The following is a 57,671-nucleotide window of genomic DNA, read 5'->3' on the forward strand; positions in this document are numbered from 1 at the left end:
GGTTTTCATGTTCAAATAGTGGTGTCATAATTTCTAAAGTACCGCATTCATACGCAAACCGAGAACCTCTCTCTTCACCTGTATCTCTTAGCAAAGCTTCAAAGGTTTCCCAGCTAACGTTGTGCAGAACTGTTCTTTGTTCAGCAGGCGTTGACTTGGCAAGCATACGAAAATGTTGATTTTATCAGATTACTAGATAAACAAATTTTATCGTGTATGTACATCAAGCGGGCATCAACTATGGCGTTTTTCGGTTTAGTGCAGTACAAGTTAATAGGTAATAGAGGCTAGAGACTAGAGGAATGTATCTTATTAAGACGGAAAACGCTGTAGTATTCCTCCACATAAATTATCACACATCATAGAACCTCGACTTTTTGAAAAAGTCGGGGTTCTGAACACCTGCAACCTGTCAAAATCAATTGGTGGAGTGTTAAGTATATATTCCGTTGATTGAAATAAACCCCTCAGACTGAAGTCTGGGGCTATACAAACAAAGCCTGCCTAGCCTATCGGCAACGGCAAAGCCGAACGCAGGCTAATTATATGCTTCTTCATATCGATTTGGTATTAGAGACATCCAGCAGTCAAATAGAATTTTTATATATAGGACTCATATTTGATTTGGGAAAAAAATCAGTACAGAGCAGGTTTCTTTCCTACTCCCTACTCCCTGCCCACACAACTAGATTCAGGCATCAAACCGTATTCCTATAGTATATGGTTACAAAAGCTTTTGGTTATTTGGTATTGGATTGTACTGAGTAAAAATTCAATTTATACCCAGCAAATCGATTGCCTTGATTGTTCTTAAAACTAAATACAATGTTTTCCGAAAGTCTGACGAAGATTTAAGTTTTTCAGCTTAGTATACTAAGTTGCCACTACCGCGTAATTGTCGCAAAGAATTAATGCAATAAGGACAGTCACACTTAAAGATTCTAATTGCGGCATCACTTTCTTCATCTGTAAAGTTCAATTCTGCAATATTGGTATCAGATGGCTGGGATGAAACCACCATAGATGTAGGTGCGGGAGGTGCTTTGGGATCTCTTTCGGAATCTCGAATACAGACAAAATCCTTCAAACCGTGGGGATTAGTAATGCAAGTACGTCCATCGTTGGTGTGAATTAATTTTTGGGTGAGGTTCACAGAGGCGTGTGCTGGAATGACTGCCAATGTAGACATCAGGGAAGTAAAGATTGCCGAGCTAGAAAGCAAATTCAGTACTAACTTCTTGTTCATATTTTTCCTGATAGAACATCTCTGATTGCCAAGCCTATCCTATTAGTTTTCATTGGTCAATATGAGGTTGACAATAAATTATGAAAGATTACTCATATATTTACTTGACTGCCCCTCTTTAGCTATCAAAGGAAGTAAATTAATTGACTATTAAAATTCGTCACTAAAAAGCAATACAAAAGACATACCAAGTCCATACAATTAATAAGTATCGTCACAATTGTGAGTCTATCTTCAAACATAAGTACACACATTTACACGGTAGTATAATTTGGATTACAGTGTTTTTCATCTCAATGAGGTACATTCCTCTAGTCCCTAGCCTCTAGCCTCTTTCCCCTATCAACTTGTACTGCACTAAACCGACAAATGCTACATGATGCTATCTGCTTAATAATCGGTTTTAAATAAATAGCTATTTTTAGAGATTTGTCTACAGCCCACCAAAAGGATACTCAGATGAGAAAAAATAGAATGCTTAAAAGCATCTGTTAATGGTGCAGGCTGTAGAGCAATTGAAATTGTCATCCTTTTTTTCTGGACAATCAAGAGTTTTTACAGTGTGAAATGAGCCTTGGTCAAACTGGATAAGCGCAACATCATCGCCAAGTTCTAAAGACAGCAATGAATTTCTTTGTGATTGCGGATTTTTGTCCTGTTTCTTTGTAGTTAGGCTTGCATAAGTTAATGGGAAGCCATCTTATGAGTCATGACCATCCTGTAAGCTACACAAATCTGAGGATGGAACTGATATTTTAAAAATTGCGTCTCTGCGTCTAGACTATTGCATCAATTGATACAATATCAATATGCAATTATCTGTTTGGAAAGTCCGATTCATCAAGGTGGAACTGACCAAATGACGTAGGCGTAAATTATTTGCTGAGGTTGATATGTATAGGATAATTTGCATTGGACTCATAGCATTACCGGCTTATTTGTACAATGCGGAAGTTAGTTTAGCGAGCAGTAATATTAATGTGCCAATTATTACTGCCAAGATAAATAAATATAGTGTTTATACTAAAGTAAAGCGATCGCCACAGCGATTTGCTTCCAGAGAAGATCAAACGGGGGATTGCTTGCGAATCGGTCGGTGTAGAGATTAATCGGCTGATGAGTCAACTATGCTGGCGATCGCATCCCCAAATTCTTGCCCCAATCTTTATCGCAAAATTTGGTCAATCATCCGGTTGGCTTGGGAACCATAAGCACCACCAAATAAATTGAAGTGATTCAAAATGTGATAAAGGTTATACAAAGTTTTCCGGCGTTCGTAGCCTTGATCTAGGGGAAAAGCGGCGTTATATCCTTGATAAAAAGCGGCGGGAAAACCACCAAAAAGTTCTGTCATCGCAATATCCACTTCGCGATCGCCATAATAAGTGGCTGGATCAAAAATGACGGGTTCACCTGACACAGTACAGCCAGCATTTCCACCCCACAAATCGCCATGTACTAAGGATGGTTGTACTTCGTGATTGGCTAATAATTCGGGAATCGCGGCTAATAATTTATCTTGTTTCGGAAAATTACCTCCGCGCCTTCTGGCTAACTGAAATTGATAACCAAGGCGATGTGTACAGTAAAAATCAATCCAATCGGCTGTCCAAGTGTTGATTTGGGGAGTGGAACCAATAGTATTATTCATATCCCAACCGAAACCATTTTGGCTGGTTGCTTGGTGCATGGCGGCTAACTTGCGCCCCATTTCTGCCCAAGATTGGGTATTACCGCCACCCATTTCTAACCATTCCAAAACGATGTAGCCAGAATCGCCTGATGTTCCCCAACAAATGGGCTTGGGTACACGGATAGTATTTGTGGCGAACATTTGCTTTAAACCCAACATTTCAGCTTCAAACATCGCTACTTGCGATGCTTGGTTGAGTTTGACGAAGTATGTGATTTCACCGTTAGAAACGGCGTAACCTTGGTTAATACAGCCACCACTTACAGAACGCCGTTTTTGAGTGAGAAAATTTTCGCCAGTTACTCGGCTAATATGGGCATCAATTTCAGTCCAAAACATTTTAATGGGGAGTAGGGAATCGGGAGTAGGGAGTAGGGAATTTCACCACTCCCTACTTACCACTCCCTAATTTACAACGGTTTCATGACCACTACACCATAAGCATCAGGACAGAGATATTGATTGGCGGCGAGGAGTAAATCGTTGGCTTCTTGTTGTTGAATGTGCAGGGGGTAGTTAAAGGCTGGTTCTAAATCACCGACTAATGATTGATAGAAACCATATAAGCCACTGCGATCGCTTGGGGTTTCGTTACCAAAGATAAATCTGTTGGTGACACGTTTGCGGATGCGGGCGATTTCTTTGTCTGTGACTAGTTCTGTTTGTAGTCGGCGAATGTGTTGGGCGATCGCATCTTCAACGGCGGCGATGTTTTCAACTGCACATTTAGCAGAAATATAAAATGTACCTTGTAATAAATTGCTCATATTACTAACTGCGATCGAAGAAACTAATCCGCGTTCTTCCCGCAAATCTCTAACTAATCTTGATGTCCTACCATGTGCTAAAACTCCCGCTAACACATCTAAAGCATAAGTCTGATTTAACTGTGCTAATCCGGGAACCCGCCACACCATGACTAACCGCGCTTGCTGAAGACTTTTATCGACAAATTCTCGCCGCACAATTTCTGTAAACGCCGATTCAAAAGTATAATTCGACTCTTGACTATTGACTATTGACTCTTGATTTTTACCAACCTGGGTAAATCCTTCCGCAACATTAGCAATTAATTGTTCTACAGGTAAATTGCCCACAGCTACAGCCGTAATCATTGGCGGTTGATACCATTGAGCATGAAAATCCCGCATTTGTTGGGGTTCTAGCCCAGATATGACCGATTCTGGCCCCAACACCGGACGGCGATAGGGTAAAGTATCAAATGCCATTTCCATTGCACGGCGAAAAGTCCGGCGGTGGGGATTATCTTCAGAACGGCGGATTTCTTCTAAAACAACAGCACGCTCACGTTCAAAAGCATCATCAGGAATACTCGGATTAAATACAACATCTATTTGCAGTGGAGCCAATTCAGCAAAATCTTGGGGCGCAGTAGTTATATAGTAATGAGTATAATCTTGACTGGTAGCAGCATTAGTCACAGCACCCCGTTCTTCAATCCGCCGCTCAAACTCTCCACTGGCTAATCGCTCAGTTCCTTTAAAAATCATGTGTTCTAAAAAGTGAGCCATCCCGTTAATCGCATCAGATTCTACAGCCGAACCAACTTTAATCCAGAGGTTGAGGTTGACAACATCAATGGGCATTTGTTCGGCAATGATTGTCAAGCCATTAGGCAAACGGTGTATTGTTGGGGAATTGAGACGAGAAGACTTTAATAGAGTTGAGGTCATGAGTAGTGGTGAGTGAACAGGGTTCTTACTTCTTTATCTTATCCGTCACTCCAAAATATCTTTGATTGTTGCATCTGAAACAGACTGAACACACAAAGATTTTGTGAGGCTGGGTGTAAGAGTTGTTCTCAATCGCCCGAATAATCAGCTTTTACTACTTTGCCATTTTTGAAATAAATATTCACCACCTCCGCATTGTAATCACCATTGTTTGGGTCAAGAATGTAGTTTAGATGCTGGTTATATACAACTGGGCCAATATTTTCCCACACATCATCATTCCCACCCATGAAGTCCCCTTGTGGCTGATAAAATCTTCCACCTTTGGGAAAACGTTGGTTCAATCTGCTTTGCACTTCTGGAATTGTCATCCCATGTTTAATATCGAGATAAAACTGGGTGAAGGGCTTTACAGGCGAGAGAGCTACAAAGTACAAAGCAAAGAGGCTGAGATTGAACCCGATAAACAGCCACAATTCTTGTTTCCGCCGAGATGGTAAGTACACTGGCAAAAGTAAAATGAGGGCTAAAACATCCATAAATACGTAATATTGCCAAAATAAAGAAGCAGCATATTTATAATCCAGCCAATATCCCAGTAGAAATAAGATTACTAAAAAAAACACCTCGACAATAAGCTCAATTTTGTTAACGTGACGATTGATATATTTCATGTGACTATATCTTGTATTTTTTTCTCAAAGCTCTCAGACTGGAAGTTTGGTGGTAGACAAACAAAGCCTGCTCTTCGACTGCGCGGTAATCTCGACACTTCGACAAGCTCAGTGCATCGCTTCGCTCGATTACCGCGCAGTCAAAACTCAGTAAACACCTTCCCAGGCTAATTACTACGTTAATATTCAGAGTAGGTTTTACCAGTAAAAAAGCATACTTAGCTGTATAGTGTCAGGAGAAAAAATACTTAAATTTGCTCAGTTCCCTGAAAAATTGTTAGTTAAGAGAATAGTAGGTTGAGTGTAGCGATCGCGTAACCCAACAAAGTATGCGTAAATGTTGGGTTCCGTTCCTCCACCCAACCTACACCTCAGTTCCCTGAAAAATTGTGGGTAAAAGGTTAATAACAGTAGTAAATCCGAAAAAATAAATATACAAATACAGCAATCATTCTCATGCTTGTTCTTTGGCGATCGCCCCAACTCACCACGATTAGCTTGTAAAATTATGAGTAGTAATATTAATTTTTGTAAAGCTAATCTTAATGTCACATATTGTTGTTAACCAAAATCAACCCCGTGTAGTTGTGATTGGTGCGGGAATTGGCGGACTGACGGCGGCGGCGTTATTAGCCCACCGTGGCTACAGCGTTTTAGTCCTTGACCAAGCCATTGTACCGGGGGGTTGTGCTTCGACATTTAAACGTCAAGGGTTCACTTTTGATGTGGGTGCAACCCAAGTGGCAGGTTTGGAACCGGGCGGGATTCACCAGCGCATTTTTGCGGAACTAGAAATTGATTTACCGCCGGCTACTCCTTGTGAACCGGCTTGTGCAGTTTATTTACCAGGAGAAACCACTCCGATTAATGTTTGGCGTGACCAAGATAAATGGCGTGAGGAAAGACAACGGCAGTTTCCGGGTAGTGAACCATTTTGGCAGTTAATGGCAACTTTATTTGAAGCTAGTTGGGAGTTTCAAGGACGTGACCCAGTGTTACCGCCGCGTAATTTGTGGGATTTGTGGCAATTAATTCAGGCGGTGCGTCCGAGTACATTTATCACTGCGCCGTTTACATTGTTCACGGTAGGCGATGCGTTAAGACTATGCGGTTTGGGTAATGACCAGCGTTTGAGAACTTTTTTAGATATGCAATTAAAGTTGTATTCTCAGGTAAACGCTGAAGAAACAGCCTTACTATATGCAGCCACGGCGTTGAGCGTTTCCCAACTGCCCCAAGGATTGTATCATCTCCAAGGTAGTATGCAGGTGTTGAGCGATCGCTTAGTTACTGCTCTAGAAAGAGATGGCGGACGGTTATTAATGCGCCATACTGTTGAACACATCAAAGTCGAAAATGGTCAAGCCACTGCTGTTGTTATCCGCAACCAAAAAACAGGCGAAGTTTGGACAGAACCAGCCGACCATATAGTAGCTAACGTGACTGTCCAAAACCTAGTGCAGCTTTTGGGGGACAAAGTACCGTCCGGTTACAAACAGCGAGTCGAAAAACTACCGCCACCATCAGGGGCTTTTGTGGTGTACTTGGGTGTGGATGCGAGTGCGATTCCTGTAGGTTGTCCGCCCCATTTACAGTTTTTATACGATGCCAATGGCCCCATTGGCGAGAATAATTCCTTGTTTGTGTCTGTGAGTCATCCTGGTGATGGTCGCGCCCCAGAAGGTAAAGCCACAATTATTGCGTCATCTTTTGTGGATTATCAGCAATGGTGGCAAACTCCAGATTATCAAGCATTGAAACAAAAATATACCGCAGATGCGATCGCTCGCCTCAATCAATATTTTTACCTCAAACCAGAAACCATCATTTACCAAGAAGCTGCCACACCCCGCACCTTTGCTCATTACACTGGACGCGATCGCGGTATAGTTGGGGGCATTGGGCAAAGAATACCCACCTTTGGCCCCTTTGGTTTTGCCAACCGCACACCGATAAATTCTCTCTGGTTAGTCGGCGACTCTACCCACCCCGGCGAAGGTACGGCTGGCGTGAGTTACTCGGCGTTAACCGTGGTGAGACAACTTGAGGCGCAAGCGAAATAAGGAGTAAGAAGTAACTGGCATATTTTTTCTGTAGGGTGTGTGACGCAACGAGAAGATTTAAACGTAGTCATCAAATTTATAGCGTCACGCACCAACTACCAATCGTGACACTTATAAGCTATTAAGCACTTAGTTTGCAGTTTAGACCGCAGGGGAGCAGAGGGGCAGAGGGGCAGAGGAGAGAGTTTAAGTCATTTATGTACAATTTCAATAGTGCAGCTTAAATGCTGATTAGCTTACCAATTTAATATGAAGCTGCACTAAATGAAACTCTAGATTCTTGGCGCTCTTGGCGCTCTTGGCGGTTCGTTTCTTAAGATTCTGTGCATCTTCATGCAGAACTGGTATTACGTAAGTCCTATTAGGTAAGAATGAGCAGTTTTAGGGATTAGTTGAAATTGCAATCTTCTATACCGATTATGTAGCGTCACCGTCATTTAGTTTCAATCCCTAATAGGGATTAGTTGAAATTGCAATCGAAATGATGTTAGGCAGACTTGATAGTTTACAAGGTTACTATGTTTCAATCCCTAATAGGGATTAGTTGAAATTGCAATTTTGTGCGGGATAAATGCGATCGCACCAAGCACAAGTTTCAATCCCTAATAGGGATTAGTTGAAATTGCAATCAGATATTTTATTGTTCAGAAGCAAATCAGTAATAGTTGTTTCAATCCCTAATAGGGATTAGTTGAAATTGCAATGTTAAATCTTAGTTTGCTTAAAGTGCGATCGCTCCCGTTTCAATCCCTAATAGGGATTAGTTGAAATTGCAATACACTCTAGGGTATGTGAATATATCAAGCACTTACGTTTCAATCCCTAATAGGGATTAGTTGAAATTGCAATAGCGGGAGCCAGAAAGCGTTGTCCTATAAAGTTTTCAAGGTTCAGTTGCGCGGATGGAAAAATTATAACACAGCATAATGCAAATTGATTGACACAAAAACGCTGGAATCTATACATAGCAAGGTGCGCGGATGATTTTAATTTATTTTTTTGGCAAAAGCTTGTGCTGAAAGGAATACAGCCATTTTCCCGAACCGCTATTTTTGAACACCTACCCATCCGCGCGATCGCCAAAACTACCAAAATTAATTTAACACCAAATTTGCAACACCCGACCTTGTAATTCTCGCCCCATCCAAGGTGTATTACTCGAAAGTGTCTGTAAATTTTTCCTTTCCACTTTCCAGGTTTGCGAAGGGTCAAACAAAGTTAACTCGGCTTTTTGATTAGCAGTTAATGTGTTTAATTCCTGTCCCAAACATTTTGCGGGATTACTACTTAAAGCTTGCCATAATTCTAAGGCTGTAAATTCTCCCGTTACCACCAGATTTTGCCACAACAAAGGTAAGGCTAATTCTAAACCAACTGCTCCTGCTGGAGCTTCGGCAAAAGCTTGGACTTTTTCTTCATAAGTATAAGCCGCGTGGTCGATCGCGATCGCATCGATTACACCTGTGCGGACTCCTTCACGCAAAGCTTTTAAATCGCTGGGATTTCCCAAAGGCGGATCTAAATGCAAACTGGTGTCATAACTTTTAACATCTCGGCTACCCTCGATGTTAACCCTTCGGCTTCGCTCAGGGTTAATAGATGTGGTATCCAATAACAAGTGCATCCAAGTAGTGCTGGCGGTGATGGGTAAACCAGCAGCCTTAGCAGCCGCAATTAATTCCACACTCCGCGCCGTAGAGACGCGCATAATATGAACTTGCAAATTACCAGTCGCCGCCACTAATTCTAACAAAGAGGCGATCGCAGTTGTTTCGGCACTGGCGGGAACTGGTGGTAAACCAAAACGCAACGCATCTACCCCTTCACGCATCACACCATTCGAGGTAAGCTGGCGATCGCAAGGCCAAAAAGCCACAGGTTTAGCCAAAGGCTGTACATATTCCAGCACTCGCCGCACCAACCCCAAATTATCCAACGGATGACTATCAGTAAAACCCACCACTCCCGCAGCCGCTAAATCAGCCAACTCTGTCATCTGCTTTCCCGCCACATCCAAAGTAACTGCACCCCAGATGTTGAGTAACGGTGTCGGGGTGTCGGGGTGTGGGGGAGATAAGGGAGAGGGGGTAGATAAGGGAGAGAGGGGAGACAAGGGAGAGGGGGTAGACAAGGGAGAGGGGGTAGACAAGGGAGAAGAAACATAGTTTCTTCCTTGTCCACCTTGTCCACCTTGTCCACCTTGTCCCCCTTGTCCACCTTGTCCCCCACGTCCCCCTTCCCCTCTCATCTTCTGCAACTGCGCCACCAGCGCCGGATGATCAATGGCTGGAGATGTATCAGGTAAAATGCCAATTCTGGTAAAGCCACCAGATGCAGCCGCTTGCAACAAAGATGATAAAGTTTCTCTCTCTTCAAACCCTGGTTCGCCAGAGTGACTATATAAATCTACTAACCCAGTTCCTAGAATTAATCCCCGACAGTCTCTAACTTGAGTCTCATTACTAATTGCCGAAATTTGTGCAGCTACAGCTTGAATACGACCATCAACTATTAGGACATCGGCTATTTGGTCAGTGCCAGAAATTGGATCAATTACTCGGACTTGTTGTAAAAGTTCATTCATAAAAATCATACGTTAGGAGTGACAAGTCAGGAGTTAAGAGTTAATGCCGTGTGCAACTTTCCCTCGAACCTAACCCCCAACCCCTTCCCTACGTTCGCGCAGCGTGTCGCAGACAGGGAAGGGGAGCAAGAATCAAACCCGCATTTCTCACAAGCTTCAGGCGTTTGATGGGGCAGAGAGGCAGAGGTGCGGAGGGGCTGGGGAGAGAGTACCTTCATTCTCCCCAGCCCCCTGCTCCCCTGCTCCCCTGCACAGGCTTTGAAAGGTGTGGTGAGAAATCTGGGCAAAGCCTCTCTCCTCGTAGGGGAGAGGTTTGGAGAGGGGTTTAAAAATAAGTTGCACATCACGTGAGTTATGAGTATTTAGGTTTGACTATTCACACCTAATTTATTACCTCATTTCTGACTCTTCACTCCTCCCTGTTTTATAATGCTCCAGCTGCGGTTTTATCCAGAACACCACCACCCAAATGAGCCGTGATATTCATTGCTTGTAATACCGGAAAACCATCAAGTCCGTTGGGATAGTCAATCACGCTAACTGCGCCATTACCTTGGCGGAAATTCCAAAAGTTTTCTGCTGTTAAACCGAGAATATGACACAACAAGGTTTTATTAGTTGCATCGTGAGCCACTACTAATCCTGTTGTGAGTTGATTATCTAATGCGGTTTGCACAATAGATTGCCACGCCGCAACGCTACGTTCCCACACTTGTTGTAAATTCTCACCTTCTGGCATTTGTACCTCAGCTGGTACAGTCCGCCAACGGTGTAATTCTCCCGGAAATTCTTGTTCAATTTCCTTCTCTAATTTCCCTTCCCAAAGGCCATGACTAATTTCTCGCAAACCATCTTGCAAATCTAACTGAATGCTGGGATGTTGACGCAATATAATCTCGGCTGTTTCTTTCGGACGTTGCATAGAACTACTCACAGCAAAGTCAATGGCTACATCCTTGAGAAATTCGCCTGCTTTTTGCGCTTGATTTCTGCCATTGTCATTTAAAGGAACATCAATTTGTCCTTGAAATCTAGTTTGACGGTTCCATTCAGTTTCACCATGACGCACTAACAACAACCGCACGCCTTGATGACCGGGACGCAATGAAGGTAAAGCTTCCCCCATGTGCTGCGTTTGGTTCATCGATTCTAGTTGGACTGGTTCACCCAAACCGCCAGCAAAATTCAATACAGTCACACCACAGTTAGATTGCTGGATGGAGTGATAACGGCTGGGAGGAATACCCAGTGCTGTGCTAATCAAGGCGCGGTTAATTCCGTTATGCCCAACTATTAAAATAGTTTGACCTTGATGCTGTGGCAAAATATCTTGCCAAAACTGCCGTGCTTGTTCGTACAAAGCCAGAACTGGAAAATGCTCTCTTGTCCCCTCAGCATCTTGAATTTGCATTACCAATTGGTCAGGATTTTCATGCCAAATGCGATAGTCTTCAGCAAACTTCTGCTCAACATCCGCAGTTAGCATTGTCTCCCACAAAGGCAAATCAATTTCCAATAACTTATCAGAAGTTTGGACAGCAGCAGACTCTTGAGTATTGGCTAACTCGCTTTGAATAATCTCGGCGGTGAGTTTAGCTCGTTGCAGAGGACTGCAATAAATTGCCTGAAATGAAATATTGCTGAGGGCTTTGCCTACTTTACTGGCATCATTACGACCTTTTTCTGTTAATTTTGACGCATCCGTGCGCCCTTGAATACGCCGTTCGGCATTGTAGCTACTCTGCCCATGACGCACAATGATGACACGAGTCATCGGCTTTGCCCTCCTCTATCTAAAGGATTAATTTTACTCTAAAGTGTTGGCAGAATAACCTATTTAGATAGATTAGATACTGATTCAGAATTACGCACAAAGATTATCTGTAAAGACCGGGTGTGGGGTGAAAGGGTATGGGGTGTAAGGGTTTTGAATCAGCATTAGCTTAAGTACACCCTTCCTAAAACCCTTGATTTTTCATCTCACTGCGTAAATCCTAATGAAGATAGCCAAAAGTTTCTGCCTGTAGGTGGGGGTATTCCATTATCAAGCCAAAATATGCTTGAAGTTGGGGGAGATTCCTAAGAAATGCCAACAGATGGAAATTAAATATGCAAACAGAAACAGACGCGAGAACTATAACAGCATCGCTTCACACAGTTGGTAACACTATTCGCTTGACAGGCTGGATTACTTTTTGGGTACAGCTAGGACTGGCTGTGGTGTCTGGGATAGCTGTATTGTTTGCTTCAACTGGGCGTGGCTTTGCTGACAAACCAAATGCAGGTCTAGGAGTCGGGATATTTTGGGCTATCTGCGGGATTGTGGCTTTATTATTTAGTGTGTATTGGGATTTTCGTTATACACGTCTGGGTAAAAGGTTAGAAAATCCGAATCATGCTTTACACCCTAGCAAAGCCGACACGATCGCCACTATCAGATTAGGCATAATGATTAGTTTAGTGGGAATACTATTAACTCTTTTAGGTGCTGGCTCAACTTTAGGCGTTTTAGTCGCTAAATCTATCTCCCAACCACCAGGGGTAGCAATTACAGACCCCAATAAAATTATTCGAGCGTTGGATGTGTTTGTCGCCGTAGCTAATATTAACGGGATTACTGCTCACTTTATCGGTGCGATCGCTTCTTTGTGGTTGTTAGAACGGGTGCATAAGCACTAGAGTAGTAAGGTAATTTTACCTGTTGTGGTGCTGCTCGAAATACAACAGTGGCTATATCTGGTTGGAGTGCGGAACGATAAACTATACCTTCATATCCACACTTAAACTGACGATGAATATCAATATCATAAATTTTGGCGGCATGATAAAAACTAATTTCACCATTTTCGATTTGATAGTATAGCTCTTGTGCCAATGTTTCTGAGTCAAGCAGTATTTGATACAAAATCACTTGCTCAAATTCGGCGCGATTTTGCTGAAAAAAATGCTCTACTTCATCGGCAAATAATACCTGTGCGAGTTTGTGAGATAATAGGCGATCGCAAATTCCTCTTTCCCAATCTTCAGGCGTAATTAATTGATCAGCTAACCATTCCAGTGTATCTGCGGCTCTTTCTAAATGTCTTTCCCGGCGCTGCTTTTCTGCTTCTGCTTCAATTTCTGGCGGTGTAATAGTAATATCTCTATAGGAATACGGTTTGATTCCTGAATCTAGTTGTGTAGACAGGGAGTAGGGAATGGGGAGTAGGGAGTAGGAAAGAAGCCTGATCTGGGTGTACTGATTTTTTTCAGAAATCAAATATGAGTCCTATAGTACAGCACGGCGGCTTGACGGATGATTTTGTGAAATAAAATCTGTTGATATACTTCCTTCAATCTCATTTCTTTTTTGAGGAATTGCATCACTTCTTCTGATTCCAGCAAAATTTTTGACAAATCACTCATTAGTATTCATACAAGTTAAAAACATACCAGCTTACATAAAAAACTGGAAGCTATTTGGGCTTTTAGCTTCCAGCCAATACTGTATCCATTATGTGTTATTACAGCAGAGATGATCCTGTTTGGTAGAACTAGGATTTAGAGCATTAAAACAAAAGTGTAGTAGTTATATGCTCTATCAGTAACAACAACTGTTAACTGTTAGGTTGTCTATTTCTCTGACTATAAAAGTATGGAAGACTCTACTAAGTTTCCCCCACCATAGAGAAACTGACTAGAGGGCATTGAAAGTAAAAGTTGCGGAAAACCAACTTTTTAACTTGTTGATGCTCAGGCTTCCTGAGAAACAAAACAACCAATAGCAACAGTTTGATTGTCTGTCTTGGTTTCAGAGTTATGTACTCTTTGGGATACTGACTGCTTCAGCAAAAACAATCAGTTAAATGTATTTCATAGTCAGATATTCAATGATTTTATCATTGTTGATGAGCTTATTGACTCATCTGCTCTATGTATAATTTAAATGATATTGATAGTTTAAATTTGCCATTTTGGCACATTTTGGTAAAAATTTTTATCCCTAATTCTTCTCTTGATACCAAGACTAAATCAGACTTTTCATACTCTAGAAGCTTGGATCTATGACAACAAAACCCACCTGGAGAAATTATCTCAAAGATGGGTTAGTTAATTGGAAACAGTATAATTAACGTGATATTTTTACATAAATTTCAATAATTAATGACATCATGTTATTTGCTGTTTGTCAAAGCTCGACATTCAGGACTGACAGCAACTGATTGAGAAAAGTAATGAGTAATGAGTAATGAGTTAGAAATTTACTTATTACTCATTACTCAATTTTAAGGAAAAATCTTGAGTGCGATCGCTTGATGTTCTGGCATTTCTTGGGCTAACGATTGCTCCATATTACCGCCACGAATTTCAGTTTTTTGCTTTACCTACTACCTCAAGGTAAGTTAAGTCTTTAATTTTGCCCAAGCAATGAGTTGCGACAGATTTATCCGCAGATGATACTTCTTGTTGTTGCGTTCTACTTGGGGAAGAATTTTCTTTGAGCAATCTGTTATAAGTGCGATAAGGAATGTAATGTAATGGATTGTAACCAGCAACACGTAGCATTAACACACATGCCCAAGAATACTTACCAGCTAGAATTGCTTCTACTATTTGGTCAAATTGTTGAGGATTGATACCTTTATTAAAGTTACTGACGCTAGTTATGTTGTGATTCATAGTGTTAATTGCACTGGGGAATTAGGTGTTACAGGTAGTCAATAATTAATCAATAGTTGTTGCAGTTGGATGTTGTAACAACTACCCTCTAAATTTATGTTTAGTTTTAGCTATAAGCCTGTGGAGAATGACTAAATATAGCCGTGAAGGCTGCTTCATTCTTGGTACTGAGGTGAGAACTGCATGTGTTCTGATGATGATGTCCATGAGCTTGACCTTGGAGGAGAAAGTTAACTGTATTTCATTTAGTAGTTAGTTACTTTTCAATCTTTGGTAATGTCATTTTAATGACTATAACAATCTGGCTTGGCTCTTGGTAGACGCAGTTTTATCCTCTGTTTGTCTTCTCAATACTTAGTTTAATCTACTGCCCTGATAATTTTACCGTATAATCTTTCGCTTCAGTTTTTCTAGCAAAGTTTGGTGAGAAGGTGATAGTTTTCCCTGAGAACATCAACGGTATTTAGCAAAAAAATTAATAGCTACTTTAGTATTTATACTACGTTTTTTTCTAAATGTCATCTTCTCAATTAAAACTTTACCAGTAAAAAATACGGATTTTTTTTGATGTCTCCATTTGTATGTTCTAAGTTTTAGTATTGTCACGGATTCGCTGTTTACTGAGGGGTTTGACCCCTCATTTATTGTTCATAAGAAACTTTTCTTTGGTTCAAATTCATATAGAAATTTACCATTAACTTGTCTAATAAACAATCACTAAATATCGTAATTCCTATAGCAATATCAAAAACAAAGTAATTTTATGTATTTGGCGTTGTTAAAAATATTTTTAACAAAATATAAATTTCATCCGGGAATCATGAATAGGAATTATCTGTGGGGACTGGGTGAAGGGGTATAGGGCTGGCAGTACAATTAGTCTGGGGCTATACAAACAAAGCTTGCCTAGCCTATCGCTTTCAAGCCATTCCCGCCTAGAACTAAAGTTCCAGGCTCATAGCCAAAGTCCACTTAAGTGGACTGGAATACATTTTTAGTTGAGTCATCTGAAGATGACTTGCGCTATGAGACTCGGAATGAATGCAGTCCTAAATCATTCGTGAACCAAAAGATCCCCGACTTCTTCAAGAAGTCGGGGATCTGAGCCTCTCGATTTTCACAAATCAAATACGATCGCTGTCGAAACGCTTTCTTAACTGAACTGTGTTAATTAATCAAGACCAATGGTTGCCATCAACTTTTGATGGGTGCTTTGTTCAACCAAAATACCTTGGTTGAGAACTAGGATATGGTCGGTGTGGCGCAGACTAGAAAGGCGATGGGAGATGATAAAAGTAGTGTGGTGCTGATTCAAATGAGCTAATTTCTGGTACAAACAACGCTCAGATTCAGAGTCGAGACTGCTAGTAGCTTCGTCTAGAATTAAAATTTTGGGGTTACTAATTAAAGCACGAGCGATCGCAATTTTTTGTTTTTGTCCACCAGACAGCCGCAAACCTCTTTCCCCGACTGGGGTGTTGTAGCCTAAAGGTAGTTCGCGGATGAAACTGTGAGCTTCGGCTAATTTGGCGGCGGCGATCGCTTGTTCAGGATGCAAATCTGGATTATACAGAGTAATATTTTCTAAAATCGTGCCGGAAAACAAAAAGTTATCCTGGGGGACAAAACCGATTTGACTGCGTAACGATGGCGGCGATACCGTACTAATATCAATGCCATCAATTAAAATCCGCCCATTTTCGGGACGATATAAACCCGCCAGCAAATTGACTAAGGTGCTTTTACCGCAACCACTCTGACCAATTATCCCGACAGTTTGCCCTGATTTGACGTGAAAAGAGACATTTTGCAAAGTCTGACGCTGGTCATCAGGATGATAGCGGAAAAATACATTCTCAAACTGCACTTCACCGCGAATTGTCGGCATTACCTGTAAAGGTTTTTGGGAATTTTCTTCTGGCTGAGAATCTAAGACATCGTTAACTCGCTCTAGGGCTGTGAATACTGCGGGTAATTCATCCCATAACTCTACCAATGCCAACACAGGATGAATCACATTACTCATCAACATATTGAACGCCACCAATTTACCCAGTGACATATCCCCAGTGATGACTAGTTGCAACCCACACCATAAAACAACTGTTGTCGCAATGTGACTAACTAAATTCCGCAGCATTTGTAAGACATTGGCTAACTTCTGTCCCCGTAACCGCGCCTTGAGCATTTTCAGCAACTGCTTTTGCCAATATGTCTGCACTGAAGCTTCGGCGGCGGCGGTTTTGACTGTGACAATTCCCGTGATGATTTCCCCTGTGGCAGAATTTTGGCTGGCGGATGTTTGCAAAACTTCCCGCGATATCTGCTGGAGGAATGAACTTGCACCCACAATCAACATCACAACGGGGATAATTCCACTCACAACTAATAAAGTGAGTCGCAAATTGAGGTTAGCCATCACCCCAAAATAGACAAGAATCATCACCGCATCAATTGGACTAGTAATAGCGCGACGGGTAAAGAACTGTTGAATTTTGAGATTTTCGGGAATGCGGCTGAGAATATCTTCGACTTGGCGGGTGGTAAAAAACTGTAATGGTAGCTGTAAGGTATGTTTGACGAAACCACCAATTAAATTAACATCGATGCGACTGGCAAAATAATCGAGCAGATATTGTCGCTGTGCATTTAAAACAATCCCCCAGACACCCAAGCATAAAAAGCCGAGTACAAAAGCATTTAATGTGGAAAAGTTTTTCAGTAATAGTATTTGGTCGAGAATCACTTGGGTAAGTAAGGGAGTCGCTAACCCAAAGACTTGCATGACCAGAGAAACCAGAATAATGTATTGAATAAGTTGGCGATCGCGCTGTAATATCTGCCAATAAGGACGTAAGGCAAGTTTCTCGCTGTTGCGGCTGTGAAAGTTGGCGGTTGGATTTAATAAAAGTGCGTATCCTGTCCAATTGGCTTCAAAGTCTTGGCGTGATAGCCATTTTTTCCCCTTCGCTGGGTCAGCAATTAAAATGCGATCGCCTTGAATCTGCCAAACCACTATATAATGATTGCCTTGCCAGTGAGCAATCCAAGGATTAGTTTGCGACTCTAGCTTGGTTAAACTCGCCCTCACTTGTAATGTTGTGTAACCCAAGGTTTGGGCGGCTGTGGCTAAACCTGCTAAAGATGCGCCTGTACTGTCTATAGCTGCTAAGTTGCGTAAAGTATTGAGGCGGAAGCGTTTACCCCAATATTGGCTAATCATTGCTAAACAAGCCGCACCACAATCTGATGAACTTTGTTGCAAAATCAAGGAATATTTCCGCCGTGGTTTAGCTTTTGGCTGTTGGGGAAAATCAATTTCTGCGACTGGGGAAATTTCTGCTTGGGAAGATTCCGGTTTGGGAAGGGGAATTTGGGTGATTGCGGAATGATCAATAACTGATACTTTTGGTTGTGGATTTTGACTAGTAAATACTTGGGCTAATTCCCACTGTTCAATCGGTAGCTGGTAAACTAACAAGTCTGTCTCCGCAATTGCATCGGGAGATGTCACATCAGGATATCCCCAGCTATCGCCAATTAAGAGTGAAGTTGTTCCTCCGGCTAACCAAAAACGTCCCGCATTGGCTGGTGTAGCTGTATTTAAAGATGAGCCAACGGGAATTTTGCTAGTAATTATATAAGGTAAGAATTGCCGTAAACTTGCACTGTTGAGCGATCGCAATTCTGTATAACTTTTAAAGAAAATCAGTGCTTGACGCTCGAATGCTAACTTTTGCCAGTGCTTTTGGAGATTTGGTAAGCGTTGTAACCACACTTGTAAATCGGCAATTGTAATTTGGGCTACAAAACCCGGACTTGCACCGATGGCACGGTATGATAAAGGGCGATCGCAAAACAAATGATCTGCGCCAAATGTCTGTTCTGCTAATAACAACTGTGGAGAAACTTCCCTGCCCAAAGTCTCATCAAAACTCAACAAGCGCACTTTACCTTGACATACCAAGTAAAAAAAATCGCTGTTATCTGCTGTAGCTGTATTCTCAGTGTATCTATTTAAATTATCACCTAGTTGAAACTCTTGAATTGTCCACAACTGAATAAACTCTGCGGCTAAATCTGTATCCCCGACAACTAAGTTCAAAAGTTTAATAATGATTGCTGCTAAAATATTAGATTGCTTTTGTTTACTAATTTTTAGTTCTCCCTGAACTCTGAACGAAGAAGCGGGGTTCATGATTGATTTGCTGGTCTTGGTGTATGTTTTTTGATGTTTGACGACGTGATTTGATGATAAAAATTATGTAAATAAATGATGATTTTTTAGGTTAGATATAGCAACACATCAATCATTAGTGTAGTAATATTTTGCCTTTAAATACTTTTTAGTCTATTTTTAACATAGGCTATTTGCTATTAGTAATTGAGCAGATACAAGTGAGAATATTTGTGATTTATTCTCGAAATATGTCAGCGAGTATTCAATTTTTCCTGAGTGTTACTTACATTTTCTGTTAATTTGTGCAACACCCGGAAAATAAAATGACATTTTGTACAGGTCAGATTTGGGCAGGCAACATAATACTGTGCAAGACAGGAATATTAACAGGACTTACACACCAAAATTGTCTGTGAAGATTGGGTGTAAGGGTGTAAGGGTGTGTGGCGTGGGGGTTTTAGATACATACACACACCACTTGGCTCAAGTCGGGAAACCCACCCACGCCAGTGGCTCCCCCATACCCTTGATTTTTCGTTTTTATGCGTAAGTCCTAATTAAGCCAGCCACGGTTTTTAGAATGTAACTAAAGTTACTGTTTTTTGGGCGATCGCTGGTTACTTCACCACATAAATTATTCAGCATTGGTAACTTTCAACATCCGTACTCAACACTTGGCGATCGGACTTGATTTAACTGTAATTTCTGTGGTAGCCTGCTTTTACTCTTAAATACGGCAAATCTACCGACGAACCGTAGTTTAGTGCAGTGTATGACTCACTGTGCCTCCTTCCTAGTTTGCGGAAACGAAAATATCACCTTATGCCAAAAGACTGGTTTGAATGGCACGACCTCTACAAAACAGAACCGAGGTTGCAGCAGCGTTTAGAAATTGTGCGAGAATTTATCGCCCACAGTTTAAATTTCTCTCCATCAGGAGTAATTCGCGTAGTCAGTGTCTGCGCTGGCGATGGACGAGATTTACTCGGAACTTTAGTAAATCACCCACGCGCTCAAGATGTTCACGCACGACTTGTAGAGCTAAATCCCCAACTCGTAGAACGTGGGAAAGCAACTATAGAATCATTAGGTTTAACAAAACAAATTGAGTTTATTAATGGTGATGCAACTATCGCCTCTAACTATCTAGGCGCAGTACCAGCAGACATTGTGATTGTTTGTGGCGTTTTTGGTAATCTTGCCGACGAAAATGAACTCAATCGCTTATTAGGAAATTTGAGTTTCCTGAGTAAAAAAGGTGCTTTTGTCATTTGGACTCGCGGACATTCCAATAGTATTCCCCACTCTGAAACAGTCCGTACATCTTTACAAAAAGCTGGGTTTGCAGAAGTCAACTTTAAGCTGACAGCAACCGGAGATATGGGTATAGGCATTCATCGCTATCTTGGTGAAAATGTCCCTGAACCCAAAGAGCAACAGTTTTTTGTATTTTCTGGCATTGCCAATAGAGCCAGATAAAAAATTATCTCTCCGTTATCAATTAATCTAGCCGTACAAAAAAATTATGGTCGCTACCTTTAAACCCCAATATACAAACATTTTTCATCGTGTTACGCGATTGTTAGCTCCAGGGTTGATTAGCATTGCAACCTCATTCACATTAATCAGTTGCACACAACCAACTCCAAAGGCAGAAACTTCATCTACCGCAAATAACGTATCTGATGTCAAGCCAGCAGGCATCAAAACCAAAGTCTTGCGGATGGGGTATCAGCAAGCTGGTGATTTAGTCAGGGTGACAAAAGTATTAGAAAAGCGTCTAGAACCTTTGGGGGTGACAGTAGAATGGTCACAATTTGCCCAAGGGCCACAACTGATGGAAGCGATGAATGTGGGCAAAATTGATTTGGGTTCCGTTGGTGAAACGCCTCCCATCTTTGCCCAAGCGGCTGGGGCGCAGATTGTCTATGTTGTTGGTTCACGACGCAGCGAAAATAGTGGTAGAAGCAGTGCGATCGCAGTACCACCAGATTCACCAATTAAGACTTTAAAAGATATCAAAGGACAAAAAGTCGTCTTCCAAAAAGCATCAGCATCTCACTACTTTATTCTCAGAGCTTTAGAAGATGTCGGTTTGAAATATAGCGATATTAAAGTTTTGAGTATCCCCAACGTAGAAGCCAGCAGTGCCTTTCTCGAAGGTAAAATTCCGGTTTGGGTAACAGGTGATCCACATCTAGCCAGAGCTGAAAAACTAGGTAAAGCCAGGATTTTACGAGATTCTCAAGGCCTCGACTCTCCAGGCGGATATTATATTGGTGGCAAACAATTTGCTATAGACAATCCAGAACTTTTGCGAATAGTGATTGAAGAGATTGACAAAATTCAACGCTGGGCTGAGGCGCATCCCAAAGAAACCGCCCAACTCATTGCACCCTTTCAAAAACTACCACCCGACGTGATGGATTTAGTCATTAGCCGCCGTAGTTATGGGTTAAGAGCCATCTCTCCCGATTTAATCCAAGAACAACAGCGAGTAGCTGATTACTTCTATAAAAATGGCTTACTTCCCAAACCTGTGAATATTCGAGAAGCAGTGTTAACCCCAGAGCAGTATGCTGCAATTACCCCAGCCACCATCAGCCAAAAATAGCATCTGTGCTGATGTTCTCCTTTGAGTTCTGCCAGAAATACTCTTTGCTCATCTCTACTTCCAGTCTGTACAGATAATTTCAAAAATCCAATACGAGTCTCACAGATAGCCATTTTGTGTGATTTAGCTTTTCATCCCCAAATGATTCAATAATTTGGGGATTTTGTTATCTACATAAACAATGTCGCCAAGAATACATCAATTTCATCAGAGCGATCGCATCATTAATCAATAGCATTGATAAAATCTAGTGTAATTACTGAAAGCATTTATTATGATGTTAGTATGTTGTAAGTTGATTTAGAGGATTGACTCAAAAAAATCAAACGTTAAAATAGACCAGTTGATCAAAAACTCAAAAAATTACACAAACGGTGGAAGTACAGTAGAATATCAGTGAACTCACTTAAAATCACAAGTTTGGGGCTGAATAAAGCCTGAAATGACTGAAGCGTCAGATTTTACAGTAATTTAGATATTTTCCACCTGACTAAATTACTAGTTTTTCTGAACTTCAGCTTTTGACCTTATTCTGCAACAAATTCCCGTGGCTGATATGACAATCCGTTAAGTAAGGGTCAGCAATCTCATTATTTCGTAATAATTTTTACGGGTATTTTCAGTAAAAATACTGTATCAAAATACCTTTCTTTATACAATGCTTTTGTTAGTGGTTTCTACGGTTGTTATAACTTGAAATTCGGAATGTTTGACGCTGTTTAAATTCTTGGAGTAGTTGGATCATCAGATTCTACACAAAACTTTTTGCAAAAGTTGTAATTTGCGTGCTTCTATTCAGATTTTTGCGCTTATCCTCCGGGAAAGCCTACAGGGAAATGCACGAAGCAAAAAAGTATTGATGCAAGAAGTTAAAAGTAGACTTTGTGTCCACAAAAAGTTGTTGGAACACAGCCTATGCAAGTGAAACAAACTAAAAGCAAGAGAAGACGAGGCGTTGTACTAACTCCTACCGGACTACAACGTTTGCAAGAAGCAATAGTATCTTGGGAGATGGCTAGGAAAAAAGGCGATCGCCTCACCCTACAAGAACTCAGCACACAGATTAGTATCTCGACCAAAACTCTGAGTCGATTATGGTCTTTGAGTAAAGCTGTAGATCAAAAAACTCTCAAACTATGTTTTAGTGCCTTTAACCTCAAATTAAATGAAGCAGATTACGCTGTTTCGAGCGTGGATGATGAAAGCGAAATCTTAGAATTTCTGCCTAGAAATTCATACACAAAATTAGAAAACTCACCTCGTCTTTCTACTGACGAAATCACACATCGTTGGACTTATCCAGATGGCCCTGTAGCTTTAGACTCACCCTTATATATCGAGCGTCCACCTATAGAAGAACTGGCTTATCGAGAAATTACTCGACCAGGCTGTGTAATTCGGATTCGCTCTCCCAGACAAATGGGAAAAACTTCTTTAGTACTACGTATTTTAGCCTTTGCCCAGAAGCAAAGATATCATACTGTTAATATCAACTGTTATCAAATCGATGATTCTTGTTTAACCGATTTAAATAAGCTTTTGCGTTGTCTTTGTTGGCAAATTGCTCAACAACTAGATATTGAGCCCAACTTAGATGAGATGTGGGATGAAGAAGTTGGCTATAAATTAGTTTGTAGTTTTTACTTGCAGAAATATCTTTTCAAACAGATAAATCATCCCATAGTGTTAGTTTTAAATGATGTTGATCGCTTTTTTGAATATCCTCATATTGCTCAGGAATTTTTTGCTTTGTTGCGTTCCTGGTGTGAAGAAGCCAGACAAAACTATGGTTGGCAGAAATTAAGATTAGTAGTGGTATATTCCACAGAACAAAATATTTCTTTAGATATTAACCGTTCACCATTTAATATCGGCCTACCTATCCGTCTGAGTGAATTTACACACTACCAAGTAGAAGAGTTAGCCAGTAGATACGAATTAAACTGGAGAGTCGGTCAAGAATCTGCGGAATTAATGTCTTTGGTTGGTGGTCATCCAGCCTTGATTCAACTAGCCTTATTTCATCTTGTCTCTGGCAAGATAACTCTCCAAGAATTAATTCAAGAAGCGATGGTGAACGGTGGTATCTACCGCCATCACTTATGGCGACACTGGTTAAAACTGCAAGCCTATCCTCATCTGATCAAGGTATATGCTGAACTTGTCGAAACCAAACTCGGTCTAGTGATTGATCCTGCGGATGCTTATAAGCTGGAAAATCTAGGATTAATTTGTTTTGATGGCGATCGCATCTTACCGCGCTGTAAACTCTACCGCGCTTACTTTCAAAAACAACTATCTGCCCTTGTCTAATACTCTTTTGATATCAAATTTCTGAGTTCAGCAATTACCTAATCTCTCTCTCATTGATCAAATATCAACCTTGAAAAATAAATTTTCACATAACTAATACCATTCTAGATTTTGGATTGGGAAAGGGTTCACTGGTAAGCTTTTGGGCAATCCATTTGTCGCAATCATTCTTCAATTTGGTATAACTGTTCCCTACCTCCACAAAACAACTTTTTCAGCAAACCCTATGTAGGTAAGCATTCTCAATCAAACTCTCAATTAACCCCGAATATATTAGTGAATGCCCACCCTACATATTGCCAATCTATAAACTTGTCATAACTTGAGTTAATTCATTCGCCAAATCAATATTTGATACCTGGGATTTTTGGAATAGCACTCCAGATAAGAAATAATAATCTCCAGAGTAAAATGCCTGATGATGTTTTTTTAATTCTTCTATATGTTTTTTGACTTTTGGCTCAGAACTATAGTAACCAAACTGCAAGGGTAAAACCACAAATTTATTTACACTGTAGCTGTGTTTTCGTGCTGTTTTAATAGTACTAATAGGATTGGAATAACTAGAAACTAAAACTAAAACATTTTCATAATCTAAAGATAACAACTCGTTGGTAATTGCTGCTCCATCTATACCACCAAATAATAATGGCATATAAATATCATCATCTGGAGCAGGCAGATATGGCGGGTTAGCTACAAGATAATCGGCTTGAGGTTTATCAGCATCAAATAAACAAGAATTATGAATAATATATTTACTAGTCAAATTATATTCATCTATAGTTAAGTTTGCAGCTTTCCAGGCAGATGTATTCAGTTCATAGCCTTGAATTAATCCCTCAAATTTATTTCGCAGTAGTGAGTTAATCACTGGACTACCATCACCAGAACCAAATTCAACAATCGAAGTCGGATTTTGGCAATCTCTCAGGACAAAATTTTCTAAACAGTTGGAATAGAAATTAGATTCTTCAGGGCAGGAAAATATGTCTTTCATTTGATTGAATTAGTTCCTTAAATTACAGTTTGACTTGCATAAAAGCACAGAAAATTTGTCTGTAGTGAGTTGTTTGTCACTACAGTAGAATCAAATGTCCAAAAATTTTAAAATGCTATTTTTGGCTTGGTAATACCAATTTGAAAAATGATTGCGACAAATGGGTTACTGAAAAGCTCACCAGTAAGCAATTTCCCAATCCAAAATCCAAAATCTAAAATCCAAAATGGTATAAGTTATCTTGTTGGTAAATTTGCTTGTTCGGCTGCGCGAATAGATTTGACAACAGCTTGAGCAGCGCGATCGCCCATGAGTTTTTCTTGGTCGTATCCTAGTAATAATTCCCACGCATCATGGGGATATTGCTCGGCTAAAGCTAAAGCCACACTCTCTAACATCCATTGACCGTGGCGTTCATCTTCGCGGATGTGCAGTTCCCAATAACCCATTGCTGCATCTGAAAGTTGTAGTCTTTGTGCTGCTGCTAAATAATTTTTGTAAGCTGCTGGCCCTGCTACTTCAAAATAAGTTAACGCGCCACTGTAACGGAGGAAATAACGTTTACGTTCGGTGGTTAAAAAGTTTTGATTCGCGCAAGCTAAAACTTCCCAAGGTACTAAATCAAAGTAACCTTCTGGTTCGGTGTTCATCTCAAACTCGGCTAACATTTGAGCAAAAAATGTTGAGTGCTTGCGAGATAAGCGCCCATTACCGTACTCTTCTAAAAATACCCGCACTAAAGTACATTGCACCTCGTTGGCTGTACCGCCTAAAATCCGCGATAAACGACTACCTTCCACTAAACCATCAAATGAAGCGATCGCTAGTAAATGACGATAGCCAATTTCACTCATTTGTTCGCGGATGTAGCAACTTTCTGGTGATAGTGGCGGATTTAAATCGCCTGTGGCGCGTTCTATTAATGCTTGTTTGACATCTAATTTTTGTAATGCTGGTACATCAATTTGTGCTAATTCCCAAGCTTGCCAAGCAAGTTCAATTTGATGACGACAACAACTTAAATAAAGCGATCGCTCATTTGTATAGTGGCGTAAATCGTCGTACCAAAATAACTTTAGGCGATTAATCCAATATAAAATTCGTTGCAAAAATAAATGAGCGTCATTATCTACGCTGCTATTTTGATAGGCTGCTACAATTGCCGCAAAGAGTGTTTGTTCAAATTCTCTAACTTGCGTTGCTAACTGATGTAGTTGATTGTCTAAATTTTCTATTGCTAGTAATTCTAAAAATAACTGTTCAGCTTGGTGATAATTATTAGCTGTATTTACTTCACTATCGAATTTAGGTAATCTCAATAAATTGCTTTGCATGGAATCTTAGATAACTTTACTCAAGAGTGAAAATACTTCCCTCTCTAATATCTAAAGTTCCACACTTCAGCTTTATTAACCTCTTTCGTGAGTTATAAACAAATATTAACTCTAGAGATACAGAATTACAGCAAGAGATAGATAACAGATAACAGATTACAAATTCGGCAAATGAACACACACACTTGCACGGGTGAGGTATATCTGTGGGTAGGTATTTTCTGAGAAAATTTTTTCTATATTCAGCTTTATCTCTATAGCCACTACTTGTACCACAACTCCCCAGCAAACTCATGTTAATACTGGTGCTAATCCGGGAACGTCAACTAATAGCCCAATTCCGACTAATACACGGTAATTCGTAATTAACGGGACTTAAATTTAAGTAAACAGGTGTTAAACTTACCCTTTCTATTTTGGGTATTTAGTAGTAAATTAACACCTATAATTTTTTAGCTAATACTTATTAGCTTCCTATGAATAAAATTATTTTTATTTATTCATAGGATTTTTAAATCGACTAGTTGCCAAGATTAACTTAGTTTTTGTACAGTGATGATAGCTGTACCTCTACTATTAATCCTATAACGTCGAAGAGGTGTATTATCTCTATTGCTAGAATCTCTATCAAAGCTGCCTGAATCGACGTTGTTTCCAAGATTAGCTAAATCATCATCATTTACGTCGCCTGATTGACCACCAGATAGAAACTGTTGTTGCTCATTAGATAGCTCTAAAAGCAAATCATTTGCTATTGTTTGAGTTTGCATAATTCTTAACCTCACTTACGTATATAGGTTGATAAAACCTATGTTTTTATTTTTAATCTTTTGAAGAATTTTAAAATTATTCTTTAGTGATAATTTATTATTTTAAATATCTTTCTCTAGGAATATGAATTAAAAATTAGAAACTTTATTTAAATTATTGCTGTTTTTAAATTACCTATTATTAATTGACAATTGACAATTGTTTTATTCAAGGCAGGACTTACGCACCAAGATTGTTTATTAAGATTGGGCATAAGGGTGTAAGGGCTTGTGGCATAAGGGTTTTAGATACATACACCCCCATACCCCTGTCTCACAAGTGTAGGTTTTTAACAGAGTGATGAGTAGCGACTCTAAAAATCACGATTTAATCAGAGTTTCATCACCCTCACACCCTTACACCCTAAATCAAGGTTTTTGGGGCAGAACGTAAAAAACCTACACCTGTCAGATACCCCTGTACCCTTGCCAAAACCCTTGATTTTTCGTTTTTATGCGTAAGTCTTACAAGGTTTAAGACCTCTCCTTTTAAGGAGAAAAAATAAAAAGCTCTGGATTTTCCAATCCTTTTTGTCAAGTTAAAAATTGGATCTAGCTACAAGATATAGACAATCTTTGTGCATCAGTCCTGCTACGTTGATAAAACTCTCATCTTGGTGTTTCATCTGGGGAATTGAACTGTTCCGGTGGTAGGTGTTCTAGGGGAATTAAGGTTTCCATGACTGATTTGACAATTGGTGCAGCAACAGTAGAACCATAGGCATTTTCACCCTTCGGCTCATCAACAATTGCCAAAATTACATAGCGGGGAGATTCCACAGGCAAAACGGCGACAAAGCTGGTGATTCTTGCACCAGGGATATAGCCACCATTCGGACTAGCTTTTTGGGCTGTACCTGTTTTACCACCAATGCGATATCCAGCAATTTTAGAAGGTCTACCAGTACCTTCAGAAACAACTGTTTCCATCATTTCCACAACTTGCTGAGTAGTTTTCGCAGAAAAAATTTGCCTTGGTGTGGGAAGTGTGGGTGAATAGTGCATTTTGCCACTGCTATCAACCAATCCGCGAACTACATGGGGTGTGACTAATTTACCGCCATTGGCTAAAGCGCCGTGCAGTTGTACTAGTTGGAGGGGGGTGAGTGAAAAACCTTGTCCGAAAGATGCGGTTGCTGGTTCAATGGGTGAAGAAATAAATCTTGGTTGAGTTTTCAGCGAACCGCTAACTCCAAAAGGCAAATCAGTTTCTAATGGTTGCCCTAAGCCTAGACGTTCTAACCAGGTGTAGTAGATTGAGGGGCGCATTTTTTGGATGATTTGCACCATCCCGATGTTGCTGGAATTTTGCAGAATTTGAGCAATATTAATGCGCCCATAAGCATTGTTTTGAGCATTTTTAATTACACGGTCAGCGACTCTAATCGACCCTGGGTCATTAAAAGTATCATTGGGTTGAATCACACCATTTTCTAATGCGATCGCTACATTTAATGGTTTAAATGTTGACCCTGGTTCGTAAAGGTCAGCTACCGTCCAGTTTTTAAATAAATCAATTTTCGCTTTACCATAGTCATTCGGGTCATAAGTCGGCTGCGACACCAGTGCAAGTAAAGAACCATCTAACGCATCCATCACAATCACAGCCCCACGTTTAGCGCGGAATTTTTCTACCTGGGCTTTCAGCGCCAAGCGAGCCGCCCTTTGTAAGCGTGTATCAATTGTGAGTTGCAATTTCAAGTCATCCGCATGGAGAAAACCTTCTGGCGCTTCATCTGGCTTTAATTCCCCTCTCCCAGACTGCATTAACCGTACCTTCTGCACAGAACGTTCTAGCAGTTTTTCTTGACTATACTCCACACCAGCTTGACCACGACGCTCTAAATCTACGTAACCCACCACATCAGATGTAATATCGGCTTGCGGATATAAGCGTGAGTATTTGGGAATAAATTCTAAGCCATTTAAGCGCAGAGCAATCACGCGATCGGCAATTTCTTCAGGTAGCGCCGGCATCAAAATAATCCCGCTTTTGCGACTTTGAAAAGTTTTCACTAATTCCGCCACATCTTTATCAATGATTGGGGCTATTTTTTGGGCAACATCTTCATTAGACTTATCAAACAGTTTGGGATGGGCATAAACAGTATAGACAGGGCGGTCAACTGCCAAAACATTATTATTGCGATCAATTACCAAACGACGCGGCATAAACGAACGCAAACTTACCATTTGTTGATTGCGTGCTTTCTGCGTGAGTTTTTTGCCTTGGAGAATTTGTAAATTATATAAGTTAAAAGCTAAACCTAATGCTGAGAATATTAAAATAGCCCAAACAATTAACAGCCTGACCTTACTGCTTTGTACTGGTTCTGGGGTTTTGGGTGTGAGTTTCTCCAGCCACTTTTGTCGAGAAACTTTCTGCCGCTTTGTCACGGCTGGATTGCGAGAATTTCTAAATTTTAATCTACTGGATGACTTTTGCATCGGCTTCGTCCTTTGTTATTTGTCATTTGTCTTTGAGAAATGACCAATGACTATTGCCTTTAATATCCCAATGGTGAAGAAGTTGGCTGTTGTGTGGGAGAATTTGGTTTGGTATTTGATGGCGCAGAATTAGCCGTATCAGATGCTGAGGGTAAGAAAATTGTTTTATCTGGCGTGGGTGATACTAATCCCGCACTTGGCTTTTCTGCTTCTTCCGCCATTTTGTTTTTTAACATAGCGTTGGTTGTGGTTAATTGACGCTCGTTGCGTTGGAGATTTTGCAAGCGGCGGAACTCTTGATTCCACTGTTCTTGAGAATAAACTGTCCAACCATAAACGACTAGTGCCACTGCAACTAATAAAAACGTCACCACAGACGAGTAACGATGAACAGTGTACAACCGCACCAACCAACTTGGTAAAACTTCCGCCGTCGGCACATGAGAGACTTTGGATGCAGTTAATTCTGGTGAGTTTTTGGTTGTCGGAGTTGATAAACTTTTGGCAGTCTGTCGCCGACGCTTCGGTAATTGCCCTGAAAGTGGAGATGCACTGCTGATGACTGAACCCCGAACGGGGGAGCGCCTTTGTGGCACAGTTGGTTTAGAATTGCGCCCAAACCAAGTATTAGTTGTAGACACAGCCGATTTACGAACAGCAGCCATAAAATTTTCCGGGATAGCAAATACTGTATTTTAGTCTGTTTATTTAATTTTGCTCAGGTTAGAACAGCCTTTTTTGGGATTTGAATGAGTATAGCGTTAACTGTAGACCATGTTTAAATGTTTTTGAGATATGGCAATCCTTGGAGAGTTGCACAACAATTTACTGTTATCTGTCTCCATCAGTAGTTGGTCAATCAAATAGATATCATCAAAGATTCCCTAGTGGACACTTGACATTTTAAGTAGTGCATCGCAGTATGGCAATACAAGACAAAAAACAAGCAACTATCTGCGATCGCCCACTGATCATTTGATATTGTCATCAGTCTGGGGCATCATCACTCAAATACTAATAATCAGCCTTTAGCCAGTTTTTAAATATCTCCTACACGAGTAATTCAACAATTCGCAATAAATAGGTTATCGTAGTCAAAAGGCACAAACATTTGATTGCCAGAATTGGTGAAAGAGGAGTTATGAAAACAAAAATCTTTGGTTTAGCTCTCATTTTAAGTTTGGCGGGAGTTTTAGGAGCTTGTGAAAGTGGTGGTGATAAATCTACTCCGACAAGCTCACCAGCCGCTACAGGTGAACCCTCCGATACTGGGACTAGTACTCCTACTGCGTCACCCACTGCTACTGCGTCACCCACCGCTACTACATCTCCTGCTGGTGCTAGTACAGCTTCTCCTACCCCTACTACAACACCTTAGTTCTTTACCTGAAGTTTTGTTCTCAGACAAGCACTTGGTCTTGCAGTTTAAAAAATTGCTTGAGTGCTTGGGTAGCAAAAGAGAATCAGAGTATTCTTCAGAAAGTGACTACCCAACTCAAGCTCAATTTATACATCTTTAGTTAAGCTAAAGCAACAGTCAATGGACACTGGTAATGTTGGTCAATGCCACAACCAAGTGTCCATTTTAGATTTTTGGCTCAATCAGTATGACTTAAAGGTGATGCGATGGGGAAAAAACAATCTCACAAGCCAATCATATTGGGGCTACTAAGTTTTGTCTCTAGTGTGGGTGTATGGTTAATTAGCCATTGGGGATCAGCCGTGATGGCTTTACCACCCCCAGAAGACATCCCAGAAGAAATTTTACGCACAGAAATAATTATAGATGCGCGATCGCCCATTGATGGCAAACCCATCAGTGCTGCTGAGTATGCAGAAATACAAGCACAACTCCAAAAAGTTCCGCCACCAAAATTAACCACCAGTCTGCGGCAAACAGTCTTTCTACTGCGGATACGTAATGCTTTGCTTCAGTTATTCCCCTTTTTAGATTTGTAGTTATGGCAGAAGGCACTCCGACAAAGCCGGAGAAGTCAAAAGTATTCTTCATTTTTGACTTTTAACTTTTGCCTTTTGACCTTCGACTGCTACGCTGGCTATCTAACTGGTATAAAAACTTGAGAACCTAATCACCCCTTATCCCCGATGTCCCCATCTGATGTACGATAACGGTGGCAATAAATTGCAAATAAATGTAAAGAATAGATTATAGATATTAAAAAAGCCAGTTTAGTTAATCACTTTATTCAACATAGGTAGCTTCATGTCCATAGCCACGATCGCTCAGGAACAGGTTAACCGTATAGTTTGGAACCAGCATCACGACCCGTTTGAAATACTTGGTTCTCATGCAGTAGAACAAAATGGCAAACAAGTTTGGGCTGTACGTGCTTATCTACCAAATGCCAGCGCAGCCTGGGTAGTTGTTCCCCAAGAACGCCAAGAATACCCCATGCAACCTGTACATCATCCCCATTTTTTTGAATGTACGATTGAAACTCCAGAACTTGCCAACTACCAGTTACGCATTCAAGAAGGAGAGCATGAGCGAGTTACTTATGATCCTTACGCTTTCCGTTCTCCGCGCCTAACAGACTTTGACTTGCATTTATTTGCCGAAGGCAACCATCATCGAATTTACGAAAAACTCGGAGCGCACACCACCGAAATCGATGGAGTCAAGGGTGTTTATTTTGCGGTTTGGGCTCCCAATGCGCGTAACGTGTCTTTACTGGGAGATTTCAACCTGTGGGACGGACGCAAACATCAAATGCGTAAAGGCATCACAGGGGTTTGGGAATTATTCATTCCCGAAATCGGGGTAGGGGAACATTACAAATATGAAATCAAAAATATAGAAGGACACATTTACGAAAAATCTGACCCCTTTGCTTTTCAGCAAGAACCCCGGCCAAAAACAGCTTCTATTGTCACTAACTTAAATTCCTATCAATGGAATGACGAAGACTGGATAGAAAAGCGTCGTCACACTGATCCTCTGACTCAACCAGTCTCCGTTTATGAAGTCCACTTGGGTTCTTGGCTACATGCTTCCAGTGCCGAGCCGCCTAAATTACCCAATGGTGAAACTGAGCCTGTAGTTATTGTTTCGGAATTAAAACCGGGTGCGCGATTTTTGACTTACCGAGAATTGGCAGACCGCTTGATTCCCTACGTCAAAGATTTAGGCTATACCCATGTAGAACTATTACCCATTGCCGAGCATCCTTTTGATGGGTCTTGGGGTTATCAAGTTACTGGCTATTATGCACCTACCTCCCGGTTTGGCACTCCCGAAGATTTTATGTATTTTGTTGACCAATGTCATCAAAATGGCATTGGCGTAATTGTCGATTGGGTTCCTGGCCACTTCCCCAAAGATGGACATGGTTTAGCTTTCTTTGATGGTACTCACTTATACGAACACGCCGACCCCCGCAAAGGTGAACATAAAGAATGGGGTACGCTGGTATTTAATTACAACCGCAACGAAGTTAGAAATTTCTTAGCGGCAAATGCCCTATTTTGGTTTGACAAATATCACATCGATGGCATTCGTGTAGATGCTGTAGCTTCGATGTTATATCTTGACTATTGCCGCAAAGAAGGTGAATGGGTCACTAATCAATATGGTGGTCGAGAAAACCTAGAAGCGGCGGATTTCTTACGTCAAGTAAATCACCTGATTTTTAGTTATTTTCCAGGTGTGCTTTCCATTGCGGAAGAATCAACCTCGTGGCCGATGGTTTCTTGGCCAACCTACACAGGTGGTTTAGGCTTTAACTTAAAGTGGAACATGGGTTGGATGCACGATATGTTGGATTACTTCAGCATGGACCCTTGGTTCCGCCAATTCCACCAAAATAACATCACCTTTAGTATGTGGTACAACCACAGCGAAAATTTTATGCTGGCGTTGTCTCACGATGAAGTGGTGCATGGTAAGAGCAACATGATTGGTAAAATGCCTGGTGATCGATGGCAGAAAATGGCGAATGTGCGTTGTTTATTTACCTATATGTTTGCTCACCCAGGCAAGAAAACCATGTTTATGAGCATGGAATTTGGACAATGGAGTGAGTGGAATGTTTGGGCTGATTTAGAGTGGCAATTGCTACAATTTGAGCCACACCAACAATTAAAGCAATTCTTTAAGGAACTCAACGAACTTTACCGTTCTGAACCATCTTTATACACCTTAGATTTTGCCAGAGAAGGATTTGACTGGATTGATTGTAGCGACAACCGTCACAGTGTAGTTTCCTTTATCCGCCGTGACAAAGATTCTGACAACTTTATTGTGGTGATTTGTAACTTCACACCCCAACCCCATTCTCATTACCGCATCGGTGTGCCAGAAAAAGGATTTTATACTGAGTTGTTTAATAGTGATGCCCGTCAGTATGGCGGTAGCAATATGGGCAACTTAGGCGGTAAGTGGACAGATGATTGGTCAATGCACAATCGTCCTTATTCTTTAGATTTGTGTTTACCACCTTTGGGTGTGTTGATGTTCAAGTTAGATAAGGAAAAAACGGCGGCGGCTTTAGGTGCTTAATTTTGTCGGTGGTTAAAGTCTCAACTGTTTGATTTCACAGATTGTCAGTTGGGACTGGGTGCAAGGGTCTGAGCAGGTGTAGGTTTTTACGTTCTGCCCCAAAAACCTTGATTTAGGGTGTAGGGGTGTATGTATCAACAACCCTTACACCCTAGACCCTTTTACCCCTTCACCCAATCTCTACAGAGAATCTTTGGGGGTAAGTCCTGGGATGACTTGTATTCAATAGAGGAATAGTGTGAGATGTCATGGATAAGTTAAATACTTCAAAGCGATCGCTCTGAGATTTAGTATCATCTCGCAAGCTAAAATCCTCTATGAGATAATCTGCTAACTTCAGAGGGGAATATATGCCAGTCAAAAAAGGAGACATTGTTCGCGCTATCCGTGAAAAGCTAGAAAACAGCGTTGAAGCCACAGCCAGTGATACTCGTTTTCCGGCTTATTTGTTTGAGACTCAAGGTGAAATTGTGGATATTAAAGGTGATTATGCCTTTGTGAAATTCGGACAAGTCCCAACACCAAATATTTGGTTACGCTTAGACCAATTAGAACAATTTAAGTAAGCATTATAAAAGGTGGGCATTACCCACCTTTTAATTTACTCACCAGCTTTTGATCAGCTTTAAATATCCAAGAATATGGACGATAAATTTATGCTAACTGCTTTAGCTCAAAGCAAAAAAGCTTTACCAGAATGCTTACCTAACCCACCAGTAGGTTGTGTAATTGTCCATTCTAGCGAGATAGTAGCAGTAGGATATACACGTTCGCCTGGAAAACATCATGCTGAAGCTGATGCACTAACCCATATTCAAGGTCAAGATTTGCACTTTTTACAAATGTACGTTACTCTTGAGCCTTGTTCGTTTCAGGGACGCACACCCTCTTGTGCTTTGGCGATCGCTAAAGATCCGCGTATTCAGGAAATATATGTCTCGATAGTTGATCCAGATCCTCGCAATAACGGTAAAGGACTAGATATTCTCAAAGAAGCAGGGAAAGAAGTTCATGTCGGGTTATGTGCCGATGAAGTGAATGCTTTTCTTCAAAAATATTTATTAAAACGTGATGTGCGACTTATTCTTGAAACCCCTCTCCAAACCTCTCACGCCAGTCGCTACAACGGAGGGAACCTCCGCAACGCGCTGGCTCCCCGAAACGGAGAGAGGCTTTGAATCTTGCCCCCCCTTCCCTGTCTGCGACACGCTGCGCGAACGTAGGGAAGCCAAGGTTTGGGCAAGAGTTTATGGGGGTTGAAGACTTTATGTGTTCTAAGCCATTACCCCATTCTTAAAAGACAAACTTTATGCGTAAGGATTGGTGAGTAAAGTATAAAATTGCGTTCTCCAAGCTTTCTGAGTTCTGAATTATGACTCCTGAATTCTGTTGTCAGTTAAGTTGTATACTCGGCATTAATTTTCACGTAGTCGTAACTTAAATCGCAACCCCAAGCTTTACCTGTACCATGACCATTACCAACGCTAACAGCAATAATTACGGGGTTGTCTAAGCGTTGAGTTTTGATATTGCTAGGATAATCGGTGGCTGCTTGTTTTAAATATGCGCTGGCGGCGGCGCGGTCAAATTGCAGAGGTTGACCATTTTCTAGCAGTAAAAAATCTCCTAATTTAATTTGCAAGTTTTCTTGCTCAAAGGTTACACCTGCACGTCCGGCGGCGGCGGCGATGCGTCCCCAGTTGGGGTCACGACCGAAAATTGCTGATTTAACTAGGGATGAGCCCGCAATGGTTTTGGCGATTTGTCTGGCGGCGAGGTCATCATGAGTGCCAGTGACTTGCACTTCTACCAGACAAGTTGCACCTTCACCATCCCTGGCGATCGCTTTAGCTAAATGCTGGCATACTGCTGTTAACATCGCCTCTAATTTTTCGGCTTCTGCACCCATCTCGGTAATTGCTGGGGTACGGGATTGACCATTTGCCAAGGCGATTAAACTATCGTTGGTGCTGGTGTCGCCATCTACTGTAATGGAATTAAAGCTTTTATCGGCGGCTCTACTCAACATTTGCTGCCAAAGGTGGGGGGAAACAGCCGCATCACAAGTGACAAATGCCAGCATTGTTGCCATATTGGGGTGAATCATCCCCGAACCCTTGGCAATCCCACCAATGCGGACTGGGCGATCGCCTATAGTTGTTTCTAGGGCAATGGATTTTGTGACTAAATCTGTGGTGATAATTGCCCCAGCCGCCGCATCAGAACCTGTTTCCGAGAGGCTGGCTACTAGTTTGGGAATCCCACTGCGTAAGGCATCCATCTTGATGCGTTGACCAATTACACCAGTAGAAGCCAGCAAAATCAATTCGGGAGAGAGATTTAATTCCTTGGCTAATAACTCTGCACTTTCATTAGCATCACGCACACCCTGACTACCTGTGGCGGCGTTGGCTTGTCCGGCGTTACAGAGAATAGCACGGGCGCTGGTTTTAGCTTGCAAGCGTTGACGGCAATAATCTACACAGGCCGCCTTAACTTGAGATGTGGTAAACACACCAGCTGCGATCGCCTCTACATCCGATACTATCAAAGCTAAATCTGGCAATCCCGATGGTTTTAATCCTGCGGTGATTCCTGCGGCTCGATATCCTTTAGGAGCAGTCACACCACCAGTAATTTCTTGCCAGTCTGCCATTTTTCCGTTCCCCCCACAAAATTAGCGGTTTGACTGGGGATTATACCAATTAACTAGTACTGATTGCTGAGTGCTGGGTGCTGAGTAAGATTTATTTTTCTAGCTCAGGCGTTGCTGGTTGTTTCTTCCTGAACATTTAACTTTTGACTTTTGCCTTGTTGTACTAGATTATGTACTTGGATATGTCCCAAGTCCCAATTAGGCATTTGTTGATAACAATGGCTACAACGCCAGTAAATACCACTATTACTTATATGACGGAGTAAACCGTATGAACAGCAAGGGCAAATATGGTGACTCCACATACAATTCCATGTGTATGTAGTTGTATTTCCTTGGCTATCATCAGTTATAGTATGAGTTAGTAATTGTCTCGATTTATTTGATAAAATTTGCATTCTTCGTCTCCTTGATCATTTTGCCCATTTGCTAATATTGATAAGGCTCCTGATCCGGAAGTTGCTCTTTCTACAGATACTGAAAACTCTTGAAGGAATATTCTAATTAATTCAACACAGTCCGAGTTACTTTCAACTAGAAGAACTCTTAAAACATCTATGAATGGGAATTAGGCGGTAAAAACAGAAGCATTGTTAATAATAAAATTTCTGATATAGGATTCCTACTTGATTTTTGAACAGATACGTAGGGTGTGTTAGCGATAGCGTAACGCACCCTACATATACTTAAATTTTTTCAGAAATCAAATCGGATTCCTATATATAGCGGTTCTCATTCCAGTGAGGTAAATTTCCCTAGTCTCTAGCCTCTTTTCTCCATCTACTTGTACTGCACTCAAGCGAGAAACGCTATATGAAAATCAATGGCACACGCCTACATGGCTTTTTTCTTTAGTCTAATTATTGACATCAACTGACATAAGAATTTGCCGAATTAATTAACTTGAAAAGATTTAGATCCGGGAAGGCGGCACAGGCTTATCACATTGCCGAACATATTTCTCATTAATTCCAGCATAACATTTTCTTGAAGATTATGTTGGTGAAAGTTTTTCGGGTTTTTAGCTGAAACAGCAAGAAGCCTACAGTGTACAAATATAACGCCGTGTGCGACTTTCTCTCAAACCTAACCCCCAACCCCTTCCCTGGTAGGGAAGGGGAGCAAGATTCAAAGCCTCTCTCCGTTTCGGGGAGCCAGCGCGTTGCGGAGGTTCCCTCCGTTGTAGCGACTGGCGTGAGAGGTTTGGAGAGGGGTTTCAAGAATAAGTCGCACATCGCGTAATATAGGTAGTTCACTAAATTAATTACCAAGAATTGCCCTGAAGCATAACTGCCCATACCATTTTGGATTGGAAATGCTTTCTGCATCTGGGTTATGTCTATATATTTAAGTAGTTAAACATAATTAATTACACAAAGTCATTGCGAATGGAGCGAAGCGAAATGAAGCAATCGCAAGGGCTGGGATTGCTTCGCTTCGCTCGCAATGACTGTAATTAATTTTGCGTGGTTACTTATCTCAATCATTTGGTGAATTGATATCAGTTTTCTTGCCCATAACTGAGAAATATTTACATTAGTTAACAGTAAACTTATTTGTTTAGAGATAAGATTTACTTAATAGATAAAAAACAAAAGATTTATTTTCTTTATGGAAACTCAAGAATTTTTGAGCCGATACGCAGCAGGAGAACGGGACTTTAGTAACGTCAACTTAATTCAGGTTTGCCTGACTAACGCAAATCTGGTTGGGGTACACCTGATAGGCGCACACTTAATTAGTGCAGACTTAAGGGGGGCAGATTTAACTGATGCACATATTAGTCAGGCTAAGTTGAATCAGGCAAACCTGGCTGATGCACGAATGATTGAAGTCTGCCTAATTAGTGCAGAAATGGTGGGAGCAGACTTGAGCGGAGCAGATTTGACTAACGCCAATTTAAGTGGAGCAGACTTAAGCTACGTCAAGCTAGGTGGAGCTAAATTGAGCGGTGTAAACCTAGCTCAAACAGACCTAACCGGAGCAGATTTGAGGGGAGCGGATTTGAGTGGCGCTAACTTAAAGGGGGCAAAGCTAAGTCAGGCAGATTTAGATGGAGCAGATTTAGATGGGGCAGATTTAGACGGGGCCGATTTAGATGGGGCAAATATGCGGAGAACGGAAATGACTGGTACAAAAATGCCTGATGGAACAGTTCACTACTAAGTGACTTTATTAAAGCAACAATCAACAGTATGTCAATGCTCTAGATGGAACTGTTATTTTCATCAGCATCTGGTTTTGAAAAAGTGGCTTTATTTACCTCAATAACATTATTTAATTAGGAGAGATTTGATGTCAGTTTATATTGGGAATCTATCGTATGAAGTGGAAGATAATGATATTAGACAAGTTTTTTTAAAGTATGGTTCTATCAAGAGACTTGTAGTTTCTACTAACCAGAAAACAGGTGAAAAGAGAGGTTTTGCAGTTGTAGAAATGGCAACAGATACTGAAGAAATTGCTGCGATTCATGGGTTAAGAGGTACTGAATGGATGGGTTATAACCTGAAAGTTAATAGAGCTAAAACCATTGCAGATGTAAGTTAGGAGAAAAATTTTGCTACACTAGGAATATAACTATTGAATACACTAGAAAGTTAAATTTTCTAGTATTGTATTCCCTAATACAATGAACCCTAACCAATCTTCTGCGTCATCATCATCAGATTCTATGGCTGTTGAAAAATTGACACAGAAGCAGCAAGATAAAAGCAATAATTTATTTCCTATAGTCGGAATTGCGGCCTCTGCGGGAGGATTAGAAGCATTTACACAGCTACTGAGTCACTTACCCATCGACACTGGAATGGCATTTGTGCTGATTCAGCACTTAGATCCGAATCAGAAGAGCCTGTTAACTGAGATTCTGGCAAAAACAACCCAGATGCCCGTCTGTGAAGTGCAGAATGGGATGCTTGTCGAGCCGAACCAAGTATATGTGATTCCCCCGAACCGGAAGATGACGCTGCTTAAAGGAGTGTTGCAACTCACGCCCCGTGAGAAAATTCATGGCAAATATATGCCGGCTGATGCTTTTTTTGCTTCGCTGGCGGCAGAAATAGGAAGCAAAGCCATCAGTGTTGTCTTATCAGGAAGTGATGGAGATGGCGCACAAGGCTCAGAAGCAATTAAGGCGGCTGGCGGTATTACCTTTGCTCAGTGTGAAGCATCGGCACAATTCAGTAGTATGCCGAATACTGCGATCGCTACTGGTGATGTTGACTTTATTCTACCACCGCACAAAATTGCTGAAGAACTAGCAAAGATTGCTCGCCATCCCAATGTTACCCATCCGCTTTCTTCACAAACAGTTGAGCCACTGCCTAAAAGTGAGGCTGCTTTGCCGACAATCTTTGCAATGCTGTTCACCGCCACTGGTGTTGACTTTACGCATTATAAGCAAACAACCATAAAGCGCCGAATTGCTCGGCGGATGGTGCTGTATAACTTGGAAAGTCTAGAAGATTACGTAGAATATCTGCAAAATCATCCAGATGAAGTGCAAGCACTGTACTACGAAATCTTAATCAGTGTCACCAGTTTTTTCCGTGATCCAGACGCTTATCAGGCTTTGAAAGAGCGAGTCTTTCCGGTAATATCTCAGGGGAAATCAGTTGATGAGCCGATTCGGATCTGGATACCAGGCTGTGCAACTGGGGAGGAGGTTTATTCCATTGCTATTTCTTTAATGGAATTTTTGGAAAATGTGCTTCCCAAACCTGCTATTCAAATTTTTGCCACAGATATTAATGAGACAGCGATTGAAAAAGCTCGCTTAGGTATCTACAAACCAAGCCAAATAGTTGATGTCTCAGCAGAACGGCTAAGACGCTTCTTTAATCAAGTAGAAAGCGGCTATCAAATCAGCAAGCCGATTCGGGAACTTTGTGTTTTTGCTAAACAAAACCTGATCAGCGAACCGCCATTTTCCAATCTGGATCTTATTAGTTGTCGTAATGTCCTGATTTACTTTGAATCTGTTTTGCAAAAGCAGGTAATGCCCATTTTTCATTACAGTCTCAAGCCCACTGGGTTTTTGATGTTAGGTGTTGCCGAGAGTGCAGGAGAATTTTCCAATTTATTTACTTTAGCAGACAGAAAAAACAATATTTATACCAAAAAATTAATACCCACTCCACTTAACTTTAACTTTGCAACCAGCAACTATCCTGTAGCGAAAATAGCTGCTGATAAGACCATGAGTCATAAGACTTGGGATATTACTTACTTAAATAAACAAGCTGACCAAATTCTTTTAAATCGTTATGTCCCAGTGGGCGTAATGATTAATGACAATATGGATATTCTGCAATTTCGCGGAGAAACCAGTCCCTATCTCAGACCAGCCCCTGGTGTTCCCAGTTTTAATTTGTTCAAAATGGCCCGAAAAGGACTGCTGGAAGAGTTGCGTACTGCGATTCATCAGGCCAAACGGCAGAATATTTCTGTGAGAAAGGAACAGATACAGATAGAAGGAAGTGAGCCATCTAGGAAAGTCAACGTTGAGGTAATTCCGTTTCAGCCTGATTCAGGGGAAACTCGTGGCTTTCTTGTTTTATTTGAAGATGTACCCGCCCTAACAAATCCACAACTAAGCATCAAACCTGGAAATGTAGAACAAGTGGGTACAGAGGAAATACTCCGACTCCAACAAGAACTGGCAACTACCAAACAAGAACTTGCTGCTACTCAAGAATATTTGCAATTAATTAGTCAGGAGCATGAAGCCACCACTCAACACCTGAAAGTAGCAAATGAAGAAATCCTCTCCAGCAATGAGGAACTACAAAGTACTAATGAAGAGTTGCAAACCGCCAAAGAAGAGGTACAAGCAACCAACGAAGAATTACATACAACTAATCAAGAACTGCAAAGTCGCAATCTTGAATTGCACAATGTCAATAATGACCTGTTGAATTTACTCAGTAGTGTGAATATTCCCATTCTCATACTGACCAATGATTTACGGATTCGGCGTTTCACACCAACCGCACAGCGTTTACTGAATTTGATTCCCACCGATGTGGGAAGACCACTAAGTGATATCCGCTCTACTATTGAAGTTCCTAATTTACAGTCGTTGATTATAGAGGTAATTGATACCTTAAATCTCAAAGAATTAGAGGCGCAAGACACTGAGGGACGTTGGTACAATCTGCGAATTCGACCTTACAGAACTACAGAAAATCAAATTGATGGCGTAGTGATGGTGTTCATGGATATTGATGCCCTCAAACGCAGTACACAGCAGCTTCAACAAGCTCTTGATTATGCTGAGGCTGTGGTAGAAACTATGCCAGAACCTTTAGTAGTTCTCAATGCTGACTTACAAGTTATCAAAAGCAATCGGGCTTTTTATCGAATGTTTCAGGTAACGCCCGCCCAGACAGAACAGCAATTAATTTTTGAGCTAGGAAATGGTCACTGGAATATTCCCCAAGTGCAATCTATCCTGGAAGAAATTCTCACTCATAACACTCAAATCGAAGGTTTTGAGGTTTGCTGTGATTTTGAAAAAATTGGGCAAAAGACTATATTGCTCAATGGCTATAAAATTTTACAACCAGGAAATCAGCAGATGATTTTGCTGGCACTTCATGACATTACACAGCAGAAGTTGTTTGAGGAAGAACGCGCCCAGTTATTGGCTCAAGAGCAGTCAGCCCGCTTAGACGCGGAGGCATCTAACCGAACAAAGGATGAGTTTTTATCTCTTTTATCCCACGAACTTCGCAACCCCCTCCACAATATTCTGGGATGGTCTGATTTACTCCAGAAGCAAAACTTTGATACTGCTCAAATGAATCGTGCAGTTGACATGATCCAGCGTAGTGCTAGAGCGCAAGTCCAAATGATTGAGGATCTTCTCGATATCTCGCGGATTACCACTGGCAAACTGCATCTGAATATTTATCCAATTGATCTCCGCTTTGTGATTGAGGCAGCCCTTGAGATAGTTAGATTATCAGCAGAAGCAAAAAATCTTCAAATTGAATGCCACCTGCAACCAATGGGACAGGTACTGGGGGATGGGGCGCGATTGCAGCAGGTAATCTGGAATTTGCTTTCTAATGCCATCAAGTTTACACCTGCTGAGGGACGTGTGGTGATCACACTGGAGGAAGTTAATTCCCAAGCCCAGATTCGAGTTAGTGACACAGGTATTGGCATACCTAATGACTTTCTCCCTTATGTTTTTGATCGGTTTCGCCAAGCTGACAGTAGCAAAACTCGTGCTAATCAAGGGCTGGGGATAGGGCTGTCCCTTGTCCGTTATCTAGTCGAACTTCATGGCGGCACAGTTCAGGCAGAAAGTCCGGGTGTAGGCTTAGGAACAACTATCATCGTTAAGCTACCACTGAACAGCAATCTTGAGGAGGATGTTAGCTCTGCTGATCCAGAGGTGATAGATATTGCCGACGATGCGGAAATATCCGTTGATAACATTCCTTCTCTGGAAGGTTTGCACGTACTGGTCGTAGATGACGATGCCGATATACGTGAATTAACGAAGATGATACTAAAAGATTACGGGGCTGAAGTAACTGCTGTCACATCTGCTGATGAAGCATTCTCAATACTCACAAGCCAACCACAGATGTATGACTTGCTATTGTCTGACATTGGAATGCCGAACCAAGATGGCTATACTTTGATCCGGCGAGTGCGTTCTCTTAGTGCTGAGGCTGGGGGAGAAATTCCCGCAGTCGCAATGACAGGATATGCCAATAATATTGACATCCAAGAATCTAGGAAAGCAGGCTTTCAAATGTACATTCCTAAACCCGTCGAGCTAACCCAATTGGTATTTATGGTTGCCAACTTAGCTAGACGAACTAACAATACTTGAATAGGACTTACGCACCAAGATTGTCTGTGGAGGTGGGGTTTAGGGGTGAAAGGGTATGGGGTGTAAGAGTTTTAGATACATACACCCCTATACCCCTACACCCTTAAACCCTTGATATTTCGTCTTACTGCGTAAGTCCTATTATTATTAAACGCCTTTGATTCCGGTATGTTCGCTTTCTCGGCACTCAGCTTTTTGATTGAAAAAGGAGAGCCACTTGAGCAGCTCTCCAGATCATCAGGGTGCATCTACTTAACACAGCATATCATTTTTGCCATGAGGAGTATCACCCATTATTTGTTTTTTTGTATAAATATTGTTAAGAATTTACCCTTAGATTACTGAGATATAAAATTTTAAATGAAAATGGTAAATTTTATTACTAGTCTGTGTCACATTTCAAAATGCACATTGGCTGTTTGGTGAGCTTGGATGAGATATCATTCGTTTTTTTGGTTAAACAAGAGTTTTGGGAAAAACAACCTAGTAGTTAACTGTTATGCTGCTTGTAAATTTTTGGGTGCTGTCTGCTGGATGTCGAGTATAAACCCAATCAATTTAATACTTTGAGCAATCCAGGACTTACACACCAAACTTGTCTGTAGGAATTGGGTATGGGGGTGAAAGAGTATGGGGTGTAAGGGTTTTGAATACTTACACCCTTATACCCTCATACCCCTGCACCCTGTGATAAAACCTTCTTTTTTTGTTTTTTGCGTAAGTCATACGATCAATACTGTTATCACTTCAATGAATATAGCTATGCCAAATCAAGATTTTTTATGTGAGAGAAACATAACTTTCTGATTAATAAATAAGGAGAGCAGCTGAGGCAACTCTCCGAAGCATTAGGGTGAATCTACTAACAATAGAATAGCCTTTTAATTGTGAGGGCTATTACTGAGTAGATGGTATTTTTAGTAAATATACTGTAAAGAAATTACTGAACTAAAACTGGTCAGAATGCTTGATTTGAGGGCATTGACTTTCTTTCATACTAGGCATTGAGCTTTTTCTCCACCAGTTCGTTAGTTAATTTCGGATCAGCACGTTTGCTAGTCTTTTTCAGCACTTGTCCCACAAAGAAGCCTTTGAGATTGGTGTTACCGTTGCGATATTTTTCGAGTTCTTTGGGGTTAGCCGCAATCACTTCATCAACAATGGGTTCTAGGACACTGGGGTCAGTGATTAACTCTTGACCAGCAAAGGCTTTTTCTGGAGTCACACCTTGGAGTAAATCTGGCAATTTTTCTTTAGCTTGGGCGTTGCTAATTTTGCCAGTCTCGATGCGGGTGATAACTTCAGCCAAGTTCGCTGGAGTTAAAGCAATATCAGAAATGCTGAGTTTTTGCTTGTTGAGATATGCGGCGATATCTTGAGTAATCCAGTTAGCTGCGGCTTTGGGGCTTGCGCCAGATGCGATCGCTGCTTCAAAATATTCTGATACGTAACGCTCTTCTGTCAAGACTCGTGCATCATAAGCCGAAAGTCCTAGTTCAGTTTCGTAGCGATGACGCTTTTGGGCGGGGAGTTCTGGTAGTTCGCTATGCCATGATTCTAATTGACTATCGGTGACTTCGATGGGGGCTAAATCTGGTTCGGGGAAGTAGCGATAATCGCTAGAACCTTCTTTTGTCCGCATACTAATCGTGCGTTGTGAACCTTCTTCCCACAACCGCGTTTCTTGGATGATGCGTTCTCCGGCTTCGACAGCCGCAATTTGGCGTTCAATTTCGTATTCAATCGCCCGTTGAATGGCGTTGAAGGAGTTCATATTTTTAATTTCGACCTTCGTCCCGAATTTTTCTTGTCCGACGGGACGCACAGAAATATTTACGTCGCAACGCAATGATCCTTCTTGCATATTCCCGTCACTCACACCGAGATAACGCATAATCCGGCGGAGTTCTTGGGCGTATTCTGCGGCTTCTTGTCCCGAACGAATATCAGGTTCCGAGACAATTTCTACTAAGGGTACACCTGCACGATTGTAGTCTACTAAAGAATAGCTGGAACCAGACAGGCGATCGCTTCCCGCATGTACCAATTTACCTGCATCTTCTTCCATGTGCAGGCGGGTAATTCCAATACGCTTCCGTACAGGATTACCATCAGCATCTACCAACTCAATTTCGATCCAACCATGTTCCGCAATGGGTAAGTCATATTGAGAAATTTGGTAGTTTTTCGGTAAATCAGGATAAAAATACTGTTTACGGTCAAATTTGCTATATTTAGCGATTTGGCAATTCAATGCTAAACCTGCTTTTACCGCGTACTCTAGGACTTTTTCGTTAAGTACTGGCAGAACCCCAGGTAATCCCATACACACGGGGTCAATGTTAGTATTTGGATCAGCACCGAACGCCGTAGAGCTACTAGAGAAAATTTTGGTATTCGTACTGAGCTGACAATGGGTTTCTAGACCAATAATCGCTTCGTACTCAGTTTTGACTGGAGTAGCAGAAGTCATAAGATTTAAAGTTCGACCAATTTACACGTAAATTACTATTTTAGCCTCGCCTTGACAAGTTCTTACTGTATGAACTCTGAGCTTAAATGAATGTCTCGCAAACTCCAAATTTGGGTGAACCGCAATTAACCCCAGCAAATGAGAACTACAAAACATACCAACCCAACAAATTTAATTAACGCTACTTTTTGGATTTCCGACTTCCACCTTTTTGTACTAGCCCATTCTGCCAATTAAAATGAGAAAAGCTGCACAATTATCTTTGCTACTACCCTAGCTACATGATTATGGATGCACACCCAGAATTTCAACCAGGACAAATTGTGTCTTTAGCGCATAGTGACAAGAATTTGTATGCGGAAGTGATTGAAGTTGTTGTGTCCCGTCAGTTGTGTTGGGTGCGTCCTTTACTACTGGCTAACCATACTCAAGAACCACCACTAATTACAGACTTGCGAGACGCATCTGACTTGCTTTGGCCTCTCCAATTATTTCGCCCTGCATTAGACACAGAAGTAATTACCCTGTTGAGTCAGGTTTTAGTCAAAGAACCAAAAGGGGAACCAGACTTGGCGGCTAAACAGCAACTGCAACAATTTATCCAGCAGATGTGGCAAAGTCGAAAGTCTGAAGTGTGAAGTATGAAGTATGAAATTTTAGACTTCATAATTGCATGATTTCAGGATATTCATCTCACGCAGAGGCGCGGAGGCGCAGAGAGGTTAATGAGTTTGTCAGCAACGCCGATATTTCACACTTCACACTTCACACTTCAGACTTTTTTAGTAACAAATACCAGCATCCTTCATTCGCTCAATGGCTTCTTGCATTCGTTCTTCAGAGATAGTTAAAGCAATGCGGAAGAAGCCTTCACCAGATGCACCGTAACCACTACCTGGAGCTACCATAATGCCGCATTTGTCAAGCAGTAAATTTACAAATTCCGCAGAAGTATAGCCAGCAGGAACAGGAACCCATACATAAAGGGTAGCTTTTGGTGGTTGAATCGGCCATCCTAAAGATTGCAATCCTTTAACGATGGTGTCACGACGATTTTGATAAACAGACATCAAAGTTTGCAGTTCGGCTTCTGAAGTATTGTAAGCTGCGATCGCAGCTGTTTGAATAGCCTTAAACACTCCCGAATCAACGTTGGTTTTAACTTGCCTTAAACCCTGAATACCCAGCGCATTCCCCACAACAAAACCAACCCGCCAGCCTGTCATATTGTAAGACTTCGACAAACTGTGAAACTCAATGGCGATATCCTTCGCCCCTGGCACTTGCAACACACTCGGCGGTTTATAGCCATTGTATGCCATCTCTGAGTAAGCATTGTCATGACATAGTAAGATGTTGTACTGCTTACAAAAATCTACCAATTCTCCAAAAAATTCTAGGTTTGCAACTCCCCCAGTGGGATTATTGGGGTAATTAATCCACAACAGCTTGGCTTTTTGGGCAATTTCTTCAGGAATTGCGTTTAAATCTGGTAAAAACTGATTTTCTGCCTTCAGTGGCATTGTGAATGGTTCGCCATCAGCAAAAATTGTAGAAGTGCGATACACCGGATACCCAGGATCGGGGATGAGTGTATAGTCTCCCGCCTCCACAAAAGCTAAAAAAGTATTATGTATCGCCTCTTTAGAACCGATAGATGCTACAACCTCTGTATCTGGATTTAAATCAGTTACCCCAAACCGACGTTCCATCCACTTAGCAGCCGCTTGCCGAAATTCTTGTGTTCCTTCGTAGGGCGGATAGTTATGGGTGGCACTATTGTCAATTGCCGCGTGCATCACCTGGAGAATATGTGCCGGAGTCGGTTTATCGGGGTCGCCTATTGCCATATTAATGATATCAACTCCCTCGGCGACGAGTTTTGCTCGTTTACGGTTAATTTCAGCAAAGAGGTAGGGAGGAATTTTTTCTAGGCGTTTAGCGAAGTGCATGGCGACTTAATATTAATGCAAACATTAATGCTAACTAGCACAGTTTACGCCACACCAGGTAACTAAACAGTAAATCTCACAGAAAATTTCCCAGGCTAGGGGTTAGACATTAGAAATGAATTGCTATAACAAATGACCAATGACTGAAGATTAATATCCCCAGCTAGGAACTAGCTTGATTCTGCCAGCATCCATTTCGGCCATTAATAATTCCAAAGCTTCGTAGTCTACATCCGAAATATAACCATTTTGAGTTAATTCGGAGTTAATTTCATTTTCTATCTCTGGAGTTAATTTTTTAATATCAAGAGCCTTTTCTACCAGTTGGCGAATAGCATACTTACTCGTTCTCATATTGATTAACCCATTTTAGGTAATACTAAATTATCTGGGATGTAGCTAAGTAAAAATTGTGATCTAGATTTATAAAATTAGTGATTTAGATCACATTTATCTCGCTCACTGATTTGCCTCTAGCCCGATCTTTTTTCTTCGTCAATGAGCAGATTTTATCTCATTTTATCCGTCCAGATGAACTGGCTGAAGTATCGTTAAATTAGGCTTTTCCAGCAAATTTACCAATGAGCAATTTATTTTGTGGCTGTCTATGTTGATTGTTTGAGAAGCAATATGAAAAAAAAGTATATATGAACACATTTTACCCTGTATTTATGACAATCTTTAAAGATATACCCTTCAGTGATAAAGATTCAGCAAAGAGATGTAAGACGTATGGTCGATGTTTAAAAAAAGAGATTATGTTCAAATAAATCTCAGGTGAAAGATTTAATAACTCTAATTTAGGATGTCAATATGCAAGCAGTGCTGGAATGCCCAAAAATTGCAGTGATTCGTCTACAGGGCAAACTCAATGCCGCCAACGCATTGGAACTTGAACGAGATTTAACCACAGCATTAACGGCTAATGATGTCGCAATCTTACTTGTGGATTTGGCAGCAGTGGAGTCACTAGATAGTGCCGGCTTAATGGCGTTGGTGTCTGCGTTGAAGCTGGCGCAAAACTTGGAACGGGGCTTAAGGTTATGTTCTGTGTCTCCAGCCTTGAAAATTATCTTTGAATTAACTCAACTTGATGAGGTGTTTGAGTTTGCAGATAATGCTGAATTAGTATCGGTTAACCCATAAATCTAGCATGTAAGTAATCTTTGTAGCAAGGGTTTGTAAAGGATGTTTTCAGTTACAAAGATAAGACTATGCTGCGACCAAATCAGTGCTAAGGTTGGAGGTGATTATCTGTAAATCATAAAAGTAGCTAGAAGATAGCACAGTGGCTGTTGCAGTAGAAAAATTAATTACATCGGATATTCTAAAACCCGCGCGTTACCTCGGTAACGAACGCCTAGCAGTACATAAGCCTTGGGAAACGGCAGTTGTCAGATGGGTATTAACCTACCCAGAAGTCTATGAAGTTGGTTCGTCCAACTTGGGGCATATCATTCTCTATAACATTTTGAATGCCCAACCGCGCCAATTATGCGATCGCGCTTACCTCCCTGGTACAGACTTAGCAGCAAAGTTAAGGGAAACAAACACCCCCTTGTTTGCTGTAGAGTCTAAGCGATCGCTACCAGAATTTGACATCTTAGGTTTTAGTCTCAGTTACGAATTGGGTGCAACCAACATCTTAGAAATGTTGGATTTAGCAGGAATTCCCCTGACATGGCAAGAACGAGCCACCGGGAATTATCCCCTCATCTTTGCTGGGGGACAAACAGCAACCTCAAACCCGGAACCCTACACCGACTTTTTTGACTTCTTCGCTTTGGGTGATGGCGAAGAACTCTTACCCGAAATCGGTATGGTTTTGGAAGAAGGCAAGCAAGCCAATTTGAGTCGCCGCGACTTATTACTCGACTTGGCACAAATACCAGGGGTGTACGTTCCCCAGTTTTATGATCTGGCAACCGATGGCTCAGTCCATCCTAACCGCCCCGATGTGCCGAAACGGATAATCAGAAGAGTTGCCACACCCATACCCGCCTATTCTATTGGCTTAGTTCCCTACGTCCAAACAGTACACGATCGCCTAACAATTGAAATTCGTCGTGGCTGTACCCGTGGCTGTCGCTTTTGTCAACCAGGAATGCTTACCCGTCCAGCGCGAGATGTGGAACCTGAAAAAGTGGTAGATGCCATTGAACAGGGAATGCGGGCGACTGGTTACAATGAATTTTCTTTACTATCCCTGAGTTGTTCCGATTATTTAGCCCTACCGGCGGTGGGGATGGAAATTAAAAATCGGTTAAAAAATGAAAACATTTCCCTGTCTTTACCAAGTCAGCGTGTAGATAGATTTGATGAGAACATTGCCAACATTCTCGGTGGTACACGCCAAGGTGGCTTAACCTTTGCACCAGAAGCCGGAACCCAAAGAATGCGGGATATTGTGAATAAAGGTTTGACCAATGAAGAATTATTAAGAGGTGTGAAAACAGCTTGGGAACAAGGCTGGGATAAAATCAAACTCTATTTTATGATTGGTTTGCCGGGTGAGACAGATGCAGATGTTTTAGGCATTGCTGAAACAGTCCGTTGGCTACAAAGAGAATGTCGGGGTCAAGGCAGAAGACCGCTTAACTTTAACCTGACAATTTCCAACTTTACGCCCAAACCCCATACACCATTTCAATGGCACTCCGTCGCCACTGCGGAATTTGAACGCAAACAAAACCTACTGCGGCAAGAATTTCGCCGGATACGGGGAGTGAAAGTCAACTTCACCGATGTCCGCATTTCGGCAATGGAAGACTTTATTGGTAGAGGCGATCGCACTTTGGGTCAAGTTGTCCGCCGCGCCTGGGAATTAGGTGCAGGTATGGATTCTTGGTATGACAGTTTAGATAAAGCCTTCACTGCCTGGGGTAATGCGATCGCCCAAGCAGGTCTAGACTGGAAATACCGCCAAGTCGAAAACGGTGAATGGAATTTGTTTCATTCACAAGACAAAGATTCCCCCAACTCCCAACTCCCGACTCCCAATTCCCTAGATACCCCCCTCCCTTGGGATCATATTGATACCGGCATCGATAAAAAATGGTTGAAACAAGACTTGCAACGCGCCTTAGAAGCAGCAATTGTTCCCGATTGCTCCTTTGAAGGTTGTTCCCATTGCGGTGTCTGCGGCACAGACTTCGGCCATAATATTGTGATTGAGCCGCCACCAATACCTCAATTTGCAGGTGAGTTTGTTCCGAATACGACCAAAGTCCAAAGATTGCGTGTCTGGTTTGGGAAGCAAGGTGACATGGCTTTGCTAGGCAATCTTGATTTGCTGCGGTTACTTGACCGAGTTGTGCGCCGCGCGAGTTTGCCCGTCGCTTACACTGGTGGATTTCACCCAAACCCCCGGATTATGATTGCCAGTGCTTTACCTTTAGGTGCTACTAGCAGTGGCGAAATTGTTGATTTTGAGTTAACCACACCAGTAGACACGGAAACTTTTCAGGCAAAGTTAGCCGAGGAACTGCCCAGCGATATACCGATATATCAAGTAGCAGAGATAGATTTAAAATCTCCATCGGCAAACCAAGCCTTAGCCGCAGCCGAATACTTGATTACGGTAGCAGTTGCGAATGAAGCCACAGCTGCACAATGGCAAGAATGGATTGATGTCCTATTGGCCAAGGAAGAAATTAACCTAGAGCAAACCAATAAATCGGGTAAAACTCAAATAGTAAATCTGCGCGATCGCCTGTTGGAATTATCATTAGTAAAAATTAACAACAGTGTCGCTGAATCTATCGCTATTCTGCGTTCTCTAGGTAGTTGCCGCAATGACGGTGTTTCCTTGCGTCCTGAGCAAGTCCTATCTATGCTGGAAGTAGTTGCAAATCAAGAATTTCAACTTCGGCAAATTCACCGCAATCAGTTAATTTTGGGAGTATAATCCCTAAAAGGTAACTTGCTAGTAGTTACCCGGATGTAGCACATCGTGGGAATTGATTTTTAGCAAGGTTGCGTTAGAATGAGGTGAAGAGAAATTTTCTGGCGCTGCATTGAATTCACTAGTTCACTACCCCCTATACTCAGGGAGCAGAAGCAAAGATACTAGAGAGCAACTTCTAGGATTTTATCCCAGACAAGCTGAAGCGGATTAAAAACAGCCTCTCTTGATAGCAACTTGGGTGAACTAGTAACTTAAAAGCAGGCTCCGTCGGCAAGTCTCACGCTATATTTTTTTAAACACCTGCTGAATACCCAATCCCTAGGTGGTGCGGGTATCGCATCAAAAATCAACCACGGACGGTTGATTTATTTACTTAAACAATATGCAGCCGTTCTGGAATAAACAGGCGTGTCAACGCAATTACTCAGTCATTAACTCTTTAACTTTGAAGCTCGGCTTCACAAATTTTATTATCAGCAGTACCTTTAGTAGCTGGCAGGGGTGAGGGATATGACCAACCGCCAGAACTACGCCAGTGCTGCCAATTTTTGAGGAAATTGAATGCCAAAACAAATTATCATCGCAGAGCAGCATCAAATTGCTGCCGTATTTTCTGAAGATCAAATACAAGAACTGGTTGTAGCCACAGGCCATCACCAAATCGGTGATATCTACTTAGGTGTAGTAGAAAACGTCTTACCCGGAATTGATGCAGCTTTTGTAAATATTGGTGATCCAGAGCGCAATGGCTTTATTCATGTTACGGACTTAGGCCCATTAAGGTTAAAGCGAACAGCCGCCGCCATTACAGAGTTATTAGCACCGCAACAAAAAGTGTTGGTGCAAGTAATGAAAGAGCCAACCGGAACAAAAGGGCCGCGGCTCACTGGTAACATTACTTTGCCTGGACGCTACGTAGTACTGATGCCTTATGGTCGGGGCGTGAATTTATCCCGCCGGATTAAAAGTGAAAATGAACGCAATCGCCTCCGGGCGTTAGCAATTTTAATCAAACCGGCGGGGATGGGTTTGTTGGTACGTACAGAAGCCGAAGGCAAGCCCGAAGAAGCCATCATGGAAGACTTGGAATTGCTGCAAAAACAATGGGAAGCAATTCAACAAGAAGCACAATCAACTCGTGCGCCAGCCCTGTTAAATCGAGATGATGACTTTATTCAACGGGTATTGCGAGATATGTATGGTGCAGATGTCAACCGAATTGTGGTTGATTCCAGCACTGGCTTGAAGCGGGTAAAACAGTATTTGCAGAACTGGAGTGGCGGACAAACACCCCAAGGATTGTTGATTGATCATCACCGCGATCGCTCACCCATATTAGAGTATTTCCGCATCAATGCCGCGATTCGAGAAGCCCTCAAACCAAGAGTCGATTTACCTTCTGGTGGTTACATTATTATTGAACCTACAGAAGCCCTCACCGTAATTGATGTTAACTCTGGTTCCTTCACGCGATCGGCCACAGCCAGAGAAACAGTATTGTGGACAAACTGCGAAGCCGCCACAGAAATTGCCCGTCAATTGCGACTGCGGAATATTGCTGGGGTAATTGTGGTTGACTTCATTGATATGGAATCACGGCGTGACCAATTACACGTCCTGGAACATTTCAACAAAGCCCTGAAAGCCGATAAAGCCCGTCCCCAAATTGCCCAACTCACCGAACTCGGTTTAGTCGAACTGACTCGCAAGCGCCAAGGTCAAAACATTTACGAATTGTTTGGCGGTACTTGTCCAACCTGCGGTGGCTTAGGTCACATTGTCCATCTCCCCGGCGAAACCGAAACCCGCTTACCCACACCAGCAGAATTACCAGAACGTTTTGTACCTTTACCACAAAGAGAACCTCGTTTACCCGTAGCGCGGATTTCTGAACCGAGAGAAAGCTTTGATAGCTTTGGTGATAGTTTTGATAATGATGGCGATTTAAGTGCCTTAAATTTAGTTAATCATCCCAGCTATCACGAACTGGGTGATAACAATAAACGTGGTAACCGCACCCGTCGCCGCAGAATTGGGATTAATGGCGCAAATGGAAAAGATGAGTCACGCCTAGCACCTAATTCTCTCGGTTTTGATAGTGATACTGATCTAGACCTGGATAATGAAGTTGACTTAAGCCCAACACCAGATATTCCTGCACCCACATTAGGTAAATCAGGTTGGACAGAAAGAGTCGAACGCAATAAAGTCATCAAAACAGAACCAGTCAAACCAGTGGTAGAACCACCGGAAATTAGAACTGTAGAAATGACTATAGAAGAACAAGATGTTTTTGCATTGATGGGAATCTCCCCCTTAGTGAAATTGGATAGGGAAGTGAAAAATCCCAAATCAGTGATTATTAACATTGTTCAGCCAGGACAAGGAACAAGCACATTATCACCACCGCCTGCCGAGGTGGCTATTCCTGAAACTTTCACTCAACCCATCGCCCCACCACCTGTAGAACCAGAGGCAAAATCTTTACCCGAAGAACCAATAGAGTCAGAGGGATTTGCACCCACCCCTGAAGACACGGAAGCAAATTTGACTGCTACAGGTAGCCGCCGCCGTCGTCGTCGTTCCTCGGCTGTAGAATCTGGTTCTGAAGAAAGTTAAGATGCTTTATGGTAGAGATTCAACAAACTGCTGTTAATTCCCTACCAAATTTAGGTGAACTGGAATGGCTGGAGTTTTCGTCCACTTTAGCGGGGATGTCTGGCTTAATTGCCGGCATCGATGAAGTCGGACGTGGTGCTTTATTTGGCCCTGTAGTTGCAGCAGCCGTCATTCTCCCAGCAGATGCTTTCACCCAATTGATTGCAGCTGGAGTTAAAGATAGTAAAAAGCTTTCCAGTTCTAAAAGAGCGAAATTAGCCGCACAAATTTGTGAATTAGCAACAGACTGGAGAATCGGCTTTGCTGCAACTGCGGAGATTGATCAAATAAATATTTTGCAGGCAACACTGTTAGCCATGAAACGGGCTGTACTTAAATTGAAAGTACAGCCTGTAATTTGCTTGGTTGATGGCAATCAAGCAATGAAAGATTTGCACATACCCCAACAAACAATAGTCAAAGGAGATGAGCGATCGCTTTCCATCGCAGCTGCTAGTATTGTTGCTAAAGTTTGGCGTGACGAGTTGATACTGCGTTTAGCCGCAAAGTATCCGCAGTACGATTTGGCAAAGAATAAAGGATACGGTAGCCCAAAACATTTACAGGCGTTGCGAGAATACGGCGCTTCATCCCTGCATCGCAAATCTTTCAGCCCTTGCCAAATTCAGCAGTAATTTGCATAATTTGGAGTATTCATTGGTAGGTGCGATCGCGCCTTTGCGCGAGATTTTTACTGACTTAACTAAGCACTTTTAATCGGAATAATCCCCTGATCAAAAACACGATTATCAGTACCAATAGCCTTAACTTCGATTCTATCGGCATACACTTCATAAGCTGCAAAACTCAAACTAGAAGCCGAATATGCTGTCCATTCAGAACGACCAACAGGGCGAGTTCCAGCACCACCGCCAGTAATTAAATAAGTAGTGCCATTAATAGATTTAGTCCGTTCATAGTGGTGTTCATGACCATTAATATAAAGTTGCACACCATATTTTTGAAACAAAGGTGTAAAAACTTTAATAAACTCTGGGTTATTACCATAAACACCAGAAGCATAAACCGGATGATGACCAAATACAACTTTCCAAGGTGCATCACTGCGGCTTAATTCTTGTTCTAACCAAGGTAGTTGTTTTTTCCAATCAGCATTACCGTTAGTATCTAAAGCAAAAAATTGGACTTGATTACGGCGAAATGTGTAGTAACGTTTTCCCTGCATATTAAAGCCAGAGTATTTAAGTTGCGGTTCACCGTTAGCTGTCCGAATGTCGTGATTACCTAAACAAGCGTAAAACTTAACACCTTTTTTGAGTAAAGGTTGATAAGGACGTTCAAAAACTGCATTGATTTTTTCGATTTCGCCATTGTTATAAATATTATCGCCAGCTAAAACCACTAAGTTATAAGGGTTTTGTTTGTGATAAAAATTCATAGCTTCAGCTACAGCATATTGTCCTTTGGTACCAGTTCCAGTATCTGCCACAGACACAAAACGCAAGAGTAAATCTTTTTTTGCGGGTTTAGCTGCTATGGCGACAAAATCATCAGAAGAATTATTGTGATGAGTTAAAGCCCAACCGATAATTCCTGTACCAACTGCTCCCAAACTACCTAAAGATAAAAATTGACGGCGTTTTAGTTTCATAATCTATAAAGTGTGAAGTGTGAATGCTATATTCAGTCCTCAATATTGTTATATGACATGATGTGCGACTTAATATTCCGTAACAAACTTGTTGAGATGTCTTTGTGATCAGTCTTTTACTGGACACAATATAATACACCTCTTGATCAAGACGGTTCTCTTTCAACAGTTAGATGTAGCTTACTCTGCACCGTGCAAAGCTATGAGGATGTAATAGTTTGATTTTAATGATTTATGGAAATCAGTAGACGAGATTTACTGAAAATAGCTTCTGCTTCTGGTTTAGGAACAGTCGGACTAGCAGCGTCAGCAGGAATTTTTAAACAAGCTTTAGCCCAAAATCAACCCACTCCAATTAAAAAAGGTGAAATGATTTATCGTCAGTTAGGCCGCACTGGGGAAAAAGTTTCGGTAATTGGTTTGGGTGGACACCATATTGGTAGACCAAAAGATGAGGAAGAAGGTATCCGGCTGATTCGTGCTGCTATTGATCGTGGTATTAACTTTATGGACAATAGCTGGGACTATCACAATGGCGAGAGTGAAATTCGCATGGGTAAAGCACTCCGGGATGGTTATCGGCAAAAAGTGTTTTTGATGACAAAGATTGATGGTCGCACCAAAAAAGCCGCAGCCCAGCAAATTGATGATTCTTTGAAAAGATTGCAGAGCGATCGCATAGACTTATTACAGCATCATGAAATCATCCGTATGGAAGACCCAGACAGGATTTTTGCTCCTGGCGGTGCAATGGAAGCGGTTCTAGAAGCCCAAAAAGCTGGCAAAATTCGCTACATCGGCTTTACTGGCCACAAAGATCCCTTAGTTCACCTGAGAATGCTTGATGTTGCTGCTCAAAACAACTTTCGTTTTGATACAGTCCAAATGCCATTAAATGTTATGGATGCCCATTTCCGCAGTTTTGAACGCCAAGTTTTACCCAGACTAGTTAAGGATGGAATTGGTGTTTTAGGAATGAAATCAATGGGTGATCAAAACATTCTCAAAAGTAATACTGTTAAACCCATTGAATGCTTACACTATGCGATGAATTTGCCGACATCCACAGTGATTACAGGCATTGAAAGTATGAAAATCTTAGACCAAGCTTTTGAAGCCATCCGCACCTTTGAACATCTGAGTCAAGCACAAGTTCAAGAACTATTAAATCGGACTCGTCAAGCTGCTGCTAAAGGTCAATATGAATTGTTTAAAACTACTAGTCAATTTGATAGTACAGCACTTAATCCTGAGTGGTTGGGTTGATGTAAGTAGGTAGGTAAGAAAATTTATCGCTAGGGTAAGGCAGTCCCGATGAAACTTGTTTCATCGCCAAGCATAAAAGTGGGACTAGCATTTTTACTCAGCACTCAGCACTTTCAAGGCAGGAGTGAAGAGGAAAAGGGGCAGGGAGCAGGGAGAATTGGGGACGATTTTCCCCCGCTCCAGGTGGGTGAGCTTCGCGGTAATCTCGACTTCGCTCGATTACCGCGAAGCCGAAAGGATCTGAACCACCTCCTCCTAATAATTACTCTTTGCCCACAGGATTAATCGGTCTTCTAGTAGGAGCCAACACCATTAAGACATCAAATTGTTCTTTATCTGGTGTGGTAGAACTTGTGGCACTCAAACTATAGATTGAACCAATGATTGATTTCCAAGGACGGAAGGTTTGATCATCAAAGAAACTGGGGGCAAATCCATAAATCCAAGATAAAGTAGAGCCACCA

At 41.5% G+C, this 57,671-nt stretch carries 43 protein-coding genes, 1 pseudogene and 1 CRISPR repeat array (2 of these 45 running past the window's edge); of the genes and pseudogenes, 20 read left to right on the top strand and 24 right to left on the bottom strand.

Translation table 11 applies throughout. The features are described 5' to 3' along the window. Both H6G28_RS12000 and H6G28_RS12005 read right to left on the bottom strand, forming a co-directional pair. A protein-coding gene (locus H6G28_RS12000; protein WP_190594041.1) for a Uma2 family endonuclease crosses the window boundary here: on the bottom strand, window positions 1-166 show its start. It extends 470 nt beyond the left edge of the window; the window shows 166 of its 636 coding nt (coding positions 1-166); it begins with the start codon at window positions 164-166; the stop codon falls past the left edge of the window. Window positions 167-865: 699 nt separating this feature from the next. Further along, window positions 866-1,246, bottom strand: a complete 381-nt coding sequence (locus H6G28_RS12005) for a hypothetical protein (RefSeq protein WP_190594039.1) — start codon at window positions 1,244-1,246, stop codon at window positions 866-868. Between the two features lie 893 nt (window positions 1,247-2,139). On the opposite strand from H6G28_RS12005, the gene H6G28_RS12010 reads away from it, so the two are divergent. Beyond that, complete coding sequence (locus H6G28_RS12010) at window positions 2,140-2,355, top strand: hypothetical protein (protein ID WP_190594037.1); 216 nt, start codon at window positions 2,140-2,142, stop codon at window positions 2,353-2,355. A gap of 56 nt (window positions 2,356-2,411) precedes the next feature. Here the strand turns inward: H6G28_RS12010 and H6G28_RS12015 are convergent, their stop codons facing one another. From H6G28_RS12015 to H6G28_RS12030, 4 genes are all read right to left on the bottom strand, one after another. Next, window positions 2,412-3,278, bottom strand: a complete 867-nt coding sequence (locus tag H6G28_RS12015; protein WP_190670972.1) for a fructosamine kinase family protein — start codon at window positions 3,276-3,278, stop codon at window positions 2,412-2,414. Window positions 3,279-3,349: 71 nt separating this feature from the next. Next, window positions 3,350-4,633 carry a M16 family metallopeptidase gene (locus tag H6G28_RS12020; protein WP_190670974.1) on the bottom strand — a complete coding sequence of 428 codons (1,284 nt, stop codon included), beginning with the start codon at window positions 4,631-4,633 and terminating at the stop codon, window positions 3,350-3,352. Window positions 4,634-4,761: 128 nt separating this feature from the next. Continuing rightward, a complete protein-coding gene (locus H6G28_RS12025) occupies window positions 4,762-5,307 on the bottom strand; it encodes an MARVEL/CASP family protein (RefSeq protein WP_190670976.1) in 546 nt (181 codons plus the stop codon). A gap of 258 nt (window positions 5,308-5,565) precedes the next feature. Then, entirely contained in the window at window positions 5,566-5,859 is a 294-nt protein-coding gene (locus tag H6G28_RS12030; RefSeq protein ID WP_190670977.1) for a hypothetical protein, read from the bottom strand. On the opposite strand from H6G28_RS12030, the gene crtD reads away from it, so the two are divergent. Then, the gene (gene crtD / locus H6G28_RS12035; RefSeq protein ID WP_190670979.1) at window positions 5,853-7,370 is read left to right on the top strand and encodes a C-3',4' desaturase CrtD; all 1,518 of its coding nucleotides are present in this window, start codon (window positions 5,853-5,855) and stop codon (window positions 7,368-7,370) included. The genes H6G28_RS12030 and crtD overlap by 7 nt on opposite strands. Window positions 7,371-7,810: 440 nt before the next feature. Further along, a CRISPR array of direct repeats spans window positions 7,811-8,219; the repeat unit is 37 nt; unit sequence GTTTCAATCCCTAATAGGGATTAGTTGAAATTGCAAT. A 250-nt stretch (window positions 8,220-8,469) separates the two neighbouring features. Here the strand turns inward: crtD and H6G28_RS12040 are convergent. Beyond that, window positions 8,470-9,954, bottom strand: coding sequence for a dihydroorotase (locus H6G28_RS12040; RefSeq protein WP_190670981.1), 1,485 nt, complete (start codon window positions 9,952-9,954; stop codon window positions 8,470-8,472). A 424-nt stretch (window positions 9,955-10,378) separates the two neighbouring features. Next, window positions 10,379-11,728, bottom strand: coding sequence for a histidine phosphatase family protein (locus tag H6G28_RS12045; protein WP_190670983.1), 1,350 nt, complete (start codon window positions 11,726-11,728; stop codon window positions 10,379-10,381). 335 nt (window positions 11,729-12,063) lie between these two features. Between H6G28_RS12045 and H6G28_RS12050 the strand changes: the two genes are divergently transcribed. Beyond that, window positions 12,064-12,633 carry a DUF3611 family protein gene (locus H6G28_RS12050; protein ID WP_190593293.1) on the top strand — a complete coding sequence of 190 codons (570 nt, stop codon included), beginning with the start codon at window positions 12,064-12,066 and terminating at the stop codon, window positions 12,631-12,633. Here the strand turns inward: H6G28_RS12050 and H6G28_RS12055 are convergent. The 4 genes and pseudogenes from H6G28_RS12055 to H6G28_RS12070 all read right to left on the bottom strand — a co-directional run bounded on the left by H6G28_RS12055 (window position 12,581) and on the right by H6G28_RS12070 (window position 18,811). Then, window positions 12,581-13,153: a peptidylprolyl isomerase gene (locus H6G28_RS12055; RefSeq protein WP_313949910.1), complete on the bottom strand. Its 573-nt coding sequence runs from the start codon at window positions 13,151-13,153 to the stop codon at window positions 12,581-12,583. The two genes, H6G28_RS12050 and H6G28_RS12055, sit on opposite strands and share 53 nt — an antisense overlap. Window positions 13,154-13,209: 56 nt before the next feature. Next, on the bottom strand, window positions 13,210-13,359 hold the full coding sequence (locus tag H6G28_RS12060) for a hypothetical protein (protein ID WP_190670985.1): 150 nt from the start codon (window positions 13,357-13,359) through the stop codon (window positions 13,210-13,212). A gap of 860 nt (window positions 13,360-14,219) precedes the next feature. After that, window positions 14,220-14,613: pseudogene (locus H6G28_RS12065) on the bottom strand (HetP family heterocyst commitment protein). A 1,171-nt stretch (window positions 14,614-15,784) separates the two neighbouring features. Next, a complete protein-coding gene (locus H6G28_RS12070; protein ID WP_190670992.1) occupies window positions 15,785-18,811 on the bottom strand; it encodes a cysteine peptidase family C39 domain-containing protein in 3,027 nt (1,008 codons plus the stop codon). An 804-nt stretch (window positions 18,812-19,615) separates the two neighbouring features. Here H6G28_RS12070 and H6G28_RS12075 point away from each other — a divergent pair. The 3 genes from H6G28_RS12075 (at window position 19,616) to H6G28_RS12085 (ending at window position 23,720) form a co-directional block, all read left to right on the top strand. Next, complete coding sequence (locus H6G28_RS12075; RefSeq protein WP_190670994.1) at window positions 19,616-20,272, top strand: class I SAM-dependent methyltransferase family protein; 657 nt, start codon at window positions 19,616-19,618, stop codon at window positions 20,270-20,272. A 46-nt stretch (window positions 20,273-20,318) separates the two neighbouring features. Then, the gene (locus H6G28_RS12080; RefSeq protein WP_190593297.1) at window positions 20,319-21,407 is read left to right on the top strand and encodes an aliphatic sulfonate ABC transporter substrate-binding protein; all 1,089 of its coding nucleotides are present in this window, start codon (window positions 20,319-20,321) and stop codon (window positions 21,405-21,407) included. A 915-nt stretch (window positions 21,408-22,322) separates the two neighbouring features. Next, window positions 22,323-23,720, top strand: a complete 1,398-nt coding sequence (locus H6G28_RS12085) for an AAA-like domain-containing protein (RefSeq protein ID WP_190670996.1) — start codon at window positions 22,323-22,325, stop codon at window positions 23,718-23,720. A 304-nt stretch (window positions 23,721-24,024) separates the two neighbouring features. Here H6G28_RS12085 and H6G28_RS12090 read toward each other — a convergent pair whose 3' ends face one another. The 5 genes from H6G28_RS12090 to H6G28_RS12110 form a co-directional block, all read right to left on the bottom strand. Then, a complete protein-coding gene (locus H6G28_RS12090) occupies window positions 24,025-24,720 on the bottom strand; it encodes a class I SAM-dependent methyltransferase (RefSeq protein ID WP_190670997.1) in 696 nt (231 codons plus the stop codon). Between the two features lie 236 nt (window positions 24,721-24,956). Next, window positions 24,957-26,054, bottom strand: a complete 1,098-nt coding sequence (locus H6G28_RS12095) for an iron-containing redox enzyme family protein (protein WP_190670999.1) — start codon at window positions 26,052-26,054, stop codon at window positions 24,957-24,959. A gap of 533 nt (window positions 26,055-26,587) precedes the next feature. After that, a complete protein-coding gene (locus H6G28_RS12100; RefSeq protein WP_190593301.1) occupies window positions 26,588-26,824 on the bottom strand; it encodes a hypothetical protein in 237 nt (78 codons plus the stop codon). 648 nt (window positions 26,825-27,472) lie between these two features. Continuing rightward, a complete protein-coding gene (locus H6G28_RS12105) occupies window positions 27,473-29,311 on the bottom strand; it encodes a peptidoglycan D,D-transpeptidase FtsI family protein (protein WP_190593302.1) in 1,839 nt (612 codons plus the stop codon). A gap of 59 nt (window positions 29,312-29,370) precedes the next feature. Next, on the bottom strand, window positions 29,371-29,976 hold the full coding sequence (locus tag H6G28_RS12110; protein ID WP_190671001.1) for a hypothetical protein: 606 nt from the start codon (window positions 29,974-29,976) through the stop codon (window positions 29,371-29,373). A gap of 476 nt (window positions 29,977-30,452) precedes the next feature. On the opposite strand from H6G28_RS12110, the gene H6G28_RS12115 reads away from it, so the two are divergent. From H6G28_RS12115 to H6G28_RS12135, 5 genes are all read left to right on the top strand, one after another. After that, window positions 30,453-30,689 (top strand): hypothetical protein, encoded by a 237-nt coding sequence (locus H6G28_RS12115; RefSeq protein ID WP_190593304.1) that lies wholly within the window; start codon window positions 30,453-30,455, stop codon window positions 30,687-30,689. Window positions 30,690-30,937: 248 nt separating this feature from the next. Further along, window positions 30,938-31,270, top strand: coding sequence for a hypothetical protein (locus tag H6G28_RS12120; RefSeq protein ID WP_190593305.1), 333 nt, complete (start codon window positions 30,938-30,940; stop codon window positions 31,268-31,270). Window positions 31,271-31,535: 265 nt separating this feature from the next. Continuing rightward, complete coding sequence (gene glgB / locus H6G28_RS12125) at window positions 31,536-33,830, top strand: 1,4-alpha-glucan branching enzyme (RefSeq protein WP_190593309.1); 2,295 nt, start codon at window positions 31,536-31,538, stop codon at window positions 33,828-33,830. 350 nt (window positions 33,831-34,180) lie between these two features. Beyond that, on the top strand, window positions 34,181-34,396 hold the full coding sequence (locus tag H6G28_RS12130) for an NAD(P)H-quinone oxidoreductase subunit O (RefSeq protein WP_190593310.1): 216 nt from the start codon (window positions 34,181-34,183) through the stop codon (window positions 34,394-34,396). A gap of 75 nt (window positions 34,397-34,471) precedes the next feature. Then, window positions 34,472-35,008, top strand: a complete 537-nt coding sequence (locus H6G28_RS12135; protein ID WP_190671003.1) for a bifunctional diaminohydroxyphosphoribosylaminopyrimidine deaminase/5-amino-6-(5-phosphoribosylamino)uracil reductase RibD — start codon at window positions 34,472-34,474, stop codon at window positions 35,006-35,008. 218 nt (window positions 35,009-35,226) lie between these two features. Here H6G28_RS12135 and argJ read toward each other — a convergent pair whose 3' ends face one another. Next, a complete protein-coding gene (argJ, locus tag H6G28_RS12140) occupies window positions 35,227-36,486 on the bottom strand; it encodes a bifunctional ornithine acetyltransferase/N-acetylglutamate synthase (protein WP_190593312.1) in 1,260 nt (419 codons plus the stop codon). A gap of 104 nt (window positions 36,487-36,590) precedes the next feature. Further along, the gene (locus H6G28_RS12145) at window positions 36,591-36,884 is read right to left on the bottom strand and encodes an eL43 family ribosomal protein (protein WP_190671085.1); all 294 of its coding nucleotides are present in this window, start codon (window positions 36,882-36,884) and stop codon (window positions 36,591-36,593) included. Between the two features lie 1,213 nt (window positions 36,885-38,097). Here H6G28_RS12145 and H6G28_RS12150 point away from each other — a divergent pair. From H6G28_RS12150 to H6G28_RS12160, 3 genes are all read left to right on the top strand, one after another. Further along, window positions 38,098-38,652, top strand: coding sequence for a pentapeptide repeat-containing protein (locus H6G28_RS12150; RefSeq protein ID WP_190593313.1), 555 nt, complete (start codon window positions 38,098-38,100; stop codon window positions 38,650-38,652). Window positions 38,653-38,781: 129 nt separating this feature from the next. Beyond that, the gene (locus H6G28_RS12155) at window positions 38,782-39,036 is read left to right on the top strand and encodes an RNA recognition motif domain-containing protein (RefSeq protein ID WP_190593314.1); all 255 of its coding nucleotides are present in this window, start codon (window positions 38,782-38,784) and stop codon (window positions 39,034-39,036) included. A gap of 124 nt (window positions 39,037-39,160) precedes the next feature. Further along, window positions 39,161-43,339 (top strand): chemotaxis protein CheB, encoded by a 4,179-nt coding sequence (locus H6G28_RS12160; RefSeq protein WP_242054545.1) that lies wholly within the window; start codon window positions 39,161-39,163, stop codon window positions 43,337-43,339. A 997-nt stretch (window positions 43,340-44,336) separates the two neighbouring features. Here the strand turns inward: H6G28_RS12160 and gatB are convergent. Next, window positions 44,337-45,812 (bottom strand): Asp-tRNA(Asn)/Glu-tRNA(Gln) amidotransferase subunit GatB, encoded by a 1,476-nt coding sequence (gene gatB, locus H6G28_RS12165; RefSeq protein ID WP_190671006.1) that lies wholly within the window; start codon window positions 45,810-45,812, stop codon window positions 44,337-44,339. A 287-nt stretch (window positions 45,813-46,099) separates the two neighbouring features. Here gatB and H6G28_RS12170 point away from each other — a divergent pair, with 287 nt between their 5' ends. Continuing rightward, window positions 46,100-46,450, top strand: a complete 351-nt coding sequence (locus H6G28_RS12170; protein WP_190593317.1) for a hypothetical protein — start codon at window positions 46,100-46,102, stop codon at window positions 46,448-46,450. A gap of 144 nt (window positions 46,451-46,594) precedes the next feature. Here H6G28_RS12170 and H6G28_RS12175 read toward each other — a convergent pair whose 3' ends face one another. After that, entirely contained in the window at window positions 46,595-47,764 is a 1,170-nt protein-coding gene (locus tag H6G28_RS12175) for a pyridoxal phosphate-dependent aminotransferase (protein WP_190671008.1), read from the bottom strand. Between the two features lie 150 nt (window positions 47,765-47,914). Beyond that, window positions 47,915-48,118, bottom strand: coding sequence for a hypothetical protein (locus tag H6G28_RS12180; RefSeq protein WP_190593319.1), 204 nt, complete (start codon window positions 48,116-48,118; stop codon window positions 47,915-47,917). Window positions 48,119-48,577: 459 nt separating this feature from the next. On the opposite strand from H6G28_RS12180, the gene H6G28_RS12185 reads away from it, so the two are divergent. The 4 genes from H6G28_RS12185 (at window position 48,578) to H6G28_RS12200 (ending at window position 54,964) form a co-directional block, all read left to right on the top strand. Continuing rightward, a complete protein-coding gene (locus H6G28_RS12185) occupies window positions 48,578-48,910 on the top strand; it encodes an STAS domain-containing protein (protein ID WP_190671009.1) in 333 nt (110 codons plus the stop codon). Between the two features lie 142 nt (window positions 48,911-49,052). Beyond that, window positions 49,053-51,671 carry a TIGR03960 family B12-binding radical SAM protein gene (locus tag H6G28_RS12190; RefSeq protein ID WP_190671011.1) on the top strand — a complete coding sequence of 873 codons (2,619 nt, stop codon included), beginning with the start codon at window positions 49,053-49,055 and terminating at the stop codon, window positions 51,669-51,671. A gap of 561 nt (window positions 51,672-52,232) precedes the next feature. Further along, the gene (gene rne, locus H6G28_RS12195) at window positions 52,233-54,290 is read left to right on the top strand and encodes a ribonuclease E (RefSeq protein WP_190593322.1); all 2,058 of its coding nucleotides are present in this window, start codon (window positions 52,233-52,235) and stop codon (window positions 54,288-54,290) included. Between the two features lie 8 nt (window positions 54,291-54,298). Then, the gene (locus H6G28_RS12200) at window positions 54,299-54,964 is read left to right on the top strand and encodes a ribonuclease HII (protein ID WP_190593323.1); all 666 of its coding nucleotides are present in this window, start codon (window positions 54,299-54,301) and stop codon (window positions 54,962-54,964) included. A gap of 68 nt (window positions 54,965-55,032) precedes the next feature. Here H6G28_RS12200 and H6G28_RS12205 read toward each other — a convergent pair whose 3' ends face one another. After that, complete coding sequence (locus tag H6G28_RS12205; RefSeq protein ID WP_190671013.1) at window positions 55,033-55,941, bottom strand: metallophosphoesterase family protein; 909 nt, start codon at window positions 55,939-55,941, stop codon at window positions 55,033-55,035. 234 nt (window positions 55,942-56,175) lie between these two features. On the opposite strand from H6G28_RS12205, the gene H6G28_RS12210 reads away from it, so the two are divergent. Beyond that, window positions 56,176-57,207, top strand: coding sequence for an aldo/keto reductase (locus tag H6G28_RS12210; protein WP_190671014.1), 1,032 nt, complete (start codon window positions 56,176-56,178; stop codon window positions 57,205-57,207). A 262-nt stretch (window positions 57,208-57,469) separates the two neighbouring features. Here H6G28_RS12210 and H6G28_RS12215 read toward each other — a convergent pair whose 3' ends face one another. Further along, a protein-coding gene (locus H6G28_RS12215) for a DUF3352 domain-containing protein (protein WP_190671016.1) crosses the window boundary here: on the bottom strand, window positions 57,470-57,671 show its end. Its footprint extends 1,775 nt past the window's final position; only the last 202 of its 1,977 coding nucleotides appear in the window; the start codon falls outside the window, past its right edge; it ends in the stop codon at window positions 57,470-57,472.

It is taken from the genome of Nostoc sp. FACHB-190 (genome assembly GCF_014696905.1).
Taxonomy (GTDB): Bacteria; Cyanobacteriota; Cyanobacteriia; order Cyanobacteriales; family Nostocaceae; genus Nostoc_B.

Coding starts and splice junctions, on each gene's coding strand:
- H6G28_RS12205 (WP_190671013.1), bottom strand. CDS start 55,941: ATGAAACTAAAACGCCGTCAATTTTTATCTTTAGGTAGTTTGGGAGCA.
- H6G28_RS12145 (WP_190671085.1), bottom strand. CDS start 36,884: ATGCAAATTTTATCAAATAAATCGAGACAATTACTAACTCATACTATA.
- H6G28_RS12180 (WP_190593319.1), bottom strand. CDS start 48,118: ATGAGAACGAGTAAGTATGCTATTCGCCAACTGGTAGAAAAGGCTCTT.
- H6G28_RS12085 (WP_190670996.1), top strand. CDS start 22,323: ATGCAAGTGAAACAAACTAAAAGCAAGAGAAGACGAGGCGTTGTACTA.
- H6G28_RS12010 (WP_190594037.1), top strand. CDS start 2,140: ATGTATAGGATAATTTGCATTGGACTCATAGCATTACCGGCTTATTTG.
- H6G28_RS12075 (WP_190670994.1), top strand. CDS start 19,616: ATGCCAAAAGACTGGTTTGAATGGCACGACCTCTACAAAACAGAACCG.
- H6G28_RS12210 (WP_190671014.1), top strand. CDS start 56,176: ATGGAAATCAGTAGACGAGATTTACTGAAAATAGCTTCTGCTTCTGGT.
- H6G28_RS12040 (WP_190670981.1), bottom strand. CDS start 9,954: ATGAATGAACTTTTACAACAAGTCCGAGTAATTGATCCAATTTCTGGC.
- H6G28_RS12080 (WP_190593297.1), top strand. CDS start 20,319: ATGGTCGCTACCTTTAAACCCCAATATACAAACATTTTTCATCGTGTT.
- H6G28_RS12050 (WP_190593293.1), top strand. CDS start 12,064: ATGCAAACAGAAACAGACGCGAGAACTATAACAGCATCGCTTCACACA.
- H6G28_RS12020 (WP_190670974.1), bottom strand. CDS start 4,633: ATGACCTCAACTCTATTAAAGTCTTCTCGTCTCAATTCCCCAACAATA.
- H6G28_RS12100 (WP_190593301.1), bottom strand. CDS start 26,824: ATGCAAACTCAAACAATAGCAAATGATTTGCTTTTAGAGCTATCTAAT.
- H6G28_RS12200 (WP_190593323.1), top strand. CDS start 54,299: ATGGTAGAGATTCAACAAACTGCTGTTAATTCCCTACCAAATTTAGGT.
- H6G28_RS12175 (WP_190671008.1), bottom strand. CDS start 47,764: ATGCACTTCGCTAAACGCCTAGAAAAAATTCCTCCCTACCTCTTTGCT.
- H6G28_RS12070 (WP_190670992.1), bottom strand. CDS start 18,811: ATGAACCCCGCTTCTTCGTTCAGAGTTCAGGGAGAACTAAAAATTAGT.
- H6G28_RS12015 (WP_190670972.1), bottom strand. CDS start 3,278: ATGTTTTGGACTGAAATTGATGCCCATATTAGCCGAGTAACTGGCGAA.
- H6G28_RS12135 (WP_190671003.1), top strand. CDS start 34,472: ATGGACGATAAATTTATGCTAACTGCTTTAGCTCAAAGCAAAAAAGCT.
- crtD (WP_190670979.1), top strand. CDS start 5,853: ATGTCACATATTGTTGTTAACCAAAATCAACCCCGTGTAGTTGTGATT.
- H6G28_RS12155 (WP_190593314.1), top strand. CDS start 38,782: ATGTCAGTTTATATTGGGAATCTATCGTATGAAGTGGAAGATAATGAT.
- H6G28_RS12160 (WP_242054545.1), top strand. CDS start 39,161: ATGGCTGTTGAAAAATTGACACAGAAGCAGCAAGATAAAAGCAATAAT.
- H6G28_RS12110 (WP_190671001.1), bottom strand. CDS start 29,976: ATGGCTGCTGTTCGTAAATCGGCTGTGTCTACAACTAATACTTGGTTT.
- glgB (WP_190593309.1), top strand. CDS start 31,536: ATGTCCATAGCCACGATCGCTCAGGAACAGGTTAACCGTATAGTTTGG.
- H6G28_RS12060 (WP_190670985.1), bottom strand. CDS start 13,359: ATGAGTGATTTGTCAAAAATTTTGCTGGAATCAGAAGAAGTGATGCAA.
- H6G28_RS12005 (WP_190594039.1), bottom strand. CDS start 1,246: ATGAACAAGAAGTTAGTACTGAATTTGCTTTCTAGCTCGGCAATCTTT.
- H6G28_RS12120 (WP_190593305.1), top strand. CDS start 30,938: ATGGGGAAAAAACAATCTCACAAGCCAATCATATTGGGGCTACTAAGT.
- H6G28_RS12170 (WP_190593317.1), top strand. CDS start 46,100: ATGGATGCACACCCAGAATTTCAACCAGGACAAATTGTGTCTTTAGCG.
- rne (WP_190593322.1), top strand. CDS start 52,233: ATGCCAAAACAAATTATCATCGCAGAGCAGCATCAAATTGCTGCCGTA.
- H6G28_RS12045 (WP_190670983.1), bottom strand. CDS start 11,728: ATGACTCGTGTCATCATTGTGCGTCATGGGCAGAGTAGCTACAATGCC.
- gatB (WP_190671006.1), bottom strand. CDS start 45,812: ATGACTTCTGCTACTCCAGTCAAAACTGAGTACGAAGCGATTATTGGT.
- H6G28_RS12115 (WP_190593304.1), top strand. CDS start 30,453: ATGAAAACAAAAATCTTTGGTTTAGCTCTCATTTTAAGTTTGGCGGGA.
- H6G28_RS12025 (WP_190670976.1), bottom strand. CDS start 5,307: ATGAAATATATCAATCGTCACGTTAACAAAATTGAGCTTATTGTCGAG.
- H6G28_RS12185 (WP_190671009.1), top strand. CDS start 48,578: ATGCAAGCAGTGCTGGAATGCCCAAAAATTGCAGTGATTCGTCTACAG.
- H6G28_RS12095 (WP_190670999.1), bottom strand. CDS start 26,054: ATGCAAAGCAATTTATTGAGATTACCTAAATTCGATAGTGAAGTAAAT.
- H6G28_RS12150 (WP_190593313.1), top strand. CDS start 38,098: ATGGAAACTCAAGAATTTTTGAGCCGATACGCAGCAGGAGAACGGGAC.
- H6G28_RS12090 (WP_190670997.1), bottom strand. CDS start 24,720: ATGAAAGACATATTTTCCTGCCCTGAAGAATCTAATTTCTATTCCAAC.
- H6G28_RS12130 (WP_190593310.1), top strand. CDS start 34,181: ATGCCAGTCAAAAAAGGAGACATTGTTCGCGCTATCCGTGAAAAGCTA.
- H6G28_RS12105 (WP_190593302.1), bottom strand. CDS start 29,311: ATGCAAAAGTCATCCAGTAGATTAAAATTTAGAAATTCTCGCAATCCA.
- argJ (WP_190593312.1), bottom strand. CDS start 36,486: ATGGCAGACTGGCAAGAAATTACTGGTGGTGTGACTGCTCCTAAAGGA.